Below are 55,640 nucleotides of genomic sequence, written 5' to 3'. Positions count from 1 at the left end.
TCGACCTGCAGTTCGAGCAGTACATGCCCGACCCGGACCTGGAAACCATCGCCAAGCTGATTTCCCAGGACCCTGGCCTGGCCGGTGCCTTGCTCAAGCTGGTCAACTCGCCGCACTTCGGCCTTTCGAACAAGATCGGCTCGATCCAGCGTGCGGTGAACCTGCTGGGCAGCCGTTCGATCATCAACCTGATCAACGCGCAGTCGATCAAGGGCGAGATGAGCGACGAGACCATCGTCACCCTCAACCGCTTCTGGGACACCGCCCAGGACGTGGCCATGACCTGCCTGACCCTGGCCAAGCGCACCGGCATCCAGGCTGCCGACGAAGCCTATACCCTCGGCCTGTTCCACGACTGCGGCGTCCCGCTGATGCTCAAGCGCTTCCCCGAGTACATGCAGGTGCTGGAAGACGCCTACGCCAAGGCCAGCGAGGAAACGCGCGTGGTCGATACCGAGAACCGCGCATTCAACACCAACCATTCCGTGGTGGGTTACTTCACCGCCAAGTCCTGGCGCCTGCCGGAGCACATCAGCGCGGCCATCGCCAACCACCACAATGCCCTGGCGATCTTCCGCGAAGACTCCTCGCGCAATACCCAGAGCCAGCTGAAGAACCTGCTGGCCGTGCTGAAAATGGCCGAGCACATCTGCGCCTCGTACCGTGTGCTGGGCAACCAGAACGTCGACCATGAATGGAATGTGGTCGGCCCGCTGGTGCTGGACTATATCGGTCTGTCGGAGTACGACTTCGAGACCCTGAAACAGAACATTCGCGAACTGGGCGGGCACTGAATCGATGCCGGAATTACCTGAAGTCGAAACCACCCGGCGCGGGATTGCCCCCCACCTGGTAGGCCAGCGCGTCAGCCGCGTGGTGGTGCGCGACCGGCGCCTGCGTTGGCCGATCCCCGAGGACCTCGACGTGCGCCTGTCCGGGCAGCGTATCGTCAGCGTCGAGCGGCGGGCCAAGTACCTGCTGATCAACGCCGAGGTGGGTACCTTGATCAGCCACCTGGGTATGTCGGGCAACCTGCGCCTGGTGGAACTGGGCTTGCCAGCGGCCAAGCACGAACATGTCGATATCGAGCTGGAGTCGGGGCTGATGCTGCGTTACACCGACCCGCGACGGTTCGGTGCCATGCTCTGGAGCCTCGACCCGCTCAACCACGAGTTGCTACTGCGCCTGGGGCCGGAGCCGTTGACCGACCTGTTCGACGGCGAGCGCCTGTTCCAGCTGTCGCGCGGGCGTTCCATGGCGGTCAAGCCCTTCATCATGGACAACGCGGTGGTCGTGGGTGTGGGCAACATCTATGCGACCGAGGCGCTTTTTGCCGCCGGCATCGACCCGCGCCGGGAGGCGGGCGGGATTTCCAGGGCGCGGTACCTGAAGCTGTCGATCGAGATCAAGCGGGTACTGGCGGCGGCCATCGAGCAGGGCGGCACGACCTTGCGCGATTTCATCGGCGGCGACGGGCAGCCGGGCTACTTCCAGCAGGAATTGTTCGTCTACGGGCGGGGTGGCCAGCCGTGCAAGCTGTGCGGCACGACCTTGCGCGAAGTGAAGCTGGGGCAGCGGGCGAGCGTGTACTGCCCGCGCTGCCAGCGCTAGCCTTCTGCGATCAGGCCTTGCCGGTGATCCGGCGGTACTTGGCCATCAGCTCGTCTTCGGTTTCCGGGTGCGCTTCATCCAGCGGGATGCAGTCGACCGGGCAGACCTGCTGGCACTGCGGTTCGTCATAGTGACCGACGCACTGGGTGCACAGGTTCGGGTCGATCACGTAGATCTCTTCGCCTTGGGAGATGGCCTCGTTCGGGCACTCGGGTTCGCAGACGTCGCAGTTGATGCAATCGTCGGTGATGATCAGGGACATGGGGACTCCGGCCGGGGCGCATCGCCCGGGCATGTTCAACGCTTTGGGCACAATTGTGCCGCATTCGCGCCCGCAGTGCACGCGGGCGCGATGATCAGGCGTGCAAGGTCACTTCTTGAAGCGTTCGGTCAGCGCCTCGGCCACCACAGGGTGGACGAATTTGCTGATATCTCCGCCCAATGCGGCTATTTCCCGCACCAGCGTCGAAGAAATGAACGAATAGCGTTCCGATGGCGTGAGGAACAGGCTCTCGACGTCGGGCGCCAGTTGCCGGTTCATGTTCGCCAGCTGGAACTCGTATTCGAAGTCCGACACCGCGCGCAAGCCGCGCAGGAACACGTTCGCACCTTGTTCCTTGGCGAAGTGCGCCAGCAGCGAGGAGAAGCCGATGACTTCGACATTGGGCAGGTGCTTGGTGACCTCACGGGCAAGCTCGACCCGTTGCTCCAGCGGGAACAGGGGGTTTTTCTTCGGGCTGGCCGCCACCGCGATGATCACGTGGTCGAACAGGCGCGAAGCGCGCTCGACCAGGTCGCCATGGCCTTTGGTAATGGGGTCGAAAGTACCCGGGTACAACACTCGGTTCATCGCGTCATCCTGGCTGGAGTGCGTTGGGGAGTCGGATGGTAGCGCAGCGATTGCGCCCGGCCAAGTCATGCGGCCGGCTGATGGCACTATAGACAGGGCGTGTATTTGTTGTCATGCACTCTGTGCCAGGCGGGCGGCCAAGGCGTCGGTGAGCATGGCGCTGATGGCATAGACCGACAGCTGTGGGTTGGCGCCGATGCTGGTGGGGAACAGCGAACCGTCATGTACCGACAGGTTTGCCAGTTGATGGTGACGACCGAGGCTGTCGCATACCGCCTGGCGCGGGTCGTCACCCATTGCGCAGCCCCCCATGACATGGGCGCTCCCCAGCCGGGTGCGAAACGGCTCCAGGCGCAAGGCGTCGATCATGCGCCGGGCCTCGCCCAGGCTGGCTGTGGCGCTGGCGTCACTGTGCACCGGAGTGACCTGCGCGGCGCCCGCCGCGAACTGGATCTGCGCCATGCTGTGGAAGGCGCGGCGCAGGCCGTCCCTCAGGTAGTCGGTGACCGGATAATCCAGCACTGGCGAACCGTCCCCGCGCAACTCTACCGTGCCCCCCGTGCTTTCGGGGTGAAAACCGTCGCGCAGCAACGCCAGCATCACGTGGGTGTGAGGGAGCTCGGCCATGCGCTTGGCGTTTTCGCTGCCCTGGCCACCTAGCAGGGTACTGGCCAGGGCCGGGTGCAAGGGCGGCACCTCCAGCTTGTAGCCCACCGGCCCATCGACGCCGTCCTGCCACTGGAAGTGGTCGCTGTAGATCGATTGCGGAGCACCGTAGAACGGGTCGATACGTTCGTCGAAGCGCGCAGCGCTGAAGTTGACCAGGTGCAGGAAGGTCCGTTTGCCCAGCCGTCCGTGCGGGTCGGGGGCCTTGGAGCGCAGCAGCAGGGCCGGGCTGTTGATACCGCCGCCAGCCACGATGTAATGGCGGGCGCGCACACTGATCTGCCGGCCAGTGGGGTGGATCCCCTGCGCGTCCAGGGCCTGGCACTGCAGCCGGGAAATCCGCTCGCCGTTGTGCTCGAAGCGTTCGGCGCGCGCGAGATAGAGCAGCTCACCGCCTTTTTCCAGGGTCGCCGGTATGCGCGTGACCAGCATCGACTGCTTGGCATTGACCGGGCAGCCCATGCCGCAGTAGCCGAGGTTCCAGCAACCGCGCACATTGCGCGGGATCACTGCCCAGCGGTAGCCGAGTTGTTCGCAGCCGCGCCGCAGTACGTCGTTGTTGGCGTTCGCAGGCATTGCCCAGGGCGTGATACCCAGATCCTGCTCGATACGCTCGAACCAGGGCTGCAACTGTGCTTCCCCCAGCCCGCTGACGCCATGCACCGTGGCCCAGTGCGCCAGGGTCTGCGGCGGTGTGCGAAAGCTCGAAGTCCAGTTGATCAGGGTGGTTCCACCCACGGCGCGGCCTTGCAGAATGGTGATGGCGCCATCCTTGCTCATGCGCCCCAGGCCTTCCTGATAGAGGCTCGCGTAGGCCTCGTTTTCCAGCAGATGGAAGTCGCTGCTCGTCTTCAACGGGCCTTCCTCGATCAGCAGCACCTTGTGGCCGGCCGCGCTGAGCATCTGTGCGCTGGTGGCGCCGCCGGCACCACTGCCGATCACGGCGATGTCGGCTTCCAGCGTCAGGTCCTGCTGCAGGCGTGAGCCGTCATAAGTGATCCAGCCACGTTCGAGGCCTTGGCGAAACGGGTCGGTTACAGGCATTGAGGATGCTCTTGTTGTCAGATCTTGGGTGGGCCGGGGTAGCCGCAGGCGGCCCAGGCTTCCGGGCACTCGTACCAGGCCATTTGCAGCAGTTGCAACAGCGAGGCATGGCCCATGCGCAGCAAATTCAGCGAGCTGTCCTGCCAGCGTTGTAGAAATGCCGTGACCTGGGCGCCGCTGGCCTGCTCCCAGGCGCCCCAGATTCCGGTGAGCGGGCCGCGAGTCAGCGGCAGGTTGAGTACATCGAACAACTGCCGGGTGAGCTTGAGCATTTCTGGCGATAGCGCTGCCAGCGTTTGGTCGAGGCTTTGCAGCACCCGTTCGTCACTCGCTGCGGTGCCCGCGAGCACCACCGGAATCAGCGCAAGCAGGGCGGGCAGGTCATCGTCGCGCAGCATCTGGTAACCGGCAGCAGGCGTTTGCGCGTTGCAGCCGACCAGGCTGGCGGTGCTCAGGAAAAGGCTGGCGCCCAGGCTGAAGCGCAACAGGTCACGGCGCTGCATCAGCGGATGAACAGCTTGTAGACCAGCCGCTGCAAGGCCTTGCCATAGGGCGGGTAGATCAGCCGCGCGGCGTTCAGGCGCTGCTTGGCCAGCACCGCCTTGGCCTTGCTGAAGGTCTGGAAGCCTTCGCGGCCATGATAGTGGCCCATGCCGGAGGGGCCGACGCCGCCGAACGGCAAGTCGTCCTGGGCCACGTGCAGCAGGGTGTCGTTCAGGCACACGCCACCGGAGTGGCTGTGCTGCAGCACGTGCTGCTGCTCGCCACGGTCGTAGCCAAAGTAGTACAGCGCCAGTGGGCGAGGGCGCTGGTTGATGTAGGCCAGGGCATCGTCGAGGTGGTCGTATGGCACCAGCGGCAGTAGCGGGCCGAAGATCTCGTCCTGCATCACCCGCATGCTGTCGTTGACCCGGGTCAGCAGGTGCGGCGGCAGGCGTCGGCCCTGGCGCGGCTCGTCGGCGTACAGGTCGAGCACCTGGGCGCCCTTGCCGCGGGCGTCGTCCAGCAGGTGCTGCAGGCGCTGCAACTGCCGTGGGTTGATGATGGCGCTGTAGTCGGGGTTGTCGGCGATGCGGGGGTACATGCGCCTGACGACGCTGCGGTAGGCCTCGGCGAAGTCGTTCAGGCGCTCACGTGGCACCAGCACGTAGTCGGGGGCGACGCAGGTCTGGCCGGCGTTGAGGGTCTTGCCGAAGGCGATGCGCTCGGCGGCGGTGTCCAGCGGTACGCTGGCCGAGACGATGGCGGGCGACTTGCCGCCCAGTTCCAGGGTCACCGGGGTGAGGTTTTGTGCGGCGGCCAGCATGACCTCGCGGCCGATGCTGGTAGCGCCGGTGAACAGCAGGTGGTCGAAGGGCAGGCGGGCGAACGCCTGGCCGACATCGACCTCGCCCAGTACCACGCTGACCAGGTCCTCGGGGAACACGCGCTCGAGGAGTGCCTTGAGGGCTGCACCGCTGGCTGGTGTGGCTTCGCTCAGCTTGAGCATGACCCGGTTGCCGGCGGCCAGGGCACCGGTCAGCGGGCCGATGGCGAGAAACAGCGGGTAGTTCCACGGCACGATGATGCCCACCACGCCCAGCGGCTGGTACAGCACGCGGGCGCTGGCCGGCTGGAAGGCCAGGCCCACGGCGCGTCGGGCCGGGCGCATCCAGCGCTGCAGGTGGCGCTCGGCATGGCGAATGCCTTGCACCGTAGGCAGCAGCTCGGCCAACAGCGTTTCGTCGGTACTGCGGCCACTGAAGTCGGCATCGATGGCTTCGATCAGTGCCTGCTGGTCGCCCAGCAGGGCCTCGCGCAGGCTTTTCAGCCACTGCCGGCGCTGTGCCGCTGGCGGCATGGGGTTGCCGGCAAAGGCCAGGCGCTGGGCGGCGAACGTCGCTTCCAGGTCGGTGTCGGAATGCACAGGAGGCAAGGCGATGGGCGAGGTCACGGTGGTCTCCCGTCGGGGCTCGAAGTCTCTAGAGCCTATACTCTAATTCGTACCATGGTGCGACTTTTTTCACCGGCGCAAACGGTGCATCAGCGGCATGAATGACCGTATGATGGCCCATTACCGAAAGCCCGCAGACTGGGAGCTGAGCATGGCCCCGCGCATGAAGACCCGAGAGCGCATCGTGCAGAACAGCCTGGAGCTGTTCAACCAGCAGGGCGAACGCAGCGTCAGTACCAACCACATTGCCGCGCACATGGAAATCTCGCCCGGCAACCTGTACTACCACTTCCCCAACAAGCAGGCGATCATCGCCCTGTTGTTCAGCCAGTACGAAGAGCTGGTGGACAGCTTCCTGCGCCCGCCGCAGGGCCGCAGGGCCACGGTCGAAGACAAGCGTTTCTACCTCAAGGCGCTGCTCGCGGCGATGTGGAACTACCGCTTCCTGCACCGTGACCTGGAACACCTGCTGGAAAGCGACCCCGAGCTGGCCGCCCGCTACCGGCGCTTTTCCGAGCGCTGCCTGCGCCAGGGCCAGGCGATCTACCGTGGCTTCGTCGATGCCGGGATCCTGGCCATGGAAGCTGCGCAGATCGAATCGCTGACCATCAATGCCTGGATCGTGCTGACCTCGTGGGTACGCTTTCTCAGTACAACGCGGGAACATTCTGCGCACCTGGGTGAAGAAGCCTTCAAGCGTGGCGTCTATCAGGTGCTGGTGCTGGAACTCGGTTTCGTCACCCTTGACGCGCGCAGCGCCGTGGACGCCCTGTGCCAGGAATTCCACGTTCCGTTCAATCAGGCCCTGGAACAGTAGCCAGGGCCTTCGTGCCATCGATCAGGAGATTGTCATGCCCCTTGCGCAATTGATCACCCCGCAACAGCTGGCCGAGCGCCTGGACTCGCCCAAACTGGTGATCCTGGATTGTCGTTTTGCCCTGGAGGATGTGGATTACGGCCAACGCAGCTATGCCGAGGGGCATATCGCCGGCGCGCACTTTGCCGACCTGGAGCGTGACTTGAGCGGGCCGGTCAGCAAGGGCCGCACCGGCCGACACCCGTTGCCGGACCCGCACCGGCTGGTCGAGCGCCTGCGCGAGTGGGGCCTGGACGACGACAGCGAAGTGGTGCTGTACGACGATGGCCCCGGCGCTTTTGCCGCCCGGGCCTGGTGGTTGCTGGCCTGGCTGGGCAAGCGCAGCGACGTGGCGATCCTCGATGGTGGCCTCAAGGCCTGGCATGCGGCGCATCTGCCGCTGAGCCTGGATGCGCCAACCAAGCGCGAGGGGACGTTCAGCGGTGAGCCAGATGCCAAACTGCTGATCGACGCCGAGCACCTGGCCAAGCGCCTTGGCAGCCCCGACCTGACCCTGATCGATGCCCGTGCGTTGCCGCGCTTTCGGGGTGAGGTGGAGCCGATCGACCCTGTCGCCGGGCACATTCCGGGCGCCCAGTGCGCGGCCTTCAACGAAAACCTCGGTGCCGATGGGCGCTTCCTGGCGCCGGAGCAGCTCAAGCAGCGTTTCGCCGAGAAGCTGGCAGGGCGCTCGCCAGAGCAACTGGTGGCCTACTGCGGGTCAGGGGTGACGGCCTGCCACAACCTGTTTGCCCTGGCGCTGGCGGGGTATCCGTTGGGCAAGTTGTACGCCGGGTCGTGGAGTGAATGGATCAATGATCCCAAGCATGGCGTGGCGACTGGCGAGTAATCACTGACCGTCGACAAGCCACTGCGGAATCCGCCGCTCCAGGTAATAGCCCGGATTCCTCAGGCTGCCGTCGACAAACCCGACATGCCCACCCCGCTCATGCAGCTCGAACTGTGTTTGCGGCGCCAGTTCACTGGCCGTGGGCAGGCTGTGGCCGAACACGAACGGGTCATCGGTGGCATGGATGATCAGCGTCGGCGTGCGGTTCTCCCCCAGATAAAACCGGCTCGATGAGCGGCGATAGTAATCGTGGGCATCGTTGAAACCGTTGAGCGGCGCGGTGACCTTGCCGTCGAAATCCCAGAACGTCTTCAACCTTCCCAAAGGCCCCAGCCGGTCGAGCGCGGCCAGGCCCTCGTGGTGCCCGCGGTCGCGGAAGTGCCGTTGTTTCACCTGCACATAGGCCATCATCTCGCGCATGAAATGCGCCTGATACACCTTGGAAAAGCCCTGGCCGATGCGGTCGGCGCACTGATCCAGGCGAAACGGTACCGAAACAGCCACGGCGGCTTGCAGCTGGCTGGCAGAGCCCCTTTCCCCCAGGTACTTGAGCAGCACATTGCCGCCCAGCGAGTAGCCGACGGCATACAACGGAGCCAACGGGCGCTGGGCGTGCAGGTGGGCGACCACCTCGGCGAGGTCTTCGCTGGCGCCGGAGTGGTAACTGCGCGGCAGCAGGTTCGGCTCGCCGGAACAGCCGCGCCAGTTCACCGCCACGCTGGCCCAGCCGCGGGCCTGCAGCGACTGTTGCAAGCCTTTGACGTAGGGTGAATGGGACGAGCCGGTCAGGCCATGCAGCACCAGCACCAGTGGCGCCTCCGGGCTGTGCGGACCATGCCAGTCGAGGTCGAGAAAATCGCCATCGGCCAGCCACAGGCGTTCGCGGTTTCGTTCCAGCTCCGGCAGCTTGCGCCACAGTGGCCCCCACAGGGTTTGCAGGTGGGGGTTGGACAGGCCGATGGCCGGGCGGAACGTGGCGGTGAGACTGGGCATGCTGGGCGACTCGTGATGTGCCTGCGTAGAGTGCCACGCAACCCCGCCGCTGTACCTGCGCTATTGGTCGGGGGCTGGCAGAGGTTGCTGTTCGACGCTTGGGCCGAGACTGACCTCTACGTTGTAGCTTAGGTCGAGATGGTTGAAGTGCTCCAGCAAGATCGTGGGAGCATCTTCAACCCTGCTGGCAGCGGGTTAGCTGTATCGTGATACGGCTTGCGGGATCAGCCCCGTTGCCAGAGCGCATAGTGCACCTGGCCGGTCTTCTTCTCGCGGTGCAGGCGCCAGTTGCCGGGCATCGGCAGCGTCGAGGGGGCGGCCTCGCTTTCGGTGTAGATCCACGCCTGTTCGCGCAGCCACTGGTTCTGTTCCAGCAGGTTGCAGGTGTTGGCCAGCAAGTCCTGATGGAACGGCGGGTCGAGGAACACCACGTCGAACTGCTGCTTGGCCGGGTTCTGCAGGTAGCGCAGGGCGTCGGTCTGCAAGATTTGCCCGCGCGGGCAGCGCAGGATCTCGAGGTTGTTCTTCAGGTTGGCGATGGCCGCCGGGTTGCTGTCCAGCGCCACGGCATTCTCGGCGCCACGGGACAGTGCCTCCAGCACCAGGGCGCCGCTGCCGGTAAAGGCATCGAGCACCTGGGCACCTTCGATGTAGGGCGCCAGCCAGTTGAACACGGTTTCGCGCACGCGGTCAGGGGTTGGGCGCAGGCCTTCGCCTTCCGGTACCGCCAGGCGGCGGCTGCGCCACTCGCCGGCGATGATGCGCAGGTGACCCTGGCCCTTGCTTTGGCCCTGCTGCGGGCGGGCGGGAGGGGTGGATCTAGGCATTAGTGCTCCGGTACGCCGAGCGGTTGCTCGGACGGTTTGTCAGTGGGGGCCGGCAGTGGCTGCTGTGGCACTTTCGGGCCAACGGTGACGACCACAAGTTTATCGGCTGCCAGGTGCTTGTTCATCGCTGCCTTGACCTGTTCGACGGTCAGCGCCTGGGACTGCTGCATGAAGTCTTCCAGCCAGGTCAGGGGCAGGTTGTAGAAACCAATGGCGCCGAGTTGGCCGACGATGCTGGCGTTGCTGGCATTGGACAGCGGGAAGCTGCCGGCCAGTTCGCGCTTGGCATCGTCCAGCTCTTGCTGGGTCGGGCCGATCTTGAGGTAGTCGGCGAGGATGTCCTGTACCAGCTTGAGGGTCCCTTCGCTGAGTTCGGCACGGGTCTGCAGGTTGATCATGAACGGGCCACGCACCTGCATCGGGCTGAACACCGAGTACACGCCGTAGGTCAGGCCGCGCTTCTCGCGGACTTCGCTCATCAGGCGGGTGCCGAATGCGCCACCGCCGAGGATCTGGTTGCCCAGCGACAGGGCCGGCCAGTCCGGGTCCTGGCGGTCGATACCGAGCTCGGCCAGCATCAGGTGAGTCTGCTTGCTCGGGAAGTCGATATGGGTGACGCCGGCCTTGGGCTCGACCGGCTGGGCCGGTTTGGCCAGCGCCGGGCCTTTGGGCAGGGCGGCGGACACCTGGGCGGCAACGGCCTCGGCTTCCTCGCGGCTGAGGTCGCCCACCAGGGCGATCACCGCGTTGCCAGCGGCATAGGCCTTGCTGTGGAACGCACGCAGTTGCTCAAGGGTGATGCCCGGCACGCTCTCGGCACTGCCATCGCTTGGCTGGGCGTAGGGGTGGTCGCCGTAGAGCTTGCTGAACAGGGCCTTGCCGGCGATCTTGCCAGGGTTCTGCTTCTCATATTCGAAGCCGGCCAGCAGCTGGTTCTTGATGCGTTTCAGGGCATCTTCGGGGAAGGTCGGCTTGCCGGCCACTTCGGCGAACAGCTTGAGCGCCGGCTCGCGCTTGTCCTTGGCGCTCAGGCTGCGCAGCGAGGCCACGGCCATGTCGCGGTAGGACCCATTGCCGAAATCGGCGCCAAGGCCTTCGAAGCCTTCGGCGATGGCGGTCACATCCTTGCCAGCCACGCCCTCGTTGAGCATGGCGTTGGTCAGGGTAGCCAGGCCGGGCGTGTTGCCGTCCTGGCTGCTGCCCGCAGCGAAGGTCACGCGCAGGTCGAACATCGGCAGTTCGCGGGCTTCGACGAACAGCACTCGGGCGCCTTCGGCGGTGGTCCAGTGCTGGATGTTCAGCTGGCGCCGGCTGGGTGCCTTGCCGTCCAGCTCGGCCAGCGACTGCAGGGTGTTGGCCGGGCGTGCGGCGCTGCTTTCGGCTTCGGAGTGGGCAGGGCGGGCGAGCACGGCGGCCACGGCCACCACCAGCGCGATGATGCCTGTGCCGATCAGGGTATAGCGCGGTGCGCTGCGATCACTCATGAGCGGACTCCTCGGGCAGTACGTGGGCAACGCTCAGGCGTTCGCGGGTGAAATAGGTGCGCGCAGCGTTCTGCACGTCTTGCGGGGTAACGCGCTTGAGTTCGTCCAGCTCGCTGTCGATCAGCTTCCAGGACAGGCCGACCGTCTCCAGCTGGCCAATGGTGGTGGCCTGGCTGCTGATGGAGTCGCGGTCGTAGACCAGGCCGGCGATCACCTGGGCACGCACGCGCTCCAGTTCTTCGGCGCTGGGCGGAGTGGTCTTGAGTTCATCGAGCAGCTGCCAGACGCCTTTCTCGACGTCGGCCAGGGTTTTCTGCTTCTGCACGTTCGGCGTGGCCGAGATCAGGAACAGGCTGTCGCCACGGGTAAAGGCGTTGTAGCTGGACGAGGCGCCGGCCACCAGCTCCTGGCCACGCTCCAGGCGTGCCGGCATGCGTGCGCTGTAGCCGCCGTCGAGCAAGGCCGAGATCAGCCGCAGGGCGTGCACGTTGCGCGGATCCTTGGCGGTTGCCAGGCTCGGGACGTTGAAGCCATAGATCAGGCTTGGCAACTGGGTGCGCACGTGCAGCGTCAGCAGGCGCTGGCCAGGCTCGGCGAGCTCCAGCGGCAGCTTGGCCGGCGGCACGGCGCGCTTGGGAATGCTGCCGAAGTACTTCTGCGCCAGACCTTTCACTTCATCGGCGGTGACATCGCCAACCACCACCAGGGTGGCGTTGTTCGGTGCGTACCAGGATTCGTACCAGTGGCGCAGTTCCTCGACCTTCATGCGCTCGAGGTCGGCCATCCAGCCGATGGTCGGGGTGTGGTAGCCGCTGGCCGGGAAGGCCATGGCGCGGAACAGCTCGAAGGCCTTGGAGCTTGGCTGGTCATCGGTACGCAGGCGGCGTTCTTCCTTGATCACCTCGATTTCGCGGGCGAACTCGTCGGCAGGCAGGCGCAGGCTGGCCAGGCGGTCGGCTTCCAGTTCGAGGGCCACCGGCAGGCGGTCGCGGGCCAGCACCTGGTAATAGGCGGTGTAGTCGTCGCTGGTGAAGGCGTTTTCTTCCGCGCCGAGGTCACGCAGGATGCGCGAGGCCTCGCCGGGGCCGATCTTGGCGCTGCCCTTGAACATCATGTGCTCCAGGGCATGGGACAAGCCGGTCTGGCCCGGGGTCTCGTAGCTGGAGCCGACCTTGTACCAGATCTGCGACACCACCACCGGGGCGCGATGGTCTTCGCGCACGACGACTTTCAGGCCGTTGTCGAGGATGAATTCGTGGGTGGGTTGCACGTCGGCGGCGAAAGCCGCGAGCGGCAGGCAGAGCGTGCTGAGCAGCAGGCCAGCGGCGCGGCGGGCTAGAGCATTCATACGGTGATTAACCTGTTCGGCGGCCCGCTGGTTTAGCGTCGGCGGGCCAGGAGGTGCTAGGATACTGATCCGGTTGCCTGGCGACCATGCCTGTCGCCGTTCTGGCCCGCAGGCTCATTAAGACAAAACATTGCGCATGAACCAGTCGGATTCAAAATAGTCTGTTCTGCGTTTAGAGAATTCCCGATGCGCCAGCTGCTGGCCCATCGCTACCCTGAGATAGCCGTCTTCCATGTTTGGTTCCAACGACGACAAAAAAGCGCCGGCTGAGGCTGGCGAGAAAAAAGGCCTGTTCAGCTGGTTTCGCAAGAAGCCGCAGCAACCTGTCGCCGAACAGCCTCAAACGCCTGAGCCACAAGCGCCCGAGGTGCAGCCAGCCGAGCCGGTAGCGCCGCAGTCTGCTGCCCCGCAGCCGCTTGTCGATGCGCAGCAGCCTGCGCCGGTCGAGCCAGTCGAGCCGGTGGCCCCGGTGCTCGAAGCACCTGTGCCAGAACCGGTCGCTTCCCAGCCATTGCAAGCGCCCGAGCCTGAGCCGATTGCCTCTGAGCCGTTGGTCGCACCGGCGCCTGAACCCGTCGCCTCCATGCCGCTGCAAGCAGCGCCGGTAGCGGCTGCCCCGGTGGTCGAGCCTGCCCCTGTCAGCAACCTGGTGCTTCCGGTCGCTGAAGAGCCTGTGGCACTGGTGCCGGACCTGGAGCCCAAGGCGCCGCCGGTGATTCCGGAACGTCCCGCGCCGGAGCCGGTGGTAGTGGCCCCCGTCGTGGCCCCTGCCCCTGTAACCACTGAACCAGCCCCCGTGGTTGCTGCGCCGGTGGCCACCGAGCAGTCCAAGCCGGGTTTCTTCGCCCGCCTCAAGCAGGGCCTGTCGAAGACCAGTGCCAGCATCGGCGAAGGCATGGCCAGCCTGTTCCTGGGCAAGAAGGTCATCGATGACGACCTGCTCGACGAGATCGAAACCCGCCTGCTGACCGCCGACGTCGGCGTCGAAGCCACCTCGGCCATCGTCCAGAACCTGACCCAGAAGGTCGCCCGCAAGCAGCTGGCGGACGCCGACGCGCTGTACAAGTCGCTGCAGGAAGAGCTGGCCGCACTCCTGCGCCCGGTCGAGCAGCCGCTCAAGGTCGAGGCGCAGAACAAGCCCTACGTGATTCTGGTGGTCGGCGTGAACGGTGCCGGCAAGACCACCACCATCGGCAAACTGGCCAAGAAACTGCAGCTGGAAGGCAAGAAAGTCATGCTGGCTGCCGGTGATACCTTCCGCGCCGCCGCCGTCGAGCAGTTGCAGGTGTGGGGCGAGCGTAACCAGATCCCGGTGATCGCCCAGCACACCGGCGCCGATTCCGCCTCGGTGATCTTCGACGCCGTGCAGGCTGCCAAGGCCCGCGGTGTGGATGTGCTGATCGCCGACACCGCCGGCCGCCTGCACACCAAAGACAACCTGATGGAAGAGCTGAAAAAGGTCCGCCGGGTGATCGGCAAGCTCGACGCCGAAGCGCCGCACGAGGTGCTGCTGGTGCTCGACGCCGGTACCGGGCAGAACGCCATCAGCCAGGCCAAGTACTTCAACCAGAGCGTCGAACTGACCGGCCTGGCCCTGACCAAGCTGGACGGCACCGCCAAGGGCGGGGTGATCTTCGCCCTGGCCAAGCAGTTCAACATCCCGATCCGCTTCATCGGTGTCGGTGAAGGCATCGACGACCTGCGCACCTTCGAAGCCGAGCCGTTCGTCAAGGCTCTGTTCGCCGAGCGAGACTGACCATGATCCGATTCGAACAGGTTGCCAAGCGCTACCCTAATGGCCATGTCGGCTTGCATGAGCTGAGTTTCCGGGCGCGCCGGGGCGAGTTCCTGTTCGTCACCGGCCACTCGGGCGCCGGCAAGAGCACCTTGCTGCGCCTGCTGCTGGCCATGGAACGCCCGACCAGCGGCAAGCTGATGCTGGCCGGGCAGGACCTGGGCCAGATCAGCAATGCGCAGATCCCGTTCCTGCGTCGGCAGATCGGCGTGGTGTTCCAGAACCACCAGCTGCTGTTCGACCGCACGGTGTTCAACAACATCGCGCTGCCGCTGCAGATTCTCGGCTTGTCCAAGGCCGAGATCGCCAAGCGTGTGGATTCGGCGCTTGAGCGCGTTTCGCTGTCCGACAAGGGCGAGCTGTTCCCGGCCGACCTGTCCACGGGCCAGCAGCAGCGGGTCGGTATCGCCCGCGCCATCGTCCACCAGCCGGCCTTGCTGCTGGCGGACGAACCCACCGGTAACCTTGACCCGCGCCTGGCTGCAGAGATCATGGGCGTGTTCGAGGACATCAACCGCCTGGGCACCACGGTTCTGATCGCCAGTCACGACCTGGCACTGATTGCGCGCATGCGCCACCGCATGCTGACCCTGCAGCGCGGCCGTCTGATCGGCGATGGGGAGGCCGGGCAATGAGCACTACACGTACACCCAAGGTATCCGAGCGCGTTGCGCCCAAGGCCGCCGACCCGCAGCCGGCCAAGAAGAAGGGCGGCGATCATGACGACGACGGCCCGGATTTTCGCACTCTGCTGCACGCCTGGCTGGAAAGCCATCGTGCCAGCCTGGCCGACAGCCTGCGGCGCCTGGGCAAGCAGCCGATCGGCAGCTTCTTCACCTGCCTGGTGATGGCCGTGGCCTTGAGCATGCCGATGGGCCTGTCGCTGCTGTTGAAGAACATCGAGGTGCTGGGTGGCTCCTGGCAGCGCGCTGCGCAGATTTCGCTGTACCTCAAGCTCGATGCGGGTAGCCAGCAGGGTGAAGCCCTGCGCGACGACATCAGGCGCATGCCGGGCGTCGCCGACGCCCAGTACGTAAGCCCCGGGCAGGCCCTGGAAGAATTCCAGCAGCAGTCCGGGCTGGGCGAAGCCCTGCGCGAACTGCCCGACAACCCGTTGCCCGGTGTCGTGGTGGTGACCCCGACCGAAGTCGACAAGCCGGCTCTGGAAGCCCTGCGTCAGCGCCTGGCGGAACTGCCAAGGGTGGAAAACGCGCAGTTGGACCTGGTATGGGTGGAGCGCCTGGCGGCGATCCTCAAACTGGGCGACCGGTTTGTCTTCGGCTTGGCAGTGATGCTGATTTCTGCGCTGCTGTTAGTAATCGGTAACACAATTCGTCTACATATTGAAAACCGCCGCATCGAGATCGAAGTGATCAAGCTGGTTGGCGGCACCGACAGCTACGTACGCCGGCCTTTCCTGTACATGGGCGCCTTGTACGGCCTGGGTGCGGGCGTGCTGGCCTGGGCCATCCTGGCGTTCGGCCTGAACTGGCTGAACGAGGCCGTGGTAGGGCTGTCCGGGCTGTATGGCAGTGACTTCGCCCTGGGCGGGGTACCCGCTTCCGATGGTCTGTCGCTCTTGATCGGAGCGGTGCTGTTGGGGTATATCGGTGCATGGATCGCCGTCGCCCGCCATTTGAACGAGCTGGCGCCGCGATAGTTTTTACGTGCCAGCATTGACATTTTCTTCACGATGGAACTTGTACGGTCGTTCCGGGTCAATGTTGACAGCGCTCACAAGGCGCGAGTTTTGTAAGTCGGAGGTTCTTGAATGACCACATCGTTGCAACCTGCCTATGCCCTGGTTCCTGGTGCAAACCTGGAAGCCTACGTGCACACGGTCAACAGCATCCCGCTGTTGTCTGTCGAGCAGGAGCGTGATCTGGCCGAGCGTCTCTACTACGAGCAGGATCTCGAGGCCGCTCGGCAAATGGTGATGGCCCACCTGCGTTTCGTTGTGCATATCGCGCGTAGCTATGCAGGCTACGGGCTGGCCCAGGCTGACCTGATCCAGGAAGGCAACGTCGGCCTGATGAAGGCAGTCAAGCGCTTCAACCCGGAAATGGGCGTGCGCCTGGTGTCCTTCGCCGTGCACTGGATCAAGGCAGAGATCCACGAATTCATCCTGCGCAACTGGCGCATCGTCAAGGTGGCGACCACCAAGGCCCAGCGCAAGCTGTTCTTCAACCTGCGCAGCCAGAAGAAGCGTCTGGCCTGGCTGAACAACGACGAAGTGCATCGCGTGGCAGAAAGCCTGGGCGTCGAGCCACGTGAAGTGCGCGAGATGGAAAGCCGCCTGAGTGGCCAGGACATGGCCTTCGACCCGGCAGCCGAAGCCGATGACGACAGCGCCTTCCAGTCGCCTGCGCATTATCTGGAAGACCACCGCTACGACCCGGCGGTGCAGCTGGAGGATGCCGACTGGAGCGACAACTCCACCAGCAACCTGCACGAAGCGCTGCAAGGCCTGGATGACCGTAGTCGCGACATTCTCTACCAGCGCTGGTTGGCGGAAGAAAAGGCCACGTTGCATGAGCTGGCTGACAAGTACAGCGTGTCGGCTGAGCGGATTCGCCAGCTGGAGAAGAATGCGATGAACAAGGTCAAGGCGCTGATCACCATCTGATCGAGCCTGGCTGCACTAAAAAGCCGCTGCCCTTTAAGGGGCAGCGGCTTTTTTATTTGCGTTGGCTCTACTGGCCAACCCGCTCATGGCCGACGCGAAGCATCCAGCTGCATCAGGTAGCTCGGCCCGCCCAACTGGCTCATCTGCCGGCGAATCCAGCCCGCCCGGCTCGCCACATAGGCACTTGGCCGGCTGGCACTCCACTTGATCGGGCTCGGCAGCACCGCCGCCAGTTGTGCGGCCTGCTGGCGGGTCAGTCGGCTGGCATCGACGCCGAAGTGATAACGCGCCGCAGCCTGGGCACCGAACACGCCTTTGCCCCATTCGGCACTGTTCAGGTAGACCTCGAGAATCCGCTCCTTCGACCAGAACAGCTCGATCAGTGCGGTGAACCAGGCTTCCAGCCCCTTGCGGAACCAACTGCGGCCCGACCACAGGAACAGGTTCTTGGCCACCTGCTGGGTGAGGGTGCTGGCGCCACGAATGCTGCCACCGCGCTCGTTGTACGCCAGTGCCGCCTGGATGGCCGGAATGTCGAAGCCCCAATGGCTGGCGAACTTCTGGTCTTCACCGGCGATGACCGCCACCTTGAGCTCGTCGGAGATGTTTTCCCACGGTTCCCAGTCGCGTTGCAGGTCGATCGGTTCGCCACTCACCCACGATTGCACCTTGCGTTCGAGCATCAAGGCCGTGCCCGGCGGTGGCACCCAGCGAAACACCAGTACCAGCACAATGCTGCCGGCAGCGAACCAGAGCAGGGCGCGGGCGAGGCGGCGGAGAATGGATGACAGCATGACGATGGCTTGGCCGGACCGGTGGAACGGGCCATTATACAGACCCGATACAAGGAGTCGTCCCATGCTTCGCAGCTTCCTCATGCTCGCCGCCTTTTTCGGCTTTACCGGCGTCGCCTTGGGCGCGTTCGCCGCACATGGGCTGAAGAACCGCCTGACGGCCGATTACCTGGCCATTTTCCATACCGGGGTGACCTATCAGCTGGTGCATGCCCTGGCGATCTTCGGTGTCGCCGTGCTTTCGGCGCACCTGCCGGGGCGCCTGGTGGGCTGGGCCGGCGGTCTGTTCGCCCTGGGGATCGTGCTGTTCTCCGGTAGCCTGTACCTGCTGACCCTCAGCGGCCTGGGCAAGCTGGGCATGATCACCCCCATCGGCGGCCTGTGCTTCCTCGCCGGTTGGCTGTGCCTGGGCCTGGCTGCCTGGCGGCTGGGCTGACCAAACTGTCCACTATCGCGACTAATGGCGTGCAGCGCCCTTGGGTTCGTGCGTGGATCGGCGCTAGAATGCGGGCCCCAAAGAACAATGGTGGCCGTGCGCATGCGCATTCAACTGAACGGTGAACCTTACGAATTGCCCGCTGGCGAAAGCGTCGCGGCCCTGCTGGCCCGCCTGGAACTGACCGGGCGCCGGGTGGCGGTGGAACTCAACCTGGATATCGTGCCGCGCAGCCAGCACGACAGCACCCAGCTTAACGAAGGCGACCAGGTCGAAGTGGTCCACGCCATCGGTGGCGGTTGAGCATTCTCCGGCGATTCACCTGATAGCCCTGTAACCTTTTCAGAGGAACATCGATGAGCAACGTTCGCAGCGACAAGCCCTTCATCCTGGCCGGGCGCACGTTCCAGTCGCGCCTGCTGGTCGGCACCGGCAAATACCGTGACATGGACGAAACCCGCCTGGCAACCGAAGCCTCGGGTGCCGAGATCGTCACCGTGGCCGTGCGCCGGACCAACCTGGGCCAGAATGCGGGCGAGCCGAACCTGCTCGACGTGCTGTCGCCCGACAAGTACACCATCCTGCCAAACACGGCAGGTTGCTTTGACGCTGTCGAGGCGGTTCGTACCTGCCGCCTGGCCCGTGAGCTGCTCGATGGCCACAAGTCCCACGAGTCGCGCACGCTGGTGAAGCTGGAAGTGCTGGCCGACCAGAAAACCCTGTTCCCCAACGTGATCGAAACCCTCAAGGCCGCCGAAGTGCTGGTCAAGGACGGTTTCGACGTGATGGTCTACACCAGCGACGACCCGATCATCGCCCGCCAGCTGGCCGAAGCCGGCTGCATCGCGGTGATGCCGTTGGCTGGCCTGATCGGCACTGGCCTGGGCATCTGCAACCCGTACAACCTGCAGATCATCCTCGAAGAGTCGAAGGTGCCGGTACTGGTCGATGCCGGTGTGGGTACCGCCTCCGATGCCACCATCGCCATGGAAATGGGCTGTGAAGCCGTGCTGATGAACTCGGCCATCGCCCATGCCCAGCAGCCGGTGCTGATGGCCGAAGCCATGAAGCACGCTATCCTCGCCGGCCGCATGGCCTACCTGGCCGGCCGCATGCCGAAAAAACTTTACGCCAGCGCCTCTTCGCCGCTGGATGGTCTGATCAAGTAAGAGCCCCTGATGACTGACTCGCAAGATACGCCGATCACCGCCGACGGCGACCAGCGCCCACACCGCCGCATTAAGAGCTTCGTGATGCGCGCCGGGCGCATGACCGAAGGCCAGCAACGCGGCCTTGACCAGGGCGGCCCGCAGTTCATCCTGCCGCTGGCCGACAGCCCGGTGGACTACGACCAGGTGTTCGGCCGTTCGGCGCCGCGTACGCTGGAGATCGGCTTCGGCATGGGCCATTCCCTGCTGGAAATGGCCGCTGCCGCGCCTGAACAGGACTTCATTGGTGTCGAAGTGCACCGTCCGGGTGTTGGTGCGCTGCTCAACGGCGTACTGACCCAGGGACTGAAGAACCTGCGGGTGTATGACTGCGATGCGATTGAAGTGCTCAACCGCTGCGTGGCCGACAACAGCCTCGATCGCCTGATGCTGTTCTTCCCTGACCCTTGGCACAAGGCGCGTCACCACAAGCGCCGCATCGTCCAGCTGGAATTCGCCGAGCTGGTGCGTCGCAAGCTCAAGCCCGGTGGCGTGTTCCACATGGCAACCGACTGGGAGCCGTACGCCGAGTACATGCTGGAAGTGATGAGCGCCGCCCCGGGCTATCGCAACCGCGCTGAAGACGGTACCTACGTGCCGCGCCCGGAAGAGCGCCCGATCACCAAGTTCGAGCGCCGCGGCGAGCGGCTGGGGCATGGGGTGTGGGACTTGAAGTTCGAGAAGGTGGATTGATTGGCGGATTGAGCCTTTCGATATACTGAGGCCTGTAGAAATGCAGGCGAAAAAAAACCGCTCTGAGAAGAGCGGTTTTTTTATGGGAGCGACAGGACTGAGTATCCTCCGCTCCGGGGCCGAAAGCCGCCACACGGTCAGAGGATCATAGGCAGCCTGAGACGATGGGTCAATGATGAGACATATTCAGCATCAAGTGTGTCGGAGTGGTTAACAGTTTCGACCGCGTATTCCAAGTATCATCGCGCTGCTCCAGTGTGGATAATTTCGGTGATGGGCCGGGTAGGCGAAGAATTCTGCTTTTCCGGCCCCTTCGACGCGGCCTGAGAACCGTGCCGGTGAATTTTTCGAAGGGCCATTGACCTGGCCACTTCACCGAAAGCTGTCACACGGTTTTCGAAGGCATCGAAGCGCCGGTTAGATGCTGGAGGATTGGCCCGCCAACACGGAGGCCAAGGCATATGAAGCGTTTGCTTGATGCGCTGAGCCGCGTCTGGAAGCTCATCCGGATCTTGACTGTGCTCAAGACCGTTCGAGACTTCATGCGCGATCACTTCGATGATGCCCAATAAGGGCTAGTCAGGTGGTAGGGCTGCCCTGGTTCTCCGGGGCAGCTTTTAGCAGGCTCACCCGCGACGATCAGCGACCACGCCAATCAACACCAGCACCACCAACAACACTGGCGCCAGCGCGTAGTTGTTGAATTGCCCCAACCCCTTCACCACCCAAGGCGTGGCATAGATCAGCGCCGCACCACTGCCGATCATCACCAGGGCAGCCATCACCGGCACCCGCAGCGCGCCCGCCAGGGCACCCAGACGCTGGTCCACCCAGCCTTTGATATCGGTGCCGAACAGCACCAGCAGGCAGCCTACCAGGGCCAGGGAAATCTCCGACAGATTGCTGCGGCTCCAGCGTGAAACCGTGGCGAGCAGATCAAGTACCAGATCCATGGGTCATCCTTAGGTCAAGAAGTACTGCAGCAGGTCATTGAGGAACAGCTGGCCGCGTGGCGTGGCCACCAGTCGATCCGGTTCGACCTGCAAAAGGCCCTTTTGTTCGGCTGCGCGGCGGGCTTCGGCCAGTTGTGGCAGGGGCAGCCCGGTGCGCTGCGTGAACAGTTCGGCTTCCACGCCATCGGTGAGGCGCAGGGCGTTCATCAGGAACTCGAACGGCAGCTCGTCCACCGGCAGCAGCTTCTCGCCAGCCTTGAACGGCTTGGCCAGGTTCAGGTAATCCTTGGGCAGGCGGGTCTTCCACGTGCGCAGGATGCGGCCATCGGCAAACGTCAGCTTGCCGTGGGCGCCGGCACCGATACCGATGAAGTCACCGAAGCGCCAGTAGTTGAGGTTGTGTCGGGCGGCACGGTCAGGCTGGGCGTAGGCCGAAACTTCATACTGCTTGAAGCCATTGGCCGCCATCAGCGCCTGGCCCGCTTCCTGGATATCCCAGAGGATATCGTCCTCGGGCAGTTCCGGTGGCTGGTTCCAGAACACCGTGTTCGGCTCGACGGTCAGCTGGTACCACGACAGGTGCGTCGGTCCCAGGTCGATGGCCTGGCGCAGGTCGCCCAGGGCGTCGTCCAGCGACTGCTCGGGCAGGCCATGCATCAGGTCCATGTTGAAGTTGTCGAAGCCCGCAGCGCGTGCCATGCCGGCGGCACGGATCGCTTCGTCGCCGTTGTGGATGCGCCCCAGCGCCTCCAGTTTGGCTGGCTGGAAGCTCTGCACGCCAATCGACAGGCGGTTGATGCCAGTCTGCCGGTAGGCCTTGAATTTCTCCTGCTCGAAGGTACCCGGGTTGGCCTCGAGCGTGATCTCGATGTCCGACGCGAACGGGATGCGCTGCTCCACGCCGCGCAGCAGGCGCCCCAGGGCATTGGCGCTGAACAGGCTCGGCGTACCACCGCCGAAGAAGATCGACGACAGGGTGCGGCCCTGCACGGCGGCCAGTTCCAGGTCGAGGTCGGTCAACAGGGCGTCGACGTAGGCCTCTTCAGGCAGCTCAGGCCCGGCGGCGTGGGAGTTGAAATCGCAGTAAGGGCATTTGCGCACACACCACGGGATGTGGATGTACAGCGCCAGCGGCGGCAGGCTGGTGAGCGCCACCGCGCCGGCTTCGGACAGCGTTGCGATCATGCCAGGCCCAGACGTTGACGCAGCAGGGCCATGGCGCGGGCGCGGTGGCTGAGCTGGTTCTTATCCACAGGGGCGAGGTCGGCGCTCGAGCACTTGCGCTCTGGTACCCAGAACAACGGGTCGTAGCCAAAGCCATGCTCGCCGCTGGCCTCGAACAGGATGCTGCCGTGCCACAGGCCTTCGCAAAGGATCGGCAGCGGGTCATCGGCGTGGCGTACCAGGGCCAGCACACAGACGAACTGCGCGCCGCGTTGTTCTTGCGGCACATCTTTCAGGGCTTCGAGCAGCTTGGCGTTGTTTGCCGCGTCACCCTTGCCGTCGGCATAGCGCGCCGAGTAGATGCCCGGCGCGCCGCCGAGGAAGTCCACGGCCAGGCCGGAGTCGTCGGCCAGCGCCGGCAAGCCGGAGATGCGCGCGGCATTGCGGGCCTTGAGGATGGCGTTCTCGACGAACGACAGGCCGGTTTCCTCGGGCTCTACCTGGCTGAATTCACCGATCGAGCGCAGTTGCACGGACTGGCCGAGCATGGCCTGCAGTTCCTTGAGTTTGCCGGCGTTGTGGCTGGCCAATACGAGTTGCTGGAAATTCATCATTCGCCTGGGAATACGTCCTGGTTGAAACTGAGTGGGTGGCTGACTCCGCCGGTCTCGACATTGAGGTCGAAGGTCAGGGTCTCGGCCTGCTCGATCTTGAACTGGGCGATGTAGTACACCGCGCCCTGGTCGGTTATCTGCTTGAACGACAGCGGGCTGGTACGTCCGGTCAGGTCTTTCACGGTACCGCTGACCACCGCCATGGCCGGCTTGTCGGCCTTGAGCACGGCGATGTTGAGCACGCCTTGGTTCTTGCTGCGGGTGAGCCCGGTGGCAGCGGCGATGTCCGGTTGCAGCATGCTCGAGGTGAAGGCGCTGTAGTGCACCGTCACGTCGCCGAAGACCTCCTTGCGCTCGGGGCGGGCGGCATCGGCCGCCATCACTGGCAGGGCCAGGCACAGGCTGATCAGGAACAGGGCTAGGCGACGCATGGTGCGAATCCTCCGGTGGGCGTCAGACCGCCAGTTGGTGCTCCTGCAGGCCCGGGCTGCTGACGCGATAGATGCCGATTTCACCTAGAAGATTAGGCCAAAGCCGCCCACCCCACCCGTTACGGTGCAAGTGGTCGACGGCCAGGCGGTCAAGGACCTTGGCACGGCGCTCATGGCACAGCTCTTCGAAGTCGGCGAAGGTGCAGAAGTGGATGTTCGGCGTGTTGTACCAGGTGTACGGCATGAAGTCCGACACCGGCATGCGGCCCTTGGTGGCCAGGTACCAGCGGCAGCGCCAATGGCCGAAGTTGGGGAAGGTGATGATGCACTGGCGCCCCACCCGCAGCATCTCGTCGAGGATGCGGTCAGGGTATTCCACGGCCTGCAGGGCCTGGGTCATGATCACCACGTCGAAGCTGTTGCTGGCAAAGTTGCCCAGGCCCTTGTCGAGGTCCTGCTCGATGACGTTGACGCCCTTGGCCACGCAGGCGGCGATGTTGTCGGCGTCGATCTCCAGGCCATAGCCGGTGACCTGCTTGCGGTCACGCAGCGAAGCCAGCAACTCGCCATTGCCGCAGCCCAGGTCGAGTACCCGGCTGCCGGCGGGAATCCACTCGTGGATGATTTCCAGATCGGCTCTCATGCTGTCCTCAGATGGCGATGCGGTTCATGTAGTTCGCGAAACCCTGCATGTAGCGAGGCGTGGGGATCAGGAAGGCATCGTGCCCATAAGGTGAGTCGATCTCCAGATAACAGACGTTCTTGCGCGCTGCCATCAAGGCATCGACGATCTCCCGCGAGCGGGCCGGCGAGAAGCGCCAGTCGGTGGTGAACGACATGATGCAGTAATCCGCCTTGACGTCGGCCAGGGTGGCCGCCAGGTCGCCGCCATTGGCCGCGGCCGGGTCGAAATAGTCCAGGGCCTTGGTCATCAGCAGGTAGGTGTTGGCGTCGAAACGGCCGGAAAACTCCTCGCCCTGGTAGCGCAGGTAGCTCTCGACCTGGAATTCGACGCTGTGGAAGTCGTAGTTGAGCTTGTCGCTTTTCAGCTCGCGGCCGAATTTCTCACCCATCGAGTCGTCGGACAGGTAAGTGATGTGGCCGACCATGCGCGCCAGCATCAGGCCGCGTTTGGGAATCACGCCCTGGTCCTGGAACGAGCCACCGTGGAATTCGGGGTCGGTGAGGATGGCCTGGCGTGCCACTTCGTTGAAGGCGATGTTCTGTGCCGACAGCTTGGGTGCCGAAGCGATGTCCACGCAGTGGCGCACACGATCGGGGTAGGTCATGGTCCACTGCAGGGCCTGCATGCCGCCCAGGCTGCCACCGACGATGGCCGCCCACTGCGCAATGCCCAGGCGGTCGGCCAGGCGTGCCTGGCTGTGCACCCAGTCTTCCACGGTCAGTACCGGGAACTCGGCACCATAAGGCTTGCCGGTGGCCGGGTTGATGCTGCTCGGGCCGGTGCTGCCATTGCAGCCGCCGAGGTTGTTCAGGCTGACCACGAAGAAACGGTTGGTATCGATCGGCTTGCCGGGGCCGATGCAACTGTCCCACCAGCCCGGCTTGCGGTCGGTGGTGGCATGGTAGCCAGCGGCATGGTGATGGCCGGACAGGGCATGGCAGATCAGCACGGCATTGCTCGCGCTGGCGTTCAGGGTGCCATAGGTCTCATAGACCAGCTCGTAGCTGTTCAGCGAACGGCCACAGGCCAGGGCCAGCGGTTCATCGAACCTGGCAATTTGCGGTGTAACCAGACCGACGGAATCTTCGGGAAGGACAGTGGACATCGACCCTGCTCACGCTTGACGGAGGCGTAAGTCTAAAGAGCACCATCCCCAGCGGCAAGCAAAGGCTTGCCGCTGGGCGTGCGAGGGGTCAGATCATCCGCCACAGTTCCTGTGGCATGCCCGCGTAGGCCGCCAGCGGTGGCATGACGAACGACTGGATCACCTGGATCGCCAGGAAGGCGAAGATCGGCGAGATGTCCATGCCGCCCAGGTTGGGTACGATGCGGCGGAACGGTGCCAGCACCGGTTCGCTGATCTGCCAGGCCAGCTCGGCTGCCGGGTTGTGGCTGTTCGGTGCGACCCAGGAAACGATCACCATGACGATCATCGCCACCCAGAAGATTTTCAGGAACAGCGAGGTGATGCCGATGATGGCCCACATCAGCAGGTGCAGGATGTCGCCAAAGGTGCCGTAGGTGATCATCAGCACGAAGCCCATCAGCAGCGCCTGGATGACGATCGCCAGCAGCAGCGACGACGTGTCCAGGCCGCCGATGCTGGGGATCACCCGGCGGATCGGCTTGAGCAGCGGCTGGGTGGCGCGCACGGCGAACTGGCTCAGCGGGTTGTAGAAGTTGGCCTTGACCAGCTGCAGCACGAAGCGCAGCAGGACGATCACCAGGTACAGGCTGACCAGGGTTTGCACCACGAAGATCGCGGCGCCGGACAGTGCATTCATCAACAGCTCCTTATTTGCCCAATTGTTCGGCCAGTTCGGCGGAACGCTTCGACGCCGCTGCCAGCGCCTGTTCGACGATGGCTTCGAAACCGTTGCCCTGGAACGACTTGATCGCCGCTTCGGTGGTGCCGGCGGGCGAGGTGACGCGGCGGCGCAGTTCTGCGGCATCGACATCGCTGGCCACGGCCATGTGCGCGGCGCCCAGGGCGGTCTGCAGGGTCAGTTGCGAGGAGGTTTCGCGAGGCAGGCCGAGTTTTTCGCCAGCAGCGGTCATCGCTTCGATCAACAGGAAGAAGTAGGCCGGGCCACTGCCGGAAACCGCAGTGACGGCGTCCAGTTGCTGTTCCTGTTCCAGCCATAGGGCGGTACCGACTGCCGACAACAGCTGTTCGGCCTGCTGGCGTTGTTCGGCGGACACTTCAGCGGTGGCGTACAGGCCGCTGACACCTTGGCGCAGCAGCGCCGGCGTGTTGGGCATGCAGCGCACCACCGGGCGGGCGCCGAGCCAGGTTTGCAGGCTGGCGCAGGTGATGCCGGCGGCGATCGAGACGATCAGCTGGCCAGCTGCCAGGTTTGGCTTCAGTGACTCGCACACGGCCTTCATGACTTGCGGTTTCACTGCCAGCACGATCACGTCGGCACCGGCAATCGCCTGGGCGTTGTCTTCGAAAGCTTCGATGCCGTGTTCGGCCTGGACGCGGGTGCGGGTCTCGGCGCCGGGGTCGCTGGCACGGATCTGCGCCGCGTCCAGGCCCTGGGCACGCAGGCCGCCGATCAGGCTGGCGGCCATGTTGCCGGCGCCGATAAAGGCAATACGTGTCTTGCTCATGTCAGGTCCTTGAGGGAAAGAGTGAGTAAAGCATGGAATCAGTTGGGCCCGTAATTGCGCGCGCCGAACAGGGCGGTACCGATACGTACCCAGGTCGCTCCCTGGGCGATGGCCGCTTCCAGGTCGTGGCTCATGCCCATCGACAGGGTGTCCAGGCCGAGCGCCAGGCTTTGCTGAAGCTGGCGCAGGCTGGCGAAGGCGGCCTCTTGGGAGGCGCGATCTTCGGTCGACTCGGGGATTGCCATCAGCCCGCGCAGGCGCAGGTTGGGCAGTGCCGCCACGGCCTTGGCCAGCGCTGGCAGGTCGGCCGGGGCGCAACCGGACTTGCTGTCTTCGCCGCTGACGTTCACCTGCAGGCAGATGTTCAGCGGCGCCAAGCCCGCAGGGCGCTGTTCGGACAGGCGTTGGGCGATCTTCAGGCGGTCCACGGAGTGCACCCAGTCGAAATGTTCGGCAATGGCTTTGGTCTTGTTCGACTGAATGGGGCCGATGAAGTGCCAGATCAAGGGCAGGTCGCGCAGTTCTTCTTGCTTGGCCAGGGCTTCCTGCAGGTAGTTTTCCCCGACATCCCGTACGCCGGCGGCGTGGATTTCGCGAATGGCGGCGGCCGGTTTGGTCTTGCTCACCGCCAGCAGCTGGACGCTGGCCGGGTCGCGCCCGGCAGCCTGGGCAGCGCTATGGATACGGGCGACGAGGGCGGAAAGGTTGTCTGCTATGGTGGACATGGATCAATGCCGTCGGCTCTGGAGATCTTCGGCATTCTACCTGCTTGATGGCTATTGGGGAGTCTCATGGACGTGACCGACCTGTTGGCCCGGGCCGAGGATGCAAGGGCGAGCGACCTGCATCTGGCCGTGGGCGAAATACCCATGCTGCGTGTGGATGGGGAGCTGCGGCGCATGGACCTGCCGAGCGTGACCACAGCCGCATTGAGCGACGCGCTGGCGCCGCTGCTCGACGAAGGGCAGTACCAGCAATGGCGGCAAGGCGATGAACTGGACCTGGCACTGGAGCTGCCAGCACTTGGGCGCTTTCGTCTCAACCTGTTTCGGCAGCTGAACGGCCTGGCAGCCTCGATCCGTCTGATTGCGAAACGCATTGCCAGCGTCGATGACCTAGACCTTGAAGAAGTGTTTCAAGCCGTTGCGCGGCACTCGGATGGCCTGGTGCTGGTGGGTGGCCCGACCGGCAGCGGCAAGTCGAGTACCCTGGCGGCGCTGATCGACCGGCTCAATCGTGAGCGGGCGCTGCATATCATTACCCTCGAAGACCCTGTTGAAGTTATCCACAGCAGCCGATGCAGCCTGGTCAACCAGCGTGAGATAGGCCGGCATTGTCGTGACGTCGCTCAAGGGCTGCGCAGCGCCCTGCGCCAGGACCCGGATGTGATCATGATTGGCGAACTGCGCGATCTGGAGAGCATCCGCCTGGCGTTGCGCGCGGCGCAGACCGGGCATCTGGTGCTGGCCACGGTGCACACGCGGTCGGCGGCCGCCAGCATCGACCGGCTGGTCGAGGTGTTTGCGGCGGAGGAAAAGCCGTTGGTGCGGGCGATGCTGGCGGAGTCGCTGAGGCTGGTGGTGGCGCAGGTGCTAGTCAAGCGCGTGGGCGGCGGCCGGGTGGCGGCGAGAGAGGTGCTGGTGGCGACACCTGCGGTACGCAACCTGGTGAGTGAGGGGCGGATGGCGCAGTTGTGTTCGGTGATGCAGGCGGGTGCGGCGCAGGGGATGCGGACGATGGAAGGGGCGATACGGGGGCTGAGGGAGAAGGGGCTGATCAGCGATCTCTAGCGCCTGTTCCGGCCTCTTCGCGGGCATGCCCGCTCCCACAGGTACTGCACAGCCCTTGAAAACTGCGATTTCTCTGTGGGAGCGGGCTTGCCCGCGAAGAAGCCTGCGCCGATCTAGCGCTTGGCCAGGCTCAGCTGTTGCTGCTCTTTCGGCAGCACCCGCTTGGCAACCACATAGTGCTGCTGCCAGTAAGGCTTGCTCAGGTTGTCGATGCTCACCCGCTTGCCGGTACGCGGCGCATGGATGAAGCGGTCGTTACCCAGGTAGATGGCAACGTGGTTGACCCGACGGCTCTTGATGTTGAAGAAGATCAGGTCGCCAGGCTTGAGGTCGCTCTTCGCCACTTTAACGCCGTGGCCCTGGGCCATGGCGTTGGAGGTACGCGGCAGGTCGACGTCTGCCACGTCGTTGAACGCGTACTTGACCAGCCCGCTGCAGTCGAACCCTTTTTTCGGGTTGCTGCCGCCCCAAACATAAGGGGTACCGAGCACGTTGACCGCACGGCTGAGCACATCGCTGCTCTGCTTCGGCGACATCGCCGCAACGGCAGGCAGGTTGTGGCCCTTGCTGGAATAGGACGAGCGCGCGTGCAGTGTGGTCTGCTTGACGGGCGCGTGTTTCACCGAGGCATTGCTGGTGTAGCCGGTGAAACCATTGGGAAGTCGTTGCTCACGATTGGTGGCGTGGGCGGCCAGGGGCAATAATAGGCAGAGGGTCAGCCATGTCTTGAAGAAAGGCGGCATAGATGAAGCTCTTATGAGTGTTTATGTGTTTGGCGCGCAACTTTATAACAGCTTTTTGCGCCTTTTCAGGGCCGTTGGTCGATTGTCATGCTGCCGTACGTCGGCCTGCGGCGGAAAAGTCACATTTTTATTTAGAAAATTTTTGGATAACCCACGAGGGCTATGAATGAACAGTTATCAACAGGGGGCGCCCTATCACGACACCCACAGCAAGGTCATCGGCTACCTGCTGTGGATCTTCGGCTTCACCGGCTCGCACCGGTTCTACTACGGCAAGCCGATCACCGGGACGATCTGGTTCTTCACCTTGGGCCTGCTCGGTATCGGCTGGCTGATCGACCTGTTCCTGATCCCGTCGATGGACCGTGAGGCGGACATGCGCTTCCAGTCCGGCCGTATCGACTACAACATTGCCTGGATCCTGCTGACCTTCCTGGGCATTTTTGGGGTGCACCGCCTGTACCAGGGCAAGTGGATCTCGGCGATCATCTACTCTTTCACCGGCGGCTTGTTCCTGGTGGGTGTGCTGTATGACTTCTGGACCTTGAACAGCCAGGTTTCCGAAGCCAACAGCCGCAGCCGATAGGGCCGCAGGCGCCTACGAAAAAGGCCTTGTCGCGCTGTGCGGCAAGGCCTTTTTCGTTACTGGCGGGTCTGTCGCTGCTGCAGCAGCAGGTTGCTGAACCCGGCCCCTGCCAGCTGCTTCTGCGCCACTGTCAGCTGCTCGCGGTTGCTGAACGGCCCGACCAATACGCGGTACCAGGTTTCTTCCTTGACGGTGCCCGACTCGACCTTGACCACCTGGCCGAGCAGGATGATCTGCGCGCGGACCTTGTCGGCGTCGGCCTGCTTGCGGAACGAACCGGCCTGCAGGAAGTACTGCGTGGTCGCCGCCGGCTTGATCACCGGAGGCGCTGGCGGCGGCGTCTGCCCCAGCAGCGCGGCCTGGGCGCGCGCGGTATCGATCTTCGCGGCTTCGGCCGGGGTGACCGGGGTCACGGGTTGCGCGGGCACTGGCGGCGTTTTCTCCGGCACGGCCTCAGGCGGCACGATCACCTCGGACTCCGGCAGCAGCGTGTAGAAGTCGTACTTCGGCTTTACCGGCGGCTGTGGCGTTGCCGGTGTGGTCGACTTGCTGGCCTCGGCCACTTTCTCTGGCTTCTGCTGCTCGGGCTTGGTGCGCTTGATGTCACCGCCACCGGGTTCGAGCTTCATCAGGAAGACGATGAATGCACCGACCGTCAGGCCGACCGCCAGCCATACCCAGCCTGGGATCGGCTGCTTGGCTGGGGCGGTCTGACGGCTGGCGCCGCGCTTGGGGGCGGGTTTTTTCTTGGCAGCCAACTTACATGCGCTCCAGGGTTTCCAGGCCGAGCAGCTCCAGACCTTGCTTCAGGGTGCGGCCGGTCAGGGCAGCCAGGCGCAGGCGGCTCTGCTGCTGCTCCGGGGTTTCGGCGGCGAGGATCGGGCAGTTCACGTAGAAGCTCGAGAACAGGCCGGCCAGGTCGTACAGGTAGCTGCACAGTACGTGCGGCGTGCCTTTGTCTGCGACGCTGTTGAGCACCTCGCCAAACTGGGCCAGGCTCGCGGCCAGGTCCTGCTCCTGGGGGGCCTGCAGCACGATCTTGCCGTCGACTTCGTCGAAGCCCTTGCCCAGCTTGCGGAACACACCGGCTACACGGGTGTAGGCGTACAGCAGGTAAGGCGCGGTGTTGCCTTCGAAGTTGAGCATCAGCTCGAAGTTGAAGCTGTAGTCGCTGGTGCGGTGCTTGGACAGGTCGGCGTATTTCACTGCGCCGATACCGACCACTTCACCGATGTGACGCAGTTCGTCTTCGGTAAAGTCCGGGTTCTTTTCCTTCACCAGCGCGTAGGCGCGTTCCTTGGCCTCGGTGAGCAGGTCGATCAGCTTCACGGTGCCGCCGTCGCGGGTCTTGAACGGGCGGCCGTCGGCGCCGTTCATGGTGCCGAAGCCCATGTGCTCCATCTGCATCGGGTGGCCGACGAAGCCGGCACGGCGGGCCACTTCGAACACCTGGTTGAAGTGCAGGGCCTGGCGCTGGTCGACGAAGTACAGGGCGCGATCGGCCTTGAGCACGTTGCTGCGGTAGCGCACGGCGGCCAGGTCGGTGGTGGCGTACAGGTAGCCGCCGTCAGCCTTCTGCACGATCACCGGCAGTGGCTCGCCTTCGCTGTTCTTGAATTCTTCGAGGAACACGCACTGGGCGCCCTGGTCCTCGACCAGCAGGCCCTTGGCCTTGAGGTCGGCGACCACGTTGGCCAGGTCGGCGTTGTAGGCGCTTTCGCCCATCACGTCGGCCATGGTCAGCTTGACGTTGAGCAGCTCGTAGGTCTTCTGGCAGTGCGACAGCGAGATGTCCTTGAAGCGCGTCCACAGCGCCATGCAATCTGCGTCGCCGGCCTGCAGCTTGACCACCAGGCCACGGGCGCGGGTGGCGAACTCTTCGGATTCATCGAAGCGCTTCTTGGCGGCGCGGTAGAAGTTTTCCAGGTCCGACAGCTCGTCGCTGGTGATCGGGTTTTCTTCCAGGTAGGCCAGCAGCATGCCGAACTGGGTGCCCCAGTCGCCCACGTGGTTCTGGCGGATCACGTCGTCGCCAAGGAACTCCAGCACCCGGGCGACGCTGTCACCGATGATGGTCGAGCGCAGGTGGCCGACGTGCATTTCCTTGGCCAGGTTCGGCGCCGACATGTCGATCACCACCTTCTGCGCAGGGCCCGCCTTGCGCGCACCGAGGTGGGCGTCGGCCAGCGCGGCGTCCAGGCGGTTGGCCAGGGCGTCGGTGTTCTGGAAGAAGTTCAGGAAGCCTGGGCCGGCGATCTCGACCTTGCTGATGTCGGCGCTGGCCGGCAGGGCGTTGATCAGTTTTTCGGCCAGGTCGCGCGGCTTCATGCCGGCCGGCTTGGCCAGCATCATGGCGATGTTGCTGGCGAAATCGCCGTGGGTCTTGTCCCGGGCGTTTTCCACCTGGATCGCCGGCGACAGCCCTTCAGGCAGCACACCGTCGGTGACGAGTTGGGTGAGGGCTTGCTGGATCAGCTGGCGAATGGTGTCTTTCATGGGGATCTCTTTTCGACCGCAAGCGCGGTGGAGCGCCTGGATGCGCAGGTGGAAAAACTGGGCATTATCCGTTGCCGGGGGCAGGTTGCCAACCTTTGGGGCAGAAGCTTAATAAAGGTCAACCGGGTCGACATCCAGCGACCAGCGTACCTGGCGCCCGCTCGGCAGTTGCTCCAACACTAGCAACCAGGCGCTGATCAGTCGATGCAAGGGGGCTCGGGTGTTGGCCTGAATCAATAATTGCGCCCTGAATCGCCCGGCGCGCCGCTCCATGGGGGCAGGCACCGGCCCCAGCAGTTCGATGCCGGGCAGGCGCTGTTCGGCGACCAGGCGCTCGGCGGCGGCGCAGGCTTCGTCGAGGAAGCCTTCGGCCTGGCCGGGTTTGTGCGCTTCGGCGCGCAGCAGGGCAAGGTGCGAGAACGGAGGCAGCCCGGCGTTGCGGCGCTCGTCCAGGGCCTGCTCGGCGAAGGCGAAGTAACCTTGCTCAGTCAGTTGTACCAGCAACGGGTGGTCGGCCAGATGCGTCTGGATGATCACCTTGCCGGGCTCTTCGGCGCGCCCGGCGCGGCCAGCGACCTGGACGATCAGCTGGGCCATGCGCTCGCTGGCGCGGAAGTCGCCGGAGAACAGCCCGCCATCGGCATCGAGGATGGCAACCAGGGTCACCCGCGGGAAATGGTGCCCCTTGGCCAGCATCTGGGTGCCGACGAGGATGCTCGGCTGGCCGCGCTGGATGGTGCTGAACAAGTTGTGCATGGCGTCCTTGCGCGCCGTGCTGTCGCGGTCCACGCGCAGGATCGGGTAATCCGGGAAGAGCACTTTCAGGCGCTCTTCGGCGCGTTCGGTGCCGGCGCCAACGGGCCGCAGGTCGACGTGGTTGCACTGCGGGCACTGGTGCGGCAGGCGCTCGTCGTAGCCGCAGTGGTGGCAGCGCAGCACGCCAGAGCGCTGGTGCACGGTCATGCGGGCATCGCAGCGTGGGCATTCGGACAGCCAGCCACAGTCATGGCACAGCAAGGTCGGGGCGAAGCCACGGCGGTTGAGGAACACCAGCACCTGCTGGCCGGCCTCCAGGGTCTGGCGGATGGCCTGCTGCAACGGGCCGCTGATGCCACTGTCCAGTGGCAGGCTTTTCACGTCCAGGCGCAGCATGCGCGGTGGGCGGGCACCACCGGCGCGCTGGTTCATGCGCAGCAGGCGATAGCGGCCGGTGAGTGCGTTGTGCAGGGTTTCCAGCGACGGTGTGGCGGAACCGAGCAGGATCGGGATGTTCTCCTGGTGCGCGCGCACCAGCGCCAGGTCGCGGGCGTGGTAGCGCAGGCCTTCCTGTTGCTTGTAGGAACCGTCGTGCTCTTCGTCGATGATGATCAGGCCGGGGTTCTTCATCGGCGTGAACAGCGCCGAGCGCGTGCCGATGATGATGTCGGCCTCGCCGTCGCGGGCGGCCAGCCAGGCGTCGAGGCGCTCGCGGTCGTTCACGGCCGAATGCAGCAGGGCGATGCGGGCATTGAAGCGTTGCTCGAAGCGCGCCAGGGTCTGTGGGCCGAGGTTGATCTCGGGGATCAGCACCAGCGCCTGCTTGCCGGCTTCCAGGGTTTCGCGGATCAGTTGCAGGTACACCTCGGTCTTGCCGCTGCCGGTGACACCGGCCAGCAGGAAGGCGCCGAAGCCGCCAAAGCCTTCGCGCACGGCGTCGAAGGCCTCGCGTTGTTCATCGTTGAGGGGCAGTTCCGGCTGCGCCAGCCAGTGTTCATGGCGATGCGCCGGCAGGTGGCGGCGCACTTCCAGCTGAACCAGCTCCTTGGCCAGCAGCAGGTCGAGGCTGTCCTTGTTCAGGTTGAGCTTGCTCAGCAGGCTGTGCGCCACACCGTGCGGGTGCTGGGCCAGGGTCTTGAGTGCATCGCGCTGACGCGGGGCGCGGGCGATGCGTGGGTCTTCCAGGCGTGCGCCGGGGGCCACGTGCCAGAAGCGCTCCTGGCGCATTTCGGCAGGTTCGCCCTGGCGCAGCAGCGTGGGGAGCGCCCAGCTCAGGGTGTCGCCGAGGCTGTGCTGGTAGTACTGGGCGGTCCACAGGCACAGCTTGAACAGTGCTGGCGGGATCGGCGAAACCGGGTCGAGCAAGGCGCTGGCGGGCTTGAGCTTGTCGGCAGGCACTTCGCTCTGCTCGCACACTTCCACCAGCACGCCGATCATCTCGCGGCGCCCGAAAGGAACGCGAATGCGCATGCCCGGGGTCAATACCTGGCGCGCCATGCTCGCTGGCGCCTTGTAATCGAACAGGCGGCGCAACGGGGAGGGCAGGGCAAGGCGCAGGATGACGTCGGGCACGCGGCAGATCTCGGAGGGCGTTTCAAAGACTGGCGAGCCTAGCAGACGACGGTCGGTGCAAGCGACAACTTGCGTTGGCGCGGTGCTCTGGTATTATTCGCCGCCTAATTACGTGCGGTATTCAACAATAGGTGTTGGGTGGCGGCACGCAGCTCGAGGAAGTGACCATGAAAGAAGGTATCCACCCGAACTACGAAGTAGTTGCAGTCACCTGCAGCTGCGGTAACAAGTTCGAAACGCGTTCGACCCTGGGCAACACCCTGGCGATCGACGTTTGCAACCTGTGCCACCCGTTCTACACCGGTAAGCAGAAAGTCCTGGACACCGGTGGTCGCGTACAGAAGTTCGCCGATCGCTTCGGTATGTTCGGTACCAAGAAGTAATCATGCGCATGGCGAAACCTTCGGGCTTCGCGTTGTTGCTGAAGAAGGCGCCCCTCGTGGGCGCCTTTTTTGTGGGCGCCATCTGGCAGCTCCCGGCCCTGGCGTTCTGCCCGTTGCCGGAGCGACCGCAGCCGGTGGCGGTGCGCCAGGTGGTGGATGGCGACACACTGCGCCTGACCGACGGTCGCAGTGTGCGCATGATCGGCATCAATGCCCCTGAAATCGGGCGCAAGGGACGCACCAGTGAACCTTACGCCGAGGCCGCCAGGCGGCGCCTGCAGGCATTGGTCAAGGCCAGCGACGGGCGCGTCGGGCTGGTGCCAGGTGTTGAGCGCAAGGACAAGTACGGCCGCACCCTGGCGCACATCTATAACCGTAATGGCGACAATCTTGAGGCGCAGCTGCTCAGTGAAGGGCTTGGCTATCACGTGGCCATCGCACCCAATGTGCGCCTGGCGGGCTGCCAGCAAGCGGCCGAGCGGGTAGCGCGCACAGCGCGGGCAGGGTTGTGGCGCAGTTCACCCGTGCGCAAGGCGGCCAGCGTGAAGCAATCGGGCTTCGCCGTAGTCGCTGGCACCATCCGCGGGATCGAGCGCAATCGTGGCGGTATCTGGCTCGAACTGGACGACACCGTGGTGCTGCAGATTCCCGCTCGTCTGCAACGCACCTTCCCTGGCAGCTTCTTCGCTAACCTCAAGGGACGCCAGGTCGAGGCGCGCGGCTGGGTGCTGGACCGTTCCCGCAAGGGTGGGCTCAAGCCAGGGCAGCGACGCTGGGTGTTGCCGTTGACCGATCCGGCCATGTTGCAGCGCACTTCAGGCTGAAAAGATGTAGACAGTTCGCTATTGGATTGTACACACTGTGAGTCGAATGCCCCCGTGCGTGATAGCTTAAAGTCGTAGGCCAAAGGCCTTGACACAAGTGACTGACCAGTCTTGTGGCTCCCCGGCTCTTTGCGTATCCTCGGCGGTCCGTCAGAACAGTAAATAGCGGAATGCCCACCATGTCAGACCTGAAAACCGCCGCTCTCGAATACCACGCTCAACCTCGTCCGGGGAAACTGAGCGTCGAGCTCTCCAAGCCCACCGCCACCGCCCGCGATCTCGCCCTGGCCTACAGCCCAGGCGTCGCAGAACCCGTGCGTGAAATCGGCCGTGATCCTGAGCTGGCCTACAAGTACACCGGCAAGGGCAACCTGGTCGCGGTCATTTCCGATGGCACCGCCATCCTCGGTCTGGGTGACCTCGGCCCGCTGGCTTCCAAGCCAGTGATGGAAGGCAAGGGCGTTCTGTTCAAGCGTTTCGCCGGTATCGACGTGTTCGACATCGAAGTCGACTCGGAAAGCCCGCAAGCTTTCATCGACACCGTCAAGCGCATCTCGATCACCTTCGGTGGCATCAACCTCGAAGACATCAAGGCTCCAGAGTGCTTCGAAATCGAGCGCACCCTGATCGAGCAGTGCGACATTCCGGTGTTCCACGATGACCAGCACGGCACCGCGATCGTTACCGCGGCCGGCATGATCAACGCCCTGGAAATCGCCGGCAAGAAGCTCGAAGACGCCAAGATCGTCTGCCTGGGTGCCGGCGCTGCCGCCATCTCCTGCATGAAGCTGCTGGTCAGCATGGGCGCCAAGGTCGAGAACATCTTCATGATCGACCGCAGCGGCGTGATCCACGCTGGCCGTGACGACCTGAACCAGTACAAGGCCCAGTTCGCCCACGCGACCGACAAGCGCACCCTGGCCGATGCCCTGGACGGTGCTGACGTGTTCGTAGGCCTGTCCGGCCCGAACCTGCTGAGCCCGGAAGGCCTGAAGTCGATGGCTGCCAACCCGATCGTGTTCGCCTGCTCGAACCCGGACCCGGAAATCTCCCCAGAGCTGGCTCACGCCACTCGCAGCGACGTGATCATGGCTACCGGTCGTTCCGACTACCCGAACCAGGTCAACAACGTGCTGGGCTTCCCGTTCATCTTCCGTGGTGCCCTGGACGTTCGCGCCAAGCGCATCAACGAAGAAATGAAGATCGCCGCCGCCATCGCCCTGAAAGACCTGGCCAAGCTGCCGGTACCGAAGGAAGTCTGCGAAGCTTACGGCGTTGAAGGCCTGGAGTTCGGTCGCGAGTACATCATTCCGAAGCCGCTGGACGCTCGTCTGATCACCGTCGTTTCCGACGCTGTGGCCAAGGCTGCCATCGAATCCGGCGTGGCTACCCTGCCATATCCGAAGCACTACCCGCTGAACAGCGTGGATGAAGTGTTCAACGGCTGATTGCAGCTGTAGCAACAAAAAGCCCCGGCTCGTGAGAGTCGGGGCTTTTTTTGTGTTCGGCGGGAGGGCTTTGGTGCCTGTCAGAACGAGCGCCGCCCGCGCGGCGCTCGATTTGTGCATCACCCCAAAAGCTGAGGTCAGAACAGATCCATCGGTGCCGCTTCATCGGCCGGCAGCGGGCTGCCTGGCGCTGCGCCGTTACCCAGCTCATCCACCGAAGGCGGCGAATCCTCGGCCTTGAACAGCTCGAAGTAGGCGTTCGGTGTGCTCGGCGAGGCCGCGCGGCCGCTGACCGGGTCAACCCGCAGGCTGAGGATGCCTTCCGGCTCGGCTGGTGCGTGGCTTGGCTTGCCCTTCAGTGCCGCGCCCATGAAGTTCATCCAGATCGGCAGTGCCGCAGTGCCGCCGTATTCGCGGCGGCCCAGGCTTTCCGGCTGGTCGAAGCCGACCCACACGGTGGTCACATAATCGGCGTTGTAGCCGGAGAACCAGGCGTCCTTGGATTCGTTGGTGGTGCCGGTCTTGCCCGCCAGGTCATCGCGGCCCAGGGCCAGCGCCCGGCGGCCGGTGCCGCGCTTGATCACGTCCTGCAGCATGCTGGTGAGGATGTAGGTGGTGCGGCCGTCGACGATCTGTTCGGCAATGGCCGGGGTCTGCGGCGGCGGGGCAATCTGGCCCAAGGCCGAGGGCGCCTCGCCCGGCAGGGCGGCAGTGCTGATCGGCTGTTCCGGTGCGGCCAGCCCTGCATGGTCTTCGGCGCCTTGCGGTACCCGGGCCGGGTTGGCGGTGAACAGCGTTTCGCCATTGCGGCTTTCGATACGGTCGATCAGGTACGGGTTGATCTTGTAGCCGCCGTTGGCAAAGGTGCTCCAGCCGGTGGCGATTTCCATCGGAGTCAGGGTCGCGGTGCCCAGGGCCAGGGACAGGTTGCGCGGCAGGTCCTGCTTGTTGAAGCCGAACTTGGCGATGTAGTCGATGGTGCGGTCCACACCCATGGCCTGCAGCAGGCGGATCGACACCAGGTTGCGCGACTTGTACAGCGCTTCGCGCAGGCGGATCGGGCCGAGGAAGGTATTGGTGTCGTTCTTCGGCCGCCATTCCTTGTCCAGGTATTGGTCGACGAACACGATCGGCGCATCGTTGACCAGGCTGGAGGCGGTGTAGCCGCTGTCCAGGGCCGCACTGTAGACGAACGGCTTGAAGCTGGAGCCGGGCTGACGCTTGGCCTGCATGGCGCGGTTGTAGTTGCTCTGCTCGAACGAGAAGCCGCCGACCAGGGCGCGGATGGCGCCGTTGTACGGGTCGAGGGTGACCAGCGCGCTCTGCGCTCCAGGCACCTGGCTGAACTTGAGCTTACCGTCGTCCAGGCGCTGCAGGCGGACCAGGTCGCCGACCTGGGCAACATCGGCAGGCGACTGCGGGGCACGGCCCTGGGCGTTGGTGTTGATGAACGGGCGCGCCCATTTCATGGTGTCCCAGGCGACATCTTCTTCCTTGCCGTCACGGGTCAGTACCTTGAGGCCATGCTTCTCGACCTGGGTGACGATGGCGGGCTCCAGCGTGCCGAGGTTGCGCTGTTTGCTCAGTTCCTGCTGCCAGGCGGCCAGGGTTTTGCCCGGGAAGCGTGCTTCAGGGCCGCGGTAGCCGTGGCGTTCGTCGTATTCGGACAGGCCGGTGAGGATGGCCTTGTTGGCCATTTCCTGCATGTCGCTTGGTACCGTGGTGGTGACGCGGAAACCTTCGGTGTAGGCGTCACTGCCATAGCGGCCGACCATCTCGGCGCGGGCCATTTCGGCGACGTAAGGCGCGTTCACTTCGGGGGTCGGTACGTGGTAGCTGGCATTGAGCGGCTCGGCCAGGGCGGCCTGGTAGCTCGCCTCGTCGATCTTGCCGAGCTTGTACATGCGGCCGAGGATCCAGTCGCGGCGCTCTTTGGCGCGTACCGGGTTGGCCAGCGGGTTGAAGCGCGACGGTGCCTTGGGCAGGCCGGCGATCATCGCCATCTGGGCCAGGCTCACGTCACGGATCGACTTGCCATAGTAGACCTGCGCGGCCGCATCGATACCGTAGGCACGGTTGCCCAGGTAGATCTTGTTGACGTACAGCTCGAGGATCTCGTCCTTGGTCAGCTCGCGCTCGATCTGCAGGGCCAGCAGGATCTCGTTGGTCTTGCGCGAGAAGCTGCGCTCGCTGGTGAGGAAGAAGTTCTTCGCCACCTGCATGGTGATGGTGCTGCCGCCGGTCTGGATGTGACCGGTCTTCACCAGCTGGGTCGCAGCGCGCATCAGGCTGCTGGGGTCGACGCCGTAGTGATTGAGGAAATTGTCGTCCTCGGCTGACAGAAGTGCCTGAATGAACTGTGGCGGAATTTCCGCAAAGCGGATCGGCGAGCGGCGCATTTCGCCGAACTCGGCAATCAGCTTGCCGTCGCTGCTGTACACCCGCAGGGGGATCTGCAACTGGATGCTTCTGAGCGAATCGACCGATGGCAGGTTGGGACTAAGATACAGAAACGCACCGCTCACACCGAGTACGAGCGCGCAGATGACTGCGACGAAAGACCACCAGAAGAACTTCAGCAGGCGTATCAAGGCTTTTCGGTGTCCAGATTGAGAGGTGAATTGCGCACGGGGCCGGCGGACGAAAAAACGCTGGGCATTATAAGCATTTTTCGCCCCGCCGGGTGACCGGCCGGGCGGCCCGCTGCACCGTCTGGCCGTTCAGGCCCGGCAATGGGGCGGTTCATGGTTGTAACAAGGAAATCGTGATGCTTCGACGTTTTGGCAGGGATGCCAGTTCACTGTTGGGGGTGGAAATCGCCTCCGACGCTGTACGTATTGCCCAGTTGCGCCGCTGTCGGGGGCGCTATGAACAGCTTGTCTGGGTCTCTCAGGCCATCGAACCGATTGCGCCTGGTAACGGCTGGCAAGACCCTGAGCGAGTCGTGGTCGCCTTGCGCAGCGCGCTTCGGCAATCTGGCAGTCGCCAGCGCCGGGCAGCGGTGGCGCTGCCAGCCTCGCAAGTGATCTGCAAGCTGTGCCAGCTGCCCATCAATCAGGCCCCGAGCCAGATGGAGGCACAACTGCTGGCGGACGCGGACCGGCTGTTTCCCATTCCCCTTGACGACCTGGTGCTGGATTTTCAGGTGCTGGGTGCTTCGCAGCTGCAGCCAGGTAGCCTGGATGTGTTGGTGGCAGCCAGTCGCCAGAGTGCACTGCAACCTTTGGCCGCGGCGTTCCAGGCCGCAGGGCTGGAGCTGGAGGTGGTGGAGGTAGACAGCATTGCCCTGCGCCGGCTGATGCCACGCCAAGCCAAGGGCGCAGCAGCACTGCTGCGCGTCGAGCCGGGCAGTGCGACGCTGCACGGCTGGCTTGGCGATACGCTGCCATTACGGCGGGAGTTGCTCCTGGAGGTGGGGCCGAGTTTGCCCGGCGATGTATTCGGTGAGGGTAAGGCCCCGGAAGAGGTACTGGTGGTCGGCGCTGCAGCGATCGGGCAAGGCTCTCTCGTGGGGATGAGTGAGAATCTCGGCTTGCCATGCCGGCCCTTGCCGCCTGTAGCAGGGGTGGATTGCAGTGACGACTGCATGGCCCTGGCCTTTGCGCTGGCGATGGGGAGCGTGCACTGATGCTGCGTCTGAATCTGATGCCCTGGCGGGAGCAGCAGCGCCTGGCAGCGCTCCGGCGTTTGCGCCTGATGGTGGTGGGTGCGGCGGTGGTGGCGCTATGTGCCGTGATGCTGATGGATCAGCTGGCCCGGCAGCGCGTTAGGCAGCAGGCCGTTGCCAACAACAGTCAGCAGGCTGCAATCGACGCGCTCGATGCGCAGAGGGCCGAGCATGACCGCGTCATCCGGTCCTATGGCGTGGTGCGTGCACAGGCCGCTGCACTGGCGGGCTTGCGCGCCGACCAAGGGCTGGTGACTGCCGTGTTCGCTGACCTGGAGCGGGCGTTGCCGGAAGGCGTTCAGCTGCGCAAGCTCGAGCTGGAAGGCTCACGGCTGCGCATGCTCGGTGTGGCCGCCTCTGGCGCCGTCGTGGCGCAGTTCATGCGTGAGCTTGAGCGCTCTGGGGTGATGCATGATCTGGAGCTCAAAAGCCTCAAAAGCCAGCCGGGTGGCGATGCGTTTGTGTTGCTGGCTCGTCTGTCGGCGCTCTGGTCTTGAGGCTGTTTGAGCAAGGCGCGTGGCAGGCCCTTGTCGAGCGCTCGCGGTTTGTCCGCTTTGCGCTGCCGTGCGCCGCAGGCCTTATCGTGTTTGGGCTTGGTTGCCTGTTTCGCCTGCCGCACTGGTTGCAGCTCCAGGACGCAGAGCACACCAGGCAGAACCGCTTGCTTCAGGATCATGAAACCAAGGCTGGCGAGGCACTGGCGCTGCCCGGCGCGCGCGAGGCGCTCGATGATGCGCAGCAACTTTTGCAGGATGCTCGCTGGCGCCTTGCTGCCGGGGCCGGCATGAGCGATTTGCTGGACCAGCTGGCCGCCTCAGGGCATGCACACGGCTTGCACTTCGAGCAACTCGAAGTGCGTGATGAGGTAAGGCAGCCCGGCTACAGGCAGACGCCTGTGGACGTGCAGGTGGTCGGGCGTTATTCGGGGCTGCGAATGTGGCTGGACGACTGGCTTGGCCAGGTGCGCCTGTTGCGCGCCGAAGTGCTGCGGCTTGAGCCTGCCGATGAGGAGCCCGGGTTGCTGCGCCTTGGCATGCGGGTCCATGCCTACCAGGCCGACGGTTCAGTGCCCGAACCGGTAGCCCTGGCTGACTCACCTGCACGCGCGCAGGTGCTGCCTGTGGGCGTCGATCCGTTTTCTGCCTGGGCGACGCGTGTTGCCCAAAGAGGGCTTGCCAGCGTCCCGCTGGCACAATTGCAGATGGTCGGCAGCCTGCAGCGGGGGGCGCAGCGCGAAGCGTTGCTGGCGTCGGCAGGGCGCTTGTATCGCGTGCGCCCCGGTGACCGGCTGGGGCGTGGAGGAGGGGTTGTGGTGCTGGTCGGCGAGCGGCAGCTGGAAGTGCGCGAGCGGTTGTTCATAGGGGGCGTGTGGCGCGAGCGCACGGTCATGCTGACGCTCAGGAAGAGCGCCAATACGGAGATCACGGACGGTGATGAAATGGCTGTTGATGTGCATGGCGGTGGCCCTGATACCCAGCCAGCGGTGCCTGGCAGCGCCCTATCGGGGTGAGCCCATATCGCTGAATTTTCAGGATGTCGAGGTGCGCTCGGTGCTTCAGGTGCTGGCCGACTACGCCGGGATCAATCTGGTGGCCAGCGACACGGTGCAAGGCAATGTCACCTTGCGGCTGCACGAAGTCCCCTGGGACCAGGCGCTGGAACTGGTTCTTCGTAGCAAGGGGCTGGCCCGGCGCGAGGAGGGCAATGTGCTGCTGGTGGCGCCCGCCGCCGAGCTGGCCGAGCAATCCCGTGGCGCGCGTATCGGTCAGGAGCTGGATGCGCAGCTGCAACCGTTGCAACGTGAGCTGCTGCCGATCCATCACGCCAAGGCCTCCGACCTTGCCGAGCTGCTGCTGGCAACCCTGGCGGATGACGGCATCCTGACTGGCCGAGGCAGCCTGAGCGTCGACCCGCGCACCAACACCTTGGTGGCCCACCAGCCAGCAGACCGCCTGGCCGAGTTGCGGCAGTTGGTCGCTCAGCTCGATGTGCCGGTACGGCAGGTGGAGATCGAGGCGCGCATCGTGGAGGCCAGTGTCGACTATGAAAAAGGCCTGGGCGTGCGCTGGGGGCGGCAGTTGTACGGGGAAGCGCCGCAACTGGGCAAGGACCTGTTCGTCGATTTGGGCATGGAGCGGGCTGGCGCCAGCCTCGGTGTGGGGCTGTTGCGCGGCGGTGTGCTGCTGGATCTGGAGCTCAGTGCGATGGAAAAGAGCGGCAACGGCGAAATCATCTCCCAGCCCAAAGTGGTCACGGCCGACAAGGAAACCGCCAGGATCCTGAAGGGCACCGAAGTGCCGTACCAGGAAACCAGCAAGAGTGGCGCCACCTCGGTGGCCTTTCGCGAGGCCTCGCTGTCGCTGGAAGTCACGCCACAGATCACCCCGGACGGCAAGGTCATCATGACGGTCAAGGTGACCAAGGACGAGCCTGACTTCGTCAATGCCCTGAACGACGTGCCGCCGATTCGCAAGAACGAGGTCAATGCCAAGGTGCGAGTTGCGGACGGTGAAACCATTGTCATCGGTGGCGTCTATTCGACCACGCAAAACAATGTGGTCGACAAGGTGCCATTTTTCGGCGATCTGCCGTATGTTGGGCGGCTGTTTCGACGCGATGCATTACAAGAGAAAAAATCCGAGCTGCTGGTCTTCCTGACTCCGCGTATCATGAGTGACCAGGCGATTGCTGTGAGTCGTTGATTCTGTGCGAAATTTGATACTTGTAGGGCCCATGGGCGCTGGTAAAAGCACCATCGGGCGCCTGTTGGCCAAAGAGCTGCGCCTGCTGTTCAAGGATTCCGACAAGGAAATCGAACTGCGAACCGGCGCCAACATCCCGTGGATCTTCGATAAAGAAGGCGAACCGGGCTTCCGTGACCGTGAGCAGGCGATGATCGCCGAGCTCTGCGCGCTCGATGGCGTGGTCGTGGCAACCGGCGGCGGTGCGGTAATGCGTGCGGAAAACCGCCAGGCGCTGCACGAGGGCGGCCGGGTGATCTACCTGCATGCCTCGGTGGAGCAACAGGTTGGGCGAACCGCCCGCGATCGCAACCGCCCGTTGCTGCGCACTGCCAACCCGGAAGCGACCCTGCGCGCCTTGCTGGAAGCGCGCGACCCGCTCTACCGCGAGATCGCTGACCTGGTGGTGGAAACCGACGAACGGCCGCCACGCATGGTGGTGCTCGACATTCTCGAGCGCCTGCAGCAGTTGCCGCCCCGCTAAGCCGGGACTATTCTCGGCCAGCGCCGAGGCGAGGTTCAACGTTACCGCGCGGGTCGCACAGCCGGCGCCGCGCCCAAGTACATTGTGGGGATACATGCAGACACTAAAGGTCGACCTCGGCGAGCGTAGCTACCCGATCTACATTGGCGAAGGCCTGCTGGACCAGGCTGAACTGCTGGCGCCGCATATCCGCGGGCGGCAGGTCGCCATCGTTTCCAACGAAACCGTCGCGCCTCTGTATCTCGAACGCCTGAGCAAGACCCTCGGTGCCTACTCGGTGCTGCCGGTGATCCTTCCGGACGGCGAGGCCCACAAGAACTGGGAAACCCTGCAGCTGATCTTCGATGGCCTGCTGACGGCGCGGCATGACCGCCGTACCACCGTGGTAGCCCTCGGCGGCGGCGTGATCGGCGACATGGCCGGCTTTGCGGCGGCCTGCTACCAGCGTGGCGTCGACTTCATCCAGGTGCCGACCACCCTGCTGTCCCAGGTCGACTCCTCGGTCGGCGGCAAGACCGGCATCAACCACCCGCTGGGCAAGAACATGGTCGGTGCCTTCTACCAGCCCAACGCGGTGCTGATCGACACCACCAGCCTCAAGACGCTGCCTGCGCGCGAGCTGTCGGCAGGCCTGGCCGAAGTGATCAAGTACGGCCTGATCTGTGACAAGCCGTTCCTGGCCTGGCTCGAAGACAATATGCAGGCCCTGCGTGCCCTGGAGCCTGCTGCACTGACCGAGGCGATCAGCCGCTCCTGCGCTGCCAAGGCTGCCGTGGTCGGCGCCGACGAACGTGAGTCCGGCGTGCGTGCCACGCTGAACCTGGGCCACACCTTCGGCCATGCCATCGAAACCCACATGGGCTACGGTGTATGGCTGCACGGCGAAGCCGTGGCTGCGGGCACGGTGATGGCCCTGGAAATGTCCATGCGCCTGGGCTGGATCGACCAGGCCGAGCGAGATCGCGCAATCCGCCTGCTGCAGGACGCAGGTTTGCCGGTGGTGCCACCACAGGAAATGACCCCGGCGCATTTCATGGAGCATATGGCGGTCGACAAGAAGGTACTCGATGGCCGCCTGCGCCTGGTGCTGCTGCGCCAGCTGGGCGAGGCCGTGATCACCGACGACTATCCGAAAGAGATTCTTCAGGCCACGCTGTCGGCGGATTACCGCGCGATCGTGGCCCAGCTTTGAGGTTGTGACAGCGTAATGACCAGTTTGCATGCCGATGAGGCGTTCCTCGAACATTACCAGTTGAGCCACGATCCGTTCGCGCCGCGTGTGCCCGGCTTCAAGTTCTTCCCCGCCCAGCGCAAGCCGGTGCTGGGCCAGTTGCATCACCTGGCGCGCTACAGCCAGCTGATGCTGGTGGTCACAGGCCCCGTGGGCAGCGGCAAGACCCTGTTGCGCCAGGCCCTGGTGGCCAGTACCAACAAACAGTCGGTGCTGAGCGTGGTGGTATCTGCCCGCGGCGCCAGCGATGCCGCCAGTGTGCTTGGCCAGGTGGCGCAAACACTGGAAGTGGCCCAGCCAGAAGTGCAGGCGATCCTGAACAAGGTGGTGCAACTGGCACTGACCGGGCAGGAAGTCTATCTGCTGGTTGACGATGCGGAACAACTCGACGAGTCGGCACTCCAAGCGTTGCTGGAACTGGCGGCTGGGCTACCAGAAGGGCGCCCGCACGTGTTCCTGTTCGGCGAGCCGTCGCTGATTGCCGGGTTGGACGAGATCCAGGTCGAGGAAGAGCGCTTCCACGTCATAGAGCTCGCCCCGTACAGCGAGGAAGAAACCCGCGAGTACCTGGAGCAACGCCTGGAAGGCGCTGGCCGGGGCATCGAGGTGTTCAGCCGTGAACAGCTAGTCGATATTCATGAAAACTCCGACGGATGGCCTGGCAACATCAACCAGGTCGCCCGCGATACTTTGATCGAAGCCATGATCGCCAGCCGTACCACGGTCAAGCGACCATCCATGGGGTTCAAAATGCCTAAGAAACACGTGCTCGCGCTGTCCGCTGTCGTCGTGGTGGCCGTAGGTGCTGCGGTGCTGATGCCTAAAAAGGGCGACAAGGCCCCTGCCGAGGCGCCTGTGGCCCAGGCCCAGCTGCCATTGGGCGAGGGCCAACCAGGTGGCGCCCAATCGAACAACGGTAACCCGGCCATCGAGTTCTCCGGCCAGTCGCAGCCGATGCCGCTGCCGCTGGTGGGCCAGTCCCAGCCGGTGATGCGCGAGCCGCTGGCGCAAGCTGCCGGCATGGGTGATGGCGAAGAGGGTGGCCCTGCCGGTGATACCGCCTTGCAGCCTGGCAACCCGCCGACCGTGACCACCATCGCGCCACCCCAGGGCGTGCCTGCCGGCCCGGCGCCGAGCATGGCCCAGGCTACCGCGCCGGTACAGCCGGTGCAGCCGGTTGCGCCTGCGCCGAAACCTGTCGCTACCCAGCCTGCCAAGCCGGTTGCGCCTGCCAAGCCGGCATCGGCACCGACTCAGGTCGCTACCGCCAAGCCAGCCGCCAAGCCGGTGGAAAAACCGGCTGCCGGCGGCACCGGCAGCAGTGGCTGGTACTCGGGCCAGAAGCCTGGCAACTATGTGGTGCAGATCCTCGGCACCAGTTCCGAGGCGTCGGCCCAGGCCTTCGTCAAGGCACAGGGTGGCGAGTATCGCTACTTCAAGAAAAACCTGCAGGGCAAGCCACTGTATGTGGTCACCTACGGCAACTTTGCCAACCGCGACGCAGCGGTTGCGGCAATCAAGAACTTGCCAGCGAAGGTCCAGGCTGGTAAACCTTGGCCACGTACCGTTGCCAGCGTCCAACAAGAGCTGGCTTCGGCCCGCTGATACCTGCCGGGCGGCATCACCCCCGCCGCCCAGTTGCTGAGCGATTAACGACATTCGAATAGCCTGCTGCGCCTGAGCGCGGCAGGCTTTTCTGTCCCAGACTGCCGGCCACAAGCCTCTGTTGCAGTCATGGCTGAAACGCTTCAGACTCGAACCAAGCCGCTATCACGGCGTACGGCGCAAAACATTCAAAATTGCGACATAAATTTTCAATGGTGAGACATGAAAATTTGTGGGTATGACTGTCGCTGTGCAACAATGGTTTTCCATGGCCACCGCAAAAAAGCTGGCATTTGATCGGCGTGGATGGTAAGTGGTTGTACATAAAAGAGATTTACCTCCGGTTGAGAGGTGAACCTGGTGAGAAAGTGTCTATGAAAACAGGTCTGTACCATCCCGAAGAATTCAAGGACAACTGTGGTTTTGGCCTGATCGCCCATATGACGGGCGAACCGAGCCACCACCTTCTGCAAACCGCCATGCAGGCACTGACCTGCATGACCCACCGCGGCGGCATCAACGCCGACGGCAAGACCGGTGACGGTTGCGGTCTGCTCATGCAGAAGCCTGATCAATTCCTGCGTGCCGTGGCCCAGGAACACTTCGCCGTCGAGCTGCCCAAGCAGTACGCCGTCGGCATGGTGTTCTTCAACCAGGACCCGGTCAAAGCCGAAGCTGCCCGCGCCAACATGGACCGCGAAATCGTCGCTGCCGGCCTGAAGCTGGTCGGCTGGCGCAAGGTCCCGATCGACACCAGCGTGCTCGGTCGCCTGGCTTTGGAGCGCCTGCCGCAGATCGAGCAGGTGTTCATCGGCGGTGAAGGCCTGAGCGATCAGGAATTCGCCATCAAGCTGTTCAGTGCCCGTCGCCGTTCGTCCGTGGCCAACGCCCACGACGCCGACCACTACATCTGCAGCTTCTCGCACAAGACCATCATCTACAAAGGCCTGATGATGCCGCGCGATCTCGCGGCGTTCTACCCAGACCTGGGTGACGAGCGCCTGCAAACTGCGATCTGCGTGTTCCACCAGCGCTTCTCCACCAACACCCTGCCGAAATGGCCGCTGGCGCAGCCATTCCGCTTCCTCGCCCACAACGGCGAGATCAACACCATCACCGGCAACCGCAACTGGGCCATGGCCCGTCGCACCAAGTTCGCCAACGACCTGATCCCCGACCTCGAAGAGCTCGGCCCGCTGGTCAACCGTGTCGGTTCCGACTCCTCGAGCATGGACAACATGCTGGAGCTGATGGTCACCGGCGGCATCGACCTGTTCCGCGGCGTGCGCATGCTGGTACCGCCAGCCTGGCAGAACGTCGAGACCATGGACGCCGACCTGCGCGCCTTCTACGAATACAACTCCATGCACATGGAGCCGTGGGACGGCCCGGCCGGTATCGTCATGACCGAAGGCCGCCACGCGGTGTGCCTGCTCGACCGTAACGGCCTGCGCCCGGCGCGCTGGGTGACGACCACCAATGGCTACATCACCATCGCCTCGGAAATCGGCGTGTGGGGCTACCAGCCTGAGGAAGTGTTGGCCAAGGGCCGTGTCGGCCCGGGCCAGATTCTCGCCGTGGACACCGAGACCGGCCAGATCCTCGACACCGACGCCATCGACAACCGCCTGAAGTCGCGCCACCCGTACAAGCGCTGGCTGCGTCAGCACGCCCTGCGCATCCAGGCGACCCTGACCGACGACCAGGGCGTGGCCAGCTACGACGCTGACCAGCTCAAGCAGTACATGAAGATGTTCCAGGTCACCTTCGAAGAGCGTGACCAGGTGCTGCGCCCACTCGGCGAGCAGGGCCAGGAAGCGGTCGGCTCGATGGGTGACGACACGCCGATGGCCGTGCTGTCGCAGCGCGTGCGTTCGCCGTACGACTTCTTCCGCCAGCAGTTCGCCCAGGTGACCAACCCGCCGATCGACCCGCTGCGCGAAGCGATCGTCATGTCCCTGGAAATCTGCCTGGGCGCCGAGCGCAACATCTTCCAGGAGTCCCCGGAGCACGCTTCGCGGGTGATCCTCAGCTCCCCGGTCATCTCGCCCGCCAAGTGGCGTTCGCTGATGAACCTGGAGCGCGAAGGCTTCGACCGCCAGCTGATCGACCTCAACTATGACGAGAGCGTCGGCCTGGAAGCGGCCATCCGCAACATCGCCGACCAGGCTGAAGAAGCCGTGCGCGGCGGCAAGACCCAGCTGGTGCTGAGCGACCGCTATATCGCCCCGGGCAAACTGCCGGTGCACGCGTCGCTGGCCGTGGGTGCCGTGCACCACCGCCTGACCGAGCAGGGCCTGCGTTGCGACAGCAACATCCTGGTCGAAACCGCCACTGCCCGTGACCCGCACCACTTCGCCGTGCTGCTGGGCTTCGGTGCCTCGGCCGTGTACCCGTACCTGGCCTACGAAGTGCTGGCCGACCTGATCCGTACCGGTGAAGTGCTGGGCGATCTGGACGAAGTCTTCAAGTACTACCGCAAAGGCATCTCCAAGGGCCTGCTGAAGATCCTGTCGAAGATGGGTATCTCCACCATCGCCTCGTACCGTGGCGCCCAGCTGTTCGAAGCCGTGGGCCTGGCCGAGGAAGTGGTCGGCCTGAGCTTCAAGGGCGTGTCCAGCCGCATCAAGGGTGCGCGCTTCGTCGACCTCGAAGGCGACCAGAAGCTGCTGGCAGCCGAAGCCTGGAGCGCGCGCAAGCCGATCCAGCAAGGTGGCCTGCTGAAGTTCGTCCACGGTGGCGAATACCATGCCTACAACCCGGACGTGGTCAACACCCTGCAGGCCGCCGTGCAGCAGGGCGACTACGCCAAGTTCAAGGAATACACCACGCTGGTCGACCAGCGCCCGGTGTCGATGATCCGCGACCTGCTGAAAGTGAAGGTGGCCGACGAGGCCCTGCCGCTGGACCAGATCGAGCCGCTGGAGGCCATCCTCAAGCGTTTCGACTCCGCCGGTATCTCGCTGGGCGCGCTGTCGCCGGAAGCACACGAAGCCCTGGCCGAGGCGATGAACCGCCTGGGCGCACGCTCCAACTCCGGTGAGGGCGGTGAAGACCCGTCGCGCTACGGCACCATCAAGAGCTCGAAGATCAAGCAGGTGGCCACCGGCCGCTTTGGCGTGACCCCGGAATACCTGGTCAACGCTGAAGTGCTGCAGATCAAGGTTGCCCAGGGCGCCAAGCCCGGCGAGGGCGGCCAGCTGCCAGGCGGCAAGGTCAACGGCCTGATCGCCAAGCTGCGCTATGCGGTACCGGGCGTGACCCTGATTTCGCCACCGCCGCACCACGACATCTACTCGATCGAAGACCTGGCCCAGCTGATCTACGACCTCAAGCAGGTCAACCCGCAGGCTCTGGTTTCGGTCAAGCTGGTAGCTGAGGCTGGCGTTGGCACCATCGCCGCCGGCGTGGCCAAGGCCTATGCCGACCTGATCACCATCTCCGGTTACGACGGTGGTACAGGTGCTTCGCCGCTGACCTCGATCAAGTACGCTGGCGCCCCGTGGGAACTGGGCCTGGCTGAAACTCACCAGACCCTGCGTGGCAACGACCTGCGCGGCAAGGTGCGGGTACAGACCGACGGCGGCCTGAAAACCGGCCTGGACGTGATCAAGGCAGCCATCCTCGGCGCCGAGAGCTTCGGCTTCGGCACCGCGCCGATGATCGCCCTGGGCTGCAAGTACCTGCGCATCTGCCACCTGAACAACTGCGCCACCGGCGTAGCCACGCAGAACGACAAGCTGCGCAAGGACCACTACATCGGCACCGTCGACATGGTGATCAACTTCTTCACCTTCGTCGCCGAGGAAACCCGTGAGTGGCTGGCCAAGCTGGGCGTGCGCAGCCTCGGCGAGCTGATCGGCCGTACCGACCTGCTTGACGTGCTGCCGGGCGACACCGAGCGCCAGCAGTACCTGGACCTGACCCCGCTGCTGGGCAGCTCGCACATCCCGGCCGACAAGCCGCAGTTCTGCGAAGTCGACAAGAACCCGCCGTTCGACAAGGGCGAGCTGGCCGAGAAGATGGTCGAGATGGCCCTGCCGGCGATCCGCGACCAGGCCGGTGGCGAGTTCAGCCTCGACATCTGCAACTGCGACCGTTCCATCGGTGCCCGTATCTCTGGCGAAATCGCCAAGCTGTACGGCAACCAGGGCATGGCCGACAAGCCGATCACCTTCCGCTTCAAGGGTACTGCCGGGCAGAGCTTCGGCGTGTGGAACGCTGGTGGCCTGAACTTGCATCTGGAAGGCGACGCCAACGATTACGTCGGCAAGGGCATGACCGGTGGCAAGGTCACCATCGTGCCGCCAACCGGCAGCCCGTTTGCAACCCAGCACAGTGCCATCGTCGGCAACACCTGCCTGTACGGCGCCACCGGTGGCAAGCTGTTCGCCGCTGGTACCGCGGGCGAACGCTTCGCTGTGCGTAACTCCGGCGCCCACGCTGTTGTCGAGGGTACTGGCGATCACTGCTGTGAATACATGACCGGCGGCTTTGTCTGCGTTCTGGGCAAGACCGGTTACAACTTCGGTTCTGGCATGACTGGCGGCTTCGCCTACGTGCTCGACATGGACAACAGCTTCGTCGACAAACTCAACCACGAGCTGGTGGAAATCCAGCGCATCAGTGGTGAGGCGATGGAAGCCTACCGCAGCCACCTGGCGCGGGTCCTTGGCGAATACGTGGAAGAGACCGGCAGCGAGTGGGGGCGTGAGCTCTTCGAGAACCTGGACGACTATGTGCGGCGCTTCTGGCTGGTCAAGCCGAAGGCGGCCAACCTCAAGCAACTGCTGTCCAGCACCCGTGCCAACCCGCAGTAAGAACAGCTGCAAGTGACGGCCCCGTGCGCGGGGCCCGTCGTGCTCAAGTGATCGTCTTGCAGCTTGCAGCCTGAGGCTGGCAACTGCGGTAAAGAGGTTTTGAAAAATGGCTGAACGTCTGAACAACGACTTCCAGTTCATCGAAGTGGGCCGCAAGGACCCGAAGAAAAAGCTGCTGCGCCAGCGCAAGAAGGAGTTCGTGGAAATCTACGAACCGTTCAAGCCGCAGCAGTCCGTGGAGCAGGCGCACCGCTGCCTGGGCTGCGGTAACCCGTATTGCGAATGGAAGTGCCCGGTACACAACTTCATCCCCAACTGGCTGAAGCTGGTCTCCGAAGGCAACATTCTGGCGGCGGCCGAACTGTCGCACCAGACCAACACCCTGCCTGAAGTGTGCGGCCGTGTGTGCCCGCAGGACCGCCTGTGCGAGGGTGCCTGCACCCTGAACGACGGTTTTGGCGCGGTGACCATCGGCTCGGTCGAGAAGTACATCACCGACACCGCTTTCGCCATGGGCTGGCGCCCGGACATGTCCAAGGTCAAGCCAACCGGCAAGCGCGTCGCCATCATTGGCGCCGGTCCCGCTGGCCTGGGTTGTGCCGACGTGCTGGTGCGTGGCGGCGTGACCCCGGTGGTGTTCGACAAGAACCCGGAAATCGGCGGCCTGCTGACCTTCGGCATCCCCGAGTTCAAGCTGGAAAAGACCGTGCTGAGCAATCGCCGCGAAGTCTTCACCGGCATGGGCATCGAGTTCCGCCTGAACACCGAGGTGGGCAAGGACATCACCATGGAACAGCTGCTCGCCGAGTACGACGCGGTGTTCATGGGCATGGGCACCTACACCTACATGAAGGGTGGTTTCCCGGGTGAAGACCTGCCTGGCGTGCACGACGCGCTGGACTTCCTGATCGCCAACGTCAACCGCAACCTCGGCTTCGAGAAGTCGCCGGAAGACTTCGTCGACATGCAGGGCAAGAAGGTCGTGGTGCTGGGCGGTGGCGACACCGCGATGGACTGCAACCGCACCTCGATCCGCCAGGGCGCCAAGTCGGTGACCTGCGCCTATCGCCGTGACGAAGCCAACATGCCGGGTTCGCGCAAAGAGGTGAAGAACGCCAAGGAAGAGGGCGTGAAGTTCCTCTACAACCGCCAGCCCATCGCTATCGTCGGCGAGGACAAGGTCGAAGGCGTGAAGGTGGTCGAGACCCGTCTCGGCGAGCCGGATGCCCGTGGCCGTCGCAGCCCCGAGCCGATCCCGGGTTCCGAAGAGATCCTGCCGGCCGACGCCGTGGTGATCGCCTTCGGCTTCCGCCCCAGCCCGGCACCGTGGTTCGAGCAGCATGGCATCCAGCTGGACAGCCAGGGTCGCGTGGTGGCACCGGAGAAAGCCAAGTTCAAGCACCAGACCAGCAACCCGAAAGTGTTCGCCGGTGGCGACATGGTGCGCGGTTCGGACCTGGTGGTGACGGCGATCTTCGAAGGCCGTAACGCTGCCGAAGGCATCCTGGACTACCTCGAAGTCTGATCCATCGCATTCGCGGGCAAGCCCGCTCCCACAGGATGATGTGCATATCCTGTGAGAGCGGACTTGCCCGCGAAGCTTTTTTGTATACAAAATCGTTTGATCTGTGGCACCCAATAGACAAAACGCATGGTCTTGACCGTGCCTTTTGCGCTGGCGTCTGAGAAAATGCCCGCACTATTTTTCCGGATGCCGACATGACTGCCCTGAAGAACGATCGTTTCCTGCGTGCACTGCTCAAGCAACCCGTAGACGTCACCCCTGTCTGGATGATGCGCCAGGCCGGCCGTTACCTGCCGGAGTACCGCGCCAGCCGCGCCAAGGCCGGTGATTTCATGAGCCTGTGCATGAACCCGCAGTTCGCCTGCGAGGTCACCCTGCAGCCGCTGGACCGCTACCCGCTGGACGCGGCGATCCTGTTCTCGGACATCCTCACCATCCCTGACGCCATGGGCCTGGGCCTGTACTTCGAAACCGGCGAAGGCCCGCGTTTCAAGAAGGTCATCAGCACCCCTGCCGACATCGAAGCGCTGCCGATCCCTGACCCGCAGAAAGACCTCGGCTACGTGATGGACGCGGTCAGCACCATCCGCCGCGAGCTCAACGGCCGCGTCCCGTTGATCGGCTTCTCCGGCAGCCCATGGACCCTGGCCACCTACATGGTCGAAGGCGGCTCGTCGAAGGACTTCCGCAAGACCAAGGCCATGGCCTACGACAACCCGCAAGCCTTGCACCTGCTGCTGGACAAGCTGGCCCAGTCGGTCACCAGCTACCTCAACGGGCAGATCCTCGCGGGTGCCCAGGCGGTGCAGATCTTCGACACCTGGGGCGGCAACCTGTCGGCGGCGGCCTACCAGGAGTTCTCCCTGGCTTACATGCGCAAGATCGTCAGCGGCCTGATTCGCGAGCACGAAGGGCGCAAGGTGCCGGTAATTCTGTTCACCAAGAACGGCGGCCTTTGGCTGGAAAGCATCGCCGAAGCCGGCGCCGACGCGCTGGGCCTGGACTGGACCTGCGAAATCGGCGACGCCCGCCGCCGCGTCGGTGACAAAGTGGCCCTGCAGGGCAACATGGACCCGACCGTGCTGTACGCCAAGCCAGAAGCTATCCGCAACGAAGTCGCGCGCATTCTGGCCAGTTATGGCCACGGCACTGGCCATGTATTCAACCTGGGCCATGGCATCACACCAGAAGTCGACCCGGAGCATGCGGGTGTGTTCATCAACGCCGTGCATGAACTGTCGGCGCAGTACCACCAGTAAGCGCCCTGAAACGAAAAGCCCGGCCAAGTGCCGGGCTTTTTGTTGAGCTGACTTTAGGGCCCTTTCGCGGGCACGCCCGCTCCCACAGGTACAGCGCTGACCTAAAGTGAGGCGCGGTCCCTGTGGGAGCGGGCGTGCCCGCGAATGCTTCACACCGATTTTGGCGGTAGCTTGCTCAGGTGCAGGGCCACCAGCAACGCCACCGCCAGCAGGCTGCCGATGAACAAGCCGATGCCGTTCCACCCCCATTGATGCCAGAACACCCCGCCCGCCGTACCGGCCACGCTGGACCCTGCGTAATAACTGAACAGGTACAGCGACGAAGCCTGCCCCTTGGCCTTCAGCGCCCGACGGCCGATCCAGCTGCTGGCCACCGAATGCGCGCCGAAGAAGCCGAAGGTGAACACCAGCATGCCGACAATCACCAGCGCCAGCGGGTTGGCCAGGGTCATCAGCAAGCCGCCTGCCATGACCACGATACTGGCCCAGAACACCTTGCGCCGGCCCAGCTTGTCAGCCAGTGCGCCAACTTGCGCCGAGCTATAGATGCCCGACAGGTACACCACCGACAACAAGCCGACCAGCGCCTGGTTCATGTGGTAAGGCTCGGCCAGCAGGCGGTAGCCGATGTAGTTGAACAGAGTGACGAAGGCGCCCATCAGCAGGAAGGCTTCGAGGAACAGCCACGGCAGCCCGGCATCCTTGAAGTGCATGACGAAGCCATTGAGCAGGTTGCGTGGACTCATCAGCTGCGGGCGGAAGTTGCGCGACTCGGGCAGCACTTTCCAGAACACCAGCGCCGCCACCAGGGCCAGGCCGCCGATGGTCAGCATCGCCGTGTGCCAGCTGACGAAGTCGATCAGCACACCGGTGATCAACCGCCCGCTCATGCCGCCGATGGCGTTGCCACCAATGTACAGGCCCATGGCCAGGCCGATGTGCTGCGGGTGGATCTCTTCGCTCAGGTAGGTCATCGCCACCGCTGCCAGGCCGCTCAGCGACAGGCCGACCAAGGCGCGGGTGGCCAGTACCAGTTCCCAGCTCGGCATCACCGCGCTGGCCAGGGTCGACAGGGCGGCGCAGACCAAGGCAAAGACCATGACCGGCTTGCGGCCGATGCGGTCGGAGATCGGGCCGGTGATCAACAGGCCGAACGCCAACATCGCGGTCGACACCGAGAGCACCAGGCTGCTCTGCGCCGCGTTGATGGAAAATTCCTTCGACAGCAGCGGCATC

General features: G+C 64.2%; 52 protein-coding genes (2 of these 52 running past the window's edge). 27 read left to right on the top strand and 25 right to left on the bottom strand.

Annotation, left to right across the window (positions count from 1 at the left end; translation table 11 throughout):
- Positions 1-794, top strand: the 3' portion of a protein-coding gene (locus CAF78_RS07260; RefSeq protein WP_177408508.1) for an HDOD domain-containing protein. It extends 25 nt beyond the left edge of the window; only the last 794 of its 819 coding nucleotides appear in the window; its start codon lies beyond the left edge, outside the window; it ends in the stop codon at positions 792-794.
- Between the two features lie 4 nt (positions 795-798).
- Entirely contained in the window at positions 799-1,611 is an 813-nt protein-coding gene (mutM, locus tag CAF78_RS07255) for a bifunctional DNA-formamidopyrimidine glycosylase/DNA-(apurinic or apyrimidinic site) lyase (RefSeq protein WP_085677915.1), read from the top strand.
- A gap of 10 nt (positions 1,612-1,621) precedes the next feature.
- Here mutM and CAF78_RS07250 read toward each other — a convergent pair whose 3' ends face one another.
- The 5 genes from CAF78_RS07250 to CAF78_RS07230 all read right to left on the bottom strand — a co-directional run bounded on the left by CAF78_RS07250 (position 1,622) and on the right by CAF78_RS07230 (position 6,104).
- Positions 1,622-1,873, bottom strand: a complete 252-nt coding sequence (locus CAF78_RS07250) for a YfhL family 4Fe-4S dicluster ferredoxin (protein WP_008095804.1) — start codon at positions 1,871-1,873, stop codon at positions 1,622-1,624.
- 108 nt (positions 1,874-1,981) lie between these two features.
- The gene (coaD, locus tag CAF78_RS07245; RefSeq protein ID WP_014861498.1) at positions 1,982-2,461 is read right to left on the bottom strand and encodes a pantetheine-phosphate adenylyltransferase; all 480 of its coding nucleotides are present in this window, start codon (positions 2,459-2,461) and stop codon (positions 1,982-1,984) included.
- 111 nt (positions 2,462-2,572) lie between these two features.
- A complete protein-coding gene (locus tag CAF78_RS07240; RefSeq protein WP_085677916.1) occupies positions 2,573-4,171 on the bottom strand; it encodes a GMC family oxidoreductase in 1,599 nt (532 codons plus the stop codon).
- 17 nt (positions 4,172-4,188) lie between these two features.
- Positions 4,189-4,674 carry a twin-arginine translocation pathway signal protein gene (locus CAF78_RS07235; protein ID WP_085677917.1) on the bottom strand — a complete coding sequence of 162 codons (486 nt, stop codon included), beginning with the start codon at positions 4,672-4,674 and terminating at the stop codon, positions 4,189-4,191.
- On the bottom strand, positions 4,674-6,104 hold the full coding sequence (locus CAF78_RS07230) for a coniferyl aldehyde dehydrogenase (RefSeq protein ID WP_085677918.1): 1,431 nt from the start codon (positions 6,102-6,104) through the stop codon (positions 4,674-4,676). The genes CAF78_RS07235 and CAF78_RS07230 overlap by 1 nt, the downstream gene beginning before the upstream one ends.
- 151 nt (positions 6,105-6,255) lie before the next feature.
- Here CAF78_RS07230 and CAF78_RS07225 point away from each other — a divergent pair, with 151 nt between their 5' ends.
- Both CAF78_RS07225 and CAF78_RS07220 read left to right on the top strand, forming a co-directional pair.
- Complete coding sequence (locus CAF78_RS07225) at positions 6,256-6,921, top strand: TetR/AcrR family transcriptional regulator (protein WP_085677997.1); 666 nt, start codon at positions 6,256-6,258, stop codon at positions 6,919-6,921.
- A gap of 34 nt (positions 6,922-6,955) precedes the next feature.
- Positions 6,956-7,810, top strand: a complete 855-nt coding sequence (locus CAF78_RS07220) for a sulfurtransferase (RefSeq protein WP_085677919.1) — start codon at positions 6,956-6,958, stop codon at positions 7,808-7,810.
- Here CAF78_RS07220 and CAF78_RS07215 read toward each other — a convergent pair whose 3' ends face one another.
- From CAF78_RS07215 to CAF78_RS07200, 4 genes are all read right to left on the bottom strand, one after another.
- Positions 7,811-8,803 carry a hydrolase gene (locus CAF78_RS07215; RefSeq protein WP_085677920.1) on the bottom strand — a complete coding sequence of 331 codons (993 nt, stop codon included), beginning with the start codon at positions 8,801-8,803 and terminating at the stop codon, positions 7,811-7,813.
- 224 nt (positions 8,804-9,027) lie between these two features.
- Positions 9,028-9,630 (bottom strand): 16S rRNA (guanine(966)-N(2))-methyltransferase RsmD, encoded by a 603-nt coding sequence (gene rsmD, locus CAF78_RS07210; protein ID WP_085677921.1) that lies wholly within the window; start codon positions 9,628-9,630, stop codon positions 9,028-9,030.
- Positions 9,630-11,114, bottom strand: a complete 1,485-nt coding sequence (locus CAF78_RS07205) for a pitrilysin family protein (RefSeq protein WP_085677922.1) — start codon at positions 11,112-11,114, stop codon at positions 9,630-9,632. The genes rsmD and CAF78_RS07205 overlap by 1 nt, the downstream gene beginning before the upstream one ends.
- On the bottom strand, positions 11,107-12,462 hold the full coding sequence (locus tag CAF78_RS07200) for a pitrilysin family protein (RefSeq protein WP_085677923.1): 1,356 nt from the start codon (positions 12,460-12,462) through the stop codon (positions 11,107-11,109). The genes CAF78_RS07205 and CAF78_RS07200 overlap by 8 nt, the downstream gene beginning before the upstream one ends.
- Before the next feature lie 232 nt (positions 12,463-12,694).
- Here CAF78_RS07200 and ftsY point away from each other — a divergent pair, with 232 nt between their 5' ends.
- From ftsY to rpoH, 4 genes are all read left to right on the top strand, one after another.
- Positions 12,695-14,218 carry a signal recognition particle-docking protein FtsY gene (gene ftsY, locus CAF78_RS07190; protein ID WP_085677924.1) on the top strand — a complete coding sequence of 508 codons (1,524 nt, stop codon included), beginning with the start codon at positions 12,695-12,697 and terminating at the stop codon, positions 14,216-14,218.
- Between the two features lie 2 nt (positions 14,219-14,220).
- On the top strand, positions 14,221-14,892 hold the full coding sequence (gene ftsE, locus CAF78_RS07185; RefSeq protein ID WP_012274659.1) for a cell division ATP-binding protein FtsE: 672 nt from the start codon (positions 14,221-14,223) through the stop codon (positions 14,890-14,892).
- Positions 14,889-15,917, top strand: coding sequence for a permease-like cell division protein FtsX (ftsX, locus tag CAF78_RS07180; protein WP_085677925.1), 1,029 nt, complete (start codon positions 14,889-14,891; stop codon positions 15,915-15,917). The genes ftsE and ftsX overlap by 4 nt, the downstream gene beginning before the upstream one ends.
- Before the next feature lie 111 nt (positions 15,918-16,028).
- Positions 16,029-16,883 (top strand): RNA polymerase sigma factor RpoH, encoded by an 855-nt coding sequence (gene rpoH, locus CAF78_RS07175; protein ID WP_079230062.1) that lies wholly within the window; start codon positions 16,029-16,031, stop codon positions 16,881-16,883.
- A gap of 83 nt (positions 16,884-16,966) precedes the next feature.
- Here the strand turns inward: rpoH and mtgA are convergent, their stop codons facing one another.
- Complete coding sequence (gene mtgA / locus CAF78_RS07170) at positions 16,967-17,677, bottom strand: monofunctional biosynthetic peptidoglycan transglycosylase (RefSeq protein ID WP_085677926.1); 711 nt, start codon at positions 17,675-17,677, stop codon at positions 16,967-16,969.
- Positions 17,678-17,741: 64 nt separating this feature from the next.
- Here mtgA and CAF78_RS07165 point away from each other — a divergent pair, with 64 nt between their 5' ends.
- The 4 genes from CAF78_RS07165 (at position 17,742) to trmB (ending at position 20,014) form a co-directional block, all read left to right on the top strand.
- A complete protein-coding gene (locus tag CAF78_RS07165; protein ID WP_085677927.1) occupies positions 17,742-18,113 on the top strand; it encodes a DUF423 domain-containing protein in 372 nt (123 codons plus the stop codon).
- A gap of 102 nt (positions 18,114-18,215) precedes the next feature.
- The gene (gene thiS / locus CAF78_RS07160) at positions 18,216-18,416 is read left to right on the top strand and encodes a sulfur carrier protein ThiS (RefSeq protein WP_085677998.1); all 201 of its coding nucleotides are present in this window, start codon (positions 18,216-18,218) and stop codon (positions 18,414-18,416) included.
- 53 nt (positions 18,417-18,469) lie between these two features.
- Positions 18,470-19,282 carry a thiazole synthase gene (locus CAF78_RS07155; protein ID WP_085677928.1) on the top strand — a complete coding sequence of 271 codons (813 nt, stop codon included), beginning with the start codon at positions 18,470-18,472 and terminating at the stop codon, positions 19,280-19,282.
- Positions 19,283-19,291: 9 nt separating this feature from the next.
- Complete coding sequence (gene trmB / locus CAF78_RS07150) at positions 19,292-20,014, top strand: tRNA (guanosine(46)-N7)-methyltransferase TrmB (protein ID WP_085677929.1); 723 nt, start codon at positions 19,292-19,294, stop codon at positions 20,012-20,014.
- Positions 20,015-20,640: 626 nt separating this feature from the next.
- On the opposite strand, the gene CAF78_RS07145 is transcribed toward trmB, so the two are convergent.
- The 9 genes from CAF78_RS07145 to CAF78_RS07105 form a co-directional block, all read right to left on the bottom strand.
- Entirely contained in the window at positions 20,641-20,967 is a 327-nt protein-coding gene (locus CAF78_RS07145; protein ID WP_027920975.1) for a DUF3392 family protein, read from the bottom strand.
- A gap of 9 nt (positions 20,968-20,976) precedes the next feature.
- Entirely contained in the window at positions 20,977-22,152 is a 1,176-nt protein-coding gene (gene hemW / locus CAF78_RS07140) for a radical SAM family heme chaperone HemW (protein ID WP_085677930.1), read from the bottom strand.
- Positions 22,149-22,745 carry an RdgB/HAM1 family non-canonical purine NTP pyrophosphatase gene (rdgB, locus tag CAF78_RS07135; protein ID WP_085677931.1) on the bottom strand — a complete coding sequence of 199 codons (597 nt, stop codon included), beginning with the start codon at positions 22,743-22,745 and terminating at the stop codon, positions 22,149-22,151. The genes hemW and rdgB overlap by 4 nt, the downstream gene beginning before the upstream one ends.
- The gene (locus CAF78_RS07130) at positions 22,742-23,176 is read right to left on the bottom strand and encodes a DUF4426 domain-containing protein (RefSeq protein ID WP_085677932.1); all 435 of its coding nucleotides are present in this window, start codon (positions 23,174-23,176) and stop codon (positions 22,742-22,744) included. The genes rdgB and CAF78_RS07130 overlap by 4 nt, the downstream gene beginning before the upstream one ends.
- Before the next feature lie 22 nt (positions 23,177-23,198).
- Positions 23,199-23,819 (bottom strand): methionine biosynthesis protein MetW, encoded by a 621-nt coding sequence (metW, locus tag CAF78_RS07125; RefSeq protein WP_027920979.1) that lies wholly within the window; start codon positions 23,817-23,819, stop codon positions 23,199-23,201.
- Positions 23,820-23,826: 7 nt separating this feature from the next.
- Positions 23,827-24,966: a homoserine O-acetyltransferase gene (locus tag CAF78_RS07120; RefSeq protein WP_085677933.1), complete on the bottom strand. Its 1,140-nt coding sequence runs from the start codon at positions 24,964-24,966 to the stop codon at positions 23,827-23,829.
- Between the two features lie 88 nt (positions 24,967-25,054).
- Positions 25,055-25,645 (bottom strand): YggT family protein, encoded by a 591-nt coding sequence (locus CAF78_RS07115; protein ID WP_085677934.1) that lies wholly within the window; start codon positions 25,643-25,645, stop codon positions 25,055-25,057.
- A 10-nt stretch (positions 25,646-25,655) separates the two neighbouring features.
- Positions 25,656-26,474: a pyrroline-5-carboxylate reductase gene (proC, locus tag CAF78_RS07110; RefSeq protein WP_085677935.1), complete on the bottom strand. Its 819-nt coding sequence runs from the start codon at positions 26,472-26,474 to the stop codon at positions 25,656-25,658.
- A 38-nt stretch (positions 26,475-26,512) separates the two neighbouring features.
- The gene (locus CAF78_RS07105) at positions 26,513-27,199 is read right to left on the bottom strand and encodes a YggS family pyridoxal phosphate-dependent enzyme (RefSeq protein WP_085677936.1); all 687 of its coding nucleotides are present in this window, start codon (positions 27,197-27,199) and stop codon (positions 26,513-26,515) included.
- 66 nt (positions 27,200-27,265) lie between these two features.
- Between CAF78_RS07105 and CAF78_RS07100 the strand changes: the two genes are divergently transcribed.
- Positions 27,266-28,264: a type IV pilus twitching motility protein PilT gene (locus CAF78_RS07100; protein ID WP_085677937.1), complete on the top strand. Its 999-nt coding sequence runs from the start codon at positions 27,266-27,268 to the stop codon at positions 28,262-28,264.
- 113 nt (positions 28,265-28,377) lie between these two features.
- Here CAF78_RS07100 and CAF78_RS07095 read toward each other — a convergent pair whose 3' ends face one another.
- Positions 28,378-29,007 carry a C40 family peptidase gene (locus CAF78_RS07095; protein ID WP_085677938.1) on the bottom strand — a complete coding sequence of 210 codons (630 nt, stop codon included), beginning with the start codon at positions 29,005-29,007 and terminating at the stop codon, positions 28,378-28,380.
- A gap of 166 nt (positions 29,008-29,173) precedes the next feature.
- On the opposite strand from CAF78_RS07095, the gene CAF78_RS07090 reads away from it, so the two are divergent.
- Positions 29,174-29,593, top strand: coding sequence for a TM2 domain-containing protein (locus tag CAF78_RS07090; protein ID WP_085677939.1), 420 nt, complete (start codon positions 29,174-29,176; stop codon positions 29,591-29,593).
- Positions 29,594-29,649: 56 nt separating this feature from the next.
- On the opposite strand, the gene CAF78_RS07085 is transcribed toward CAF78_RS07090, so the two are convergent.
- The 3 genes from CAF78_RS07085 to CAF78_RS07075 all read right to left on the bottom strand — a co-directional run bounded on the left by CAF78_RS07085 (position 29,650) and on the right by CAF78_RS07075 (position 34,417).
- Entirely contained in the window at positions 29,650-30,351 is a 702-nt protein-coding gene (locus CAF78_RS07085; RefSeq protein ID WP_085677940.1) for an SPOR domain-containing protein, read from the bottom strand.
- Between the two features lies 1 nt (position 30,352).
- Positions 30,353-32,089, bottom strand: a complete 1,737-nt coding sequence (argS, locus tag CAF78_RS07080; RefSeq protein WP_085677941.1) for an arginine--tRNA ligase — start codon at positions 32,087-32,089, stop codon at positions 30,353-30,355.
- A gap of 108 nt (positions 32,090-32,197) precedes the next feature.
- Entirely contained in the window at positions 32,198-34,417 is a 2,220-nt protein-coding gene (locus tag CAF78_RS07075; RefSeq protein WP_085677942.1) for a primosomal protein N', read from the bottom strand.
- A 167-nt stretch (positions 34,418-34,584) separates the two neighbouring features.
- Between CAF78_RS07075 and rpmE the strand changes: the two genes are divergently transcribed.
- The 3 genes from rpmE (at position 34,585) to CAF78_RS07060 (ending at position 37,072) form a co-directional block, all read left to right on the top strand.
- Positions 34,585-34,800, top strand: coding sequence for a 50S ribosomal protein L31 (gene rpmE, locus CAF78_RS07070; protein ID WP_027920990.1), 216 nt, complete (start codon positions 34,585-34,587; stop codon positions 34,798-34,800).
- A 2-nt stretch (positions 34,801-34,802) separates the two neighbouring features.
- A complete protein-coding gene (locus CAF78_RS07065) occupies positions 34,803-35,624 on the top strand; it encodes a thermonuclease family protein (RefSeq protein WP_085677943.1) in 822 nt (273 codons plus the stop codon).
- A 179-nt stretch (positions 35,625-35,803) separates the two neighbouring features.
- Positions 35,804-37,072: a malic enzyme-like NAD(P)-binding protein gene (locus CAF78_RS07060; RefSeq protein WP_085677944.1), complete on the top strand. Its 1,269-nt coding sequence runs from the start codon at positions 35,804-35,806 to the stop codon at positions 37,070-37,072.
- Positions 37,073-37,209: 137 nt separating this feature from the next.
- Here CAF78_RS07060 and CAF78_RS07055 read toward each other — a convergent pair whose 3' ends face one another.
- Positions 37,210-39,663, bottom strand: a complete 2,454-nt coding sequence (locus tag CAF78_RS07055) for a penicillin-binding protein 1A (protein ID WP_085677945.1) — start codon at positions 39,661-39,663, stop codon at positions 37,210-37,212.
- 176 nt (positions 39,664-39,839) lie between these two features.
- Here CAF78_RS07055 and pilM point away from each other — a divergent pair, with 176 nt between their 5' ends.
- From pilM to hemE, 10 genes are all read left to right on the top strand, one after another.
- The gene (gene pilM / locus CAF78_RS07050) at positions 39,840-40,700 is read left to right on the top strand and encodes a type IV pilus biogenesis protein PilM (protein ID WP_085677946.1); all 861 of its coding nucleotides are present in this window, start codon (positions 39,840-39,842) and stop codon (positions 40,698-40,700) included.
- On the top strand, positions 40,700-41,236 hold the full coding sequence (locus CAF78_RS07045) for a PilN domain-containing protein (RefSeq protein WP_085677947.1): 537 nt from the start codon (positions 40,700-40,702) through the stop codon (positions 41,234-41,236). Before pilM ends, CAF78_RS07045 begins: the two co-directional genes overlap by 1 nt.
- Positions 41,233-42,249: a pilus assembly protein PilP gene (locus CAF78_RS07040; RefSeq protein WP_085677948.1), complete on the top strand. Its 1,017-nt coding sequence runs from the start codon at positions 41,233-41,235 to the stop codon at positions 42,247-42,249. Before CAF78_RS07045 ends, CAF78_RS07040 begins: the two co-directional genes overlap by 4 nt.
- Complete coding sequence (locus tag CAF78_RS07035; RefSeq protein ID WP_085677949.1) at positions 42,173-43,441, top strand: type IV pilus secretin PilQ family protein; 1,269 nt, start codon at positions 42,173-42,175, stop codon at positions 43,439-43,441. The genes CAF78_RS07040 and CAF78_RS07035 overlap by 77 nt, the downstream gene beginning before the upstream one ends.
- A gap of 4 nt (positions 43,442-43,445) precedes the next feature.
- Positions 43,446-43,964, top strand: a complete 519-nt coding sequence (gene aroK / locus CAF78_RS07030) for a shikimate kinase AroK (protein WP_060509908.1) — start codon at positions 43,446-43,448, stop codon at positions 43,962-43,964.
- 94 nt (positions 43,965-44,058) lie between these two features.
- Positions 44,059-45,156, top strand: coding sequence for a 3-dehydroquinate synthase (aroB, locus tag CAF78_RS07025; protein ID WP_085677950.1), 1,098 nt, complete (start codon positions 44,059-44,061; stop codon positions 45,154-45,156).
- Positions 45,157-45,171: 15 nt separating this feature from the next.
- Positions 45,172-46,800 carry an AAA family ATPase gene (locus CAF78_RS07020; RefSeq protein ID WP_085677951.1) on the top strand — a complete coding sequence of 543 codons (1,629 nt, stop codon included), beginning with the start codon at positions 45,172-45,174 and terminating at the stop codon, positions 46,798-46,800.
- A 374-nt stretch (positions 46,801-47,174) separates the two neighbouring features.
- Complete coding sequence (gltB, locus tag CAF78_RS07015) at positions 47,175-51,620, top strand: glutamate synthase large subunit (protein ID WP_085677952.1); 4,446 nt, start codon at positions 47,175-47,177, stop codon at positions 51,618-51,620.
- 106 nt (positions 51,621-51,726) lie between these two features.
- Complete coding sequence (locus tag CAF78_RS07010; protein WP_060484277.1) at positions 51,727-53,145, top strand: FAD-dependent oxidoreductase; 1,419 nt, start codon at positions 51,727-51,729, stop codon at positions 53,143-53,145.
- A 194-nt stretch (positions 53,146-53,339) separates the two neighbouring features.
- Positions 53,340-54,404 carry a uroporphyrinogen decarboxylase gene (gene hemE / locus CAF78_RS07005; RefSeq protein WP_085677953.1) on the top strand — a complete coding sequence of 355 codons (1,065 nt, stop codon included), beginning with the start codon at positions 53,340-53,342 and terminating at the stop codon, positions 54,402-54,404.
- A gap of 149 nt (positions 54,405-54,553) precedes the next feature.
- Here the strand turns inward: hemE and CAF78_RS07000 are convergent, their stop codons facing one another.
- Positions 54,554-55,640: the 3' portion of an MFS transporter gene (locus tag CAF78_RS07000; protein ID WP_256573883.1), read on the bottom strand. 101 nt of this gene lie beyond the right edge of the window; 1,087 of the gene's 1,188 nt are visible here — the last part of the coding sequence; its start codon lies beyond the right edge, outside the window; it ends in the stop codon at positions 54,554-54,556.

Source organism: Pseudomonas sp. R28(2017), assembly GCF_002112505.1.
GTDB lineage: Bacteria > Pseudomonadota > Gammaproteobacteria > Pseudomonadales > Pseudomonadaceae > Aquipseudomonas.
Note: the sequence above shows the minus strand (reverse complement) of the source record. Positions and strands in the feature narration are given on the sequence as shown.

Excerpts from the sequence above, each read along its gene's own strand:
- mutM (WP_085677915.1), top strand. The coding sequence starts at position 799 with ATGCCGGAATTACCTGAAGTCGAAACCACCCGGCGCGGGATTGCCCCC.
- CAF78_RS07250 (WP_008095804.1), bottom strand. The coding sequence starts at position 1,873 with ATGTCCCTGATCATCACCGACGATTGCATCAACTGCGACGTCTGCGAA.
- coaD (WP_014861498.1), bottom strand. The coding sequence starts at position 2,461 with ATGAACCGAGTGTTGTACCCGGGTACTTTCGACCCCATTACCAAAGGC.
- CAF78_RS07240 (WP_085677916.1), bottom strand. The coding sequence starts at position 4,171 with ATGCCTGTAACCGACCCGTTTCGCCAAGGCCTCGAACGTGGCTGGATC.
- CAF78_RS07235 (WP_085677917.1), bottom strand. The coding sequence starts at position 4,674 with ATGCAGCGCCGTGACCTGTTGCGCTTCAGCCTGGGCGCCAGCCTTTTC.
- CAF78_RS07225 (WP_085677997.1), top strand. The coding sequence starts at position 6,256 with ATGGCCCCGCGCATGAAGACCCGAGAGCGCATCGTGCAGAACAGCCTG.
- CAF78_RS07220 (WP_085677919.1), top strand. The coding sequence starts at position 6,956 with ATGCCCCTTGCGCAATTGATCACCCCGCAACAGCTGGCCGAGCGCCTG.
- CAF78_RS07215 (WP_085677920.1), bottom strand. The coding sequence starts at position 8,803 with ATGCCCAGTCTCACCGCCACGTTCCGCCCGGCCATCGGCCTGTCCAAC.
- rsmD (WP_085677921.1), bottom strand. The coding sequence starts at position 9,630 with ATGCCTAGATCCACCCCTCCCGCCCGCCCGCAGCAGGGCCAAAGCAAG.
- CAF78_RS07205 (WP_085677922.1), bottom strand. The coding sequence starts at position 11,114 with ATGAGTGATCGCAGCGCACCGCGCTATACCCTGATCGGCACAGGCATC.
- CAF78_RS07200 (WP_085677923.1), bottom strand. The coding sequence starts at position 12,462 with ATGAATGCTCTAGCCCGCCGCGCCGCTGGCCTGCTGCTCAGCACGCTC.
- ftsY (WP_085677924.1), top strand. The coding sequence starts at position 12,695 with ATGTTTGGTTCCAACGACGACAAAAAAGCGCCGGCTGAGGCTGGCGAG.
- ftsE (WP_012274659.1), top strand. The coding sequence starts at position 14,221 with ATGATCCGATTCGAACAGGTTGCCAAGCGCTACCCTAATGGCCATGTC.
- ftsX (WP_085677925.1), top strand. The coding sequence starts at position 14,889 with ATGAGCACTACACGTACACCCAAGGTATCCGAGCGCGTTGCGCCCAAG.
- rpoH (WP_079230062.1), top strand. The coding sequence starts at position 16,029 with ATGACCACATCGTTGCAACCTGCCTATGCCCTGGTTCCTGGTGCAAAC.
- mtgA (WP_085677926.1), bottom strand. The coding sequence starts at position 17,677 with ATGCTGTCATCCATTCTCCGCCGCCTCGCCCGCGCCCTGCTCTGGTTC.
- CAF78_RS07165 (WP_085677927.1), top strand. The coding sequence starts at position 17,742 with ATGCTTCGCAGCTTCCTCATGCTCGCCGCCTTTTTCGGCTTTACCGGC.
- thiS (WP_085677998.1), top strand. The coding sequence starts at position 18,216 with ATGCGCATTCAACTGAACGGTGAACCTTACGAATTGCCCGCTGGCGAA.
- CAF78_RS07155 (WP_085677928.1), top strand. The coding sequence starts at position 18,470 with ATGAGCAACGTTCGCAGCGACAAGCCCTTCATCCTGGCCGGGCGCACG.
- trmB (WP_085677929.1), top strand. The coding sequence starts at position 19,292 with ATGACTGACTCGCAAGATACGCCGATCACCGCCGACGGCGACCAGCGC.
- CAF78_RS07145 (WP_027920975.1), bottom strand. The coding sequence starts at position 20,967 with ATGGATCTGGTACTTGATCTGCTCGCCACGGTTTCACGCTGGAGCCGC.
- hemW (WP_085677930.1), bottom strand. The coding sequence starts at position 22,152 with ATGATCGCAACGCTGTCCGAAGCCGGCGCGGTGGCGCTCACCAGCCTG.
- rdgB (WP_085677931.1), bottom strand. The coding sequence starts at position 22,745 with ATGATGAATTTCCAGCAACTCGTATTGGCCAGCCACAACGCCGGCAAA.
- CAF78_RS07130 (WP_085677932.1), bottom strand. The coding sequence starts at position 23,176 with ATGCGTCGCCTAGCCCTGTTCCTGATCAGCCTGTGCCTGGCCCTGCCA.
- metW (WP_027920979.1), bottom strand. The coding sequence starts at position 23,819 with ATGAGAGCCGATCTGGAAATCATCCACGAGTGGATTCCCGCCGGCAGC.
- CAF78_RS07120 (WP_085677933.1), bottom strand. The coding sequence starts at position 24,966 with ATGTCCACTGTCCTTCCCGAAGATTCCGTCGGTCTGGTTACACCGCAA.
- CAF78_RS07115 (WP_085677934.1), bottom strand. The coding sequence starts at position 25,645 with ATGAATGCACTGTCCGGCGCCGCGATCTTCGTGGTGCAAACCCTGGTC.
- proC (WP_085677935.1), bottom strand. The coding sequence starts at position 26,474 with ATGAGCAAGACACGTATTGCCTTTATCGGCGCCGGCAACATGGCCGCC.
- CAF78_RS07105 (WP_085677936.1), bottom strand. The coding sequence starts at position 27,199 with ATGTCCACCATAGCAGACAACCTTTCCGCCCTCGTCGCCCGTATCCAT.
- CAF78_RS07100 (WP_085677937.1), top strand. The coding sequence starts at position 27,266 with ATGGACGTGACCGACCTGTTGGCCCGGGCCGAGGATGCAAGGGCGAGC.
- CAF78_RS07095 (WP_085677938.1), bottom strand. The coding sequence starts at position 29,007 with ATGCCGCCTTTCTTCAAGACATGGCTGACCCTCTGCCTATTATTGCCC.
- CAF78_RS07090 (WP_085677939.1), top strand. The coding sequence starts at position 29,174 with ATGAACAGTTATCAACAGGGGGCGCCCTATCACGACACCCACAGCAAG.
- argS (WP_085677941.1), bottom strand. The coding sequence starts at position 32,089 with ATGAAAGACACCATTCGCCAGCTGATCCAGCAAGCCCTCACCCAACTC.
- rpmE (WP_027920990.1), top strand. The coding sequence starts at position 34,585 with ATGAAAGAAGGTATCCACCCGAACTACGAAGTAGTTGCAGTCACCTGC.
- CAF78_RS07065 (WP_085677943.1), top strand. The coding sequence starts at position 34,803 with ATGCGCATGGCGAAACCTTCGGGCTTCGCGTTGTTGCTGAAGAAGGCG.
- CAF78_RS07060 (WP_085677944.1), top strand. The coding sequence starts at position 35,804 with ATGTCAGACCTGAAAACCGCCGCTCTCGAATACCACGCTCAACCTCGT.
- pilM (WP_085677946.1), top strand. The coding sequence starts at position 39,840 with ATGCTTCGACGTTTTGGCAGGGATGCCAGTTCACTGTTGGGGGTGGAA.
- CAF78_RS07045 (WP_085677947.1), top strand. The coding sequence starts at position 40,700 with ATGCTGCGTCTGAATCTGATGCCCTGGCGGGAGCAGCAGCGCCTGGCA.
- CAF78_RS07035 (WP_085677949.1), top strand. The coding sequence starts at position 42,173 with ATGAAATGGCTGTTGATGTGCATGGCGGTGGCCCTGATACCCAGCCAG.
- aroB (WP_085677950.1), top strand. The coding sequence starts at position 44,059 with ATGCAGACACTAAAGGTCGACCTCGGCGAGCGTAGCTACCCGATCTAC.
- CAF78_RS07020 (WP_085677951.1), top strand. The coding sequence starts at position 45,172 with ATGACCAGTTTGCATGCCGATGAGGCGTTCCTCGAACATTACCAGTTG.
- gltB (WP_085677952.1), top strand. The coding sequence starts at position 47,175 with ATGAAAACAGGTCTGTACCATCCCGAAGAATTCAAGGACAACTGTGGT.
- CAF78_RS07010 (WP_060484277.1), top strand. The coding sequence starts at position 51,727 with ATGGCTGAACGTCTGAACAACGACTTCCAGTTCATCGAAGTGGGCCGC.
- hemE (WP_085677953.1), top strand. The coding sequence starts at position 53,340 with ATGACTGCCCTGAAGAACGATCGTTTCCTGCGTGCACTGCTCAAGCAA.